The sequence below is a fragment of the Curtobacterium flaccumfaciens UCD-AKU genome, from assembly GCF_000349565.1.
In the GTDB taxonomy this organism is placed as follows: Bacteria; Actinomycetota; Actinomycetes; order Actinomycetales; family Microbacteriaceae; genus Curtobacterium; species Curtobacterium poinsettiae.
In genome coordinates this window covers 1-56258 of record NZ_APJN01000047.1, presented here as the reverse complement: position 1 = coordinate 56258, position 56258 = coordinate 1, and the positions used below count along the sequence as shown (strand labels likewise).

Annotated in this window: 61 protein-coding genes and 1 pseudogene (1 of these 62 running past the window's edge); 31 read left to right on the top strand and 31 right to left on the bottom strand. The window is 66.2% G+C overall.

From position 1 onward, the window contains the following. Nucleotides 1-655: the 5' portion of a hypothetical protein gene (locus tag H489_RS21000; RefSeq protein ID WP_152427122.1), read on the bottom strand. 44 nt of this gene lie to the left of the window's left edge; only the first 655 of its 699 coding nucleotides appear in the window; it begins with the start codon at nt 653-655; the stop codon falls past the left edge of the window. After that, nucleotides 652-1557: a hypothetical protein gene (locus H489_RS20995; protein ID WP_152427121.1), complete on the bottom strand. Its 906-nt coding sequence runs from the start codon at nt 1555-1557 to the stop codon at nt 652-654. Before H489_RS20995 ends, H489_RS21000 begins: the two co-directional genes overlap by 4 nt. An 830-nt stretch (nt 1558-2387) precedes the next feature. On the opposite strand from H489_RS20995, the gene H489_RS37980 reads away from it, so the two are divergent. Genes H489_RS37980 through H489_RS20980 form a run of 3 tightly spaced genes read left to right on the top strand, consistent with a single transcriptional unit; the run spans nt 2388 to nt 3629 of the window. Beyond that, nucleotides 2388-2612, top strand: a complete 225-nt coding sequence (locus H489_RS37980; RefSeq protein ID WP_167578276.1) for a hypothetical protein — start codon at nt 2388-2390, stop codon at nt 2610-2612. 24 nt (nt 2613-2636) lie between these two features. Further along, nucleotides 2637-2840: a hypothetical protein gene (locus tag H489_RS20985; RefSeq protein ID WP_017885607.1), complete on the top strand. Its 204-nt coding sequence runs from the start codon at nt 2637-2639 to the stop codon at nt 2838-2840. Between the two features lie 3 nt (nt 2841-2843). Next, a complete protein-coding gene (locus H489_RS20980; protein WP_017885606.1) occupies nt 2844-3629 on the top strand; it encodes a Fic/DOC family protein in 786 nt (261 codons plus the stop codon). Between the two features lie 45 nt (nt 3630-3674). Here H489_RS20980 and H489_RS37975 read toward each other — a convergent pair whose 3' ends face one another. Then, a complete protein-coding gene (locus tag H489_RS37975; protein WP_167578275.1) occupies nt 3675-4067 on the bottom strand; it encodes a hypothetical protein in 393 nt (130 codons plus the stop codon). An 80-nt stretch (nt 4068-4147) separates the two neighbouring features. Between H489_RS37975 and H489_RS37970 the strand changes: the two genes are divergently transcribed. Then, nucleotides 4148-4597: a hypothetical protein gene (locus tag H489_RS37970; protein WP_167578274.1), complete on the top strand. Its 450-nt coding sequence runs from the start codon at nt 4148-4150 to the stop codon at nt 4595-4597. 260 nt (nt 4598-4857) lie between these two features. Here the strand turns inward: H489_RS37970 and H489_RS0118140 are convergent, their stop codons facing one another. Then, complete coding sequence (locus tag H489_RS0118140) at nt 4858-5313, bottom strand: hypothetical protein (RefSeq protein ID WP_017885602.1); 456 nt, start codon at nt 5311-5313, stop codon at nt 4858-4860. Nucleotides 5314-5690: 377 nt separating this feature from the next. On the opposite strand from H489_RS0118140, the gene mobF reads away from it, so the two are divergent. The 5 genes from mobF (at nt 5691) to H489_RS20950 (ending at nt 11666) form a co-directional block, all read left to right on the top strand. Next, entirely contained in the window at nt 5691-9470 is a 3780-nt protein-coding gene (mobF, locus tag H489_RS20960) for a MobF family relaxase (protein ID WP_167578273.1), read from the top strand. 238 nt (nt 9471-9708) lie between these two features. Beyond that, the gene (locus H489_RS37555; protein ID WP_152427118.1) at nt 9709-10410 is read left to right on the top strand and encodes a hypothetical protein; all 702 of its coding nucleotides are present in this window, start codon (nt 9709-9711) and stop codon (nt 10408-10410) included. Nucleotides 10411-10420: 10 nt separating this feature from the next. Continuing rightward, complete coding sequence (locus H489_RS37230; protein ID WP_152427117.1) at nt 10421-10723, top strand: cold-shock protein; 303 nt, start codon at nt 10421-10423, stop codon at nt 10721-10723. Nucleotides 10724-10818: 95 nt separating this feature from the next. Next, a complete protein-coding gene (locus tag H489_RS20955; RefSeq protein ID WP_017885600.1) occupies nt 10819-11025 on the top strand; it encodes a hypothetical protein in 207 nt (68 codons plus the stop codon). A gap of 287 nt (nt 11026-11312) precedes the next feature. Next, entirely contained in the window at nt 11313-11666 is a 354-nt protein-coding gene (locus tag H489_RS20950; protein ID WP_152427116.1) for a hypothetical protein, read from the top strand. A 23-nt stretch (nt 11667-11689) separates the two neighbouring features. On the opposite strand, the gene H489_RS20945 is transcribed toward H489_RS20950, so the two are convergent. Then, complete coding sequence (locus tag H489_RS20945) at nt 11690-12547, bottom strand: hypothetical protein (protein ID WP_017885598.1); 858 nt, start codon at nt 12545-12547, stop codon at nt 11690-11692. A 97-nt stretch (nt 12548-12644) separates the two neighbouring features. Between H489_RS20945 and H489_RS20940 the strand changes: the two genes are divergently transcribed. Together H489_RS20940 and H489_RS0118135 are read left to right on the top strand one after the other, a co-directional pair. Beyond that, a complete protein-coding gene (locus H489_RS20940) occupies nt 12645-12956 on the top strand; it encodes a hypothetical protein (protein ID WP_031259064.1) in 312 nt (103 codons plus the stop codon). Further along, complete coding sequence (locus tag H489_RS0118135) at nt 12953-13816, top strand: nucleotidyl transferase AbiEii/AbiGii toxin family protein (protein ID WP_167578272.1); 864 nt, start codon at nt 12953-12955, stop codon at nt 13814-13816. Before H489_RS20940 ends, H489_RS0118135 begins: the two co-directional genes overlap by 4 nt. A gap of 50 nt (nt 13817-13866) precedes the next feature. Here H489_RS0118135 and H489_RS36540 read toward each other — a convergent pair whose 3' ends face one another. From H489_RS36540 to H489_RS36525, 14 genes are all read right to left on the bottom strand, one after another. Then, the gene (locus tag H489_RS36540; protein WP_017885595.1) at nt 13867-14304 is read right to left on the bottom strand and encodes a DUF4913 domain-containing protein; all 438 of its coding nucleotides are present in this window, start codon (nt 14302-14304) and stop codon (nt 13867-13869) included. Beyond that, nucleotides 14297-15937, bottom strand: coding sequence for a type IV secretory system conjugative DNA transfer family protein (locus H489_RS20935; protein WP_017885594.1), 1641 nt, complete (start codon nt 15935-15937; stop codon nt 14297-14299). The genes H489_RS36540 and H489_RS20935 overlap by 8 nt, the downstream gene beginning before the upstream one ends. Then, the gene (locus tag H489_RS36535; protein ID WP_017885593.1) at nt 15934-17121 is read right to left on the bottom strand and encodes a hypothetical protein; all 1188 of its coding nucleotides are present in this window, start codon (nt 17119-17121) and stop codon (nt 15934-15936) included. The genes H489_RS20935 and H489_RS36535 overlap by 4 nt, the downstream gene beginning before the upstream one ends. Before the next feature lie 86 nt (nt 17122-17207). Further along, nucleotides 17208-17711, bottom strand: a complete 504-nt coding sequence (locus H489_RS20930; protein ID WP_017885592.1) for a hypothetical protein — start codon at nt 17709-17711, stop codon at nt 17208-17210. Between the two features lie 18 nt (nt 17712-17729). After that, nucleotides 17730-17960, bottom strand: a complete 231-nt coding sequence (locus H489_RS20925) for a hypothetical protein (RefSeq protein WP_017885591.1) — start codon at nt 17958-17960, stop codon at nt 17730-17732. 4 nt (nt 17961-17964) lie between these two features. Continuing rightward, nucleotides 17965-19065, bottom strand: coding sequence for a hypothetical protein (locus tag H489_RS36530; RefSeq protein ID WP_017885590.1), 1101 nt, complete (start codon nt 19063-19065; stop codon nt 17965-17967). Next, nucleotides 19062-19610, bottom strand: coding sequence for a hypothetical protein (locus tag H489_RS20915; RefSeq protein WP_152427114.1), 549 nt, complete (start codon nt 19608-19610; stop codon nt 19062-19064). Before H489_RS20915 ends, H489_RS36530 begins: the two co-directional genes overlap by 4 nt. Continuing rightward, a complete protein-coding gene (locus tag H489_RS20910) occupies nt 19607-21187 on the bottom strand; it encodes a hypothetical protein (RefSeq protein WP_017885588.1) in 1581 nt (526 codons plus the stop codon). Before H489_RS20910 ends, H489_RS20915 begins: the two co-directional genes overlap by 4 nt. Next, nucleotides 21184-21468 carry a hypothetical protein gene (locus tag H489_RS20905; RefSeq protein WP_017885587.1) on the bottom strand — a complete coding sequence of 95 codons (285 nt, stop codon included), beginning with the start codon at nt 21466-21468 and terminating at the stop codon, nt 21184-21186. The genes H489_RS20910 and H489_RS20905 overlap by 4 nt, the downstream gene beginning before the upstream one ends. Beyond that, a complete protein-coding gene (locus tag H489_RS20900; RefSeq protein WP_152427113.1) occupies nt 21465-23081 on the bottom strand; it encodes a hypothetical protein in 1617 nt (538 codons plus the stop codon). The genes H489_RS20905 and H489_RS20900 overlap by 4 nt, the downstream gene beginning before the upstream one ends. A 25-nt stretch (nt 23082-23106) precedes the next feature. Further along, the gene (locus H489_RS20895; protein WP_017885585.1) at nt 23107-24516 is read right to left on the bottom strand and encodes a hypothetical protein; all 1410 of its coding nucleotides are present in this window, start codon (nt 24514-24516) and stop codon (nt 23107-23109) included. Then, nucleotides 24516-25253 carry a hypothetical protein gene (locus H489_RS20890; protein ID WP_017885584.1) on the bottom strand — a complete coding sequence of 246 codons (738 nt, stop codon included), beginning with the start codon at nt 25251-25253 and terminating at the stop codon, nt 24516-24518. Before H489_RS20890 ends, H489_RS20895 begins: the two co-directional genes overlap by 1 nt. Continuing rightward, entirely contained in the window at nt 25250-25603 is a 354-nt protein-coding gene (locus tag H489_RS20885) for a hypothetical protein (protein WP_017885583.1), read from the bottom strand. The genes H489_RS20890 and H489_RS20885 overlap by 4 nt, the downstream gene beginning before the upstream one ends. Before the next feature lie 18 nt (nt 25604-25621). Next, on the bottom strand, nt 25622-26992 hold the full coding sequence (locus H489_RS36525; RefSeq protein ID WP_152427112.1) for a MinD/ParA family protein: 1371 nt from the start codon (nt 26990-26992) through the stop codon (nt 25622-25624). Nucleotides 26993-27162: 170 nt separating this feature from the next. Between H489_RS36525 and H489_RS20880 the strand changes: the two genes are divergently transcribed. From H489_RS20880 to H489_RS20850, 9 genes are all read left to right on the top strand, one after another. After that, nucleotides 27163-27852, top strand: a complete 690-nt coding sequence (locus tag H489_RS20880) for a helix-turn-helix domain-containing protein (RefSeq protein ID WP_017885580.1) — start codon at nt 27163-27165, stop codon at nt 27850-27852. Continuing rightward, a complete protein-coding gene (locus H489_RS20875) occupies nt 27849-28367 on the top strand; it encodes a hypothetical protein (RefSeq protein ID WP_017885579.1) in 519 nt (172 codons plus the stop codon). Before H489_RS20880 ends, H489_RS20875 begins: the two co-directional genes overlap by 4 nt. Continuing rightward, nucleotides 28364-29281 carry a hypothetical protein gene (locus tag H489_RS20870; protein WP_017885578.1) on the top strand — a complete coding sequence of 306 codons (918 nt, stop codon included), beginning with the start codon at nt 28364-28366 and terminating at the stop codon, nt 29279-29281. Before H489_RS20875 ends, H489_RS20870 begins: the two co-directional genes overlap by 4 nt. After that, nucleotides 29263-30408 carry an alpha/beta hydrolase gene (locus H489_RS20865; protein WP_017885577.1) on the top strand — a complete coding sequence of 382 codons (1146 nt, stop codon included), beginning with the start codon at nt 29263-29265 and terminating at the stop codon, nt 30406-30408. Before H489_RS20870 ends, H489_RS20865 begins: the two co-directional genes overlap by 19 nt. A gap of 172 nt (nt 30409-30580) precedes the next feature. Beyond that, complete coding sequence (locus tag H489_RS37550; RefSeq protein ID WP_152427111.1) at nt 30581-30820, top strand: hypothetical protein; 240 nt, start codon at nt 30581-30583, stop codon at nt 30818-30820. 279 nt (nt 30821-31099) lie between these two features. Then, a complete protein-coding gene (locus tag H489_RS20860; protein WP_152427110.1) occupies nt 31100-32935 on the top strand; it encodes a hypothetical protein in 1836 nt (611 codons plus the stop codon). Nucleotides 32936-33172: 237 nt separating this feature from the next. Then, the gene (locus H489_RS0118105) at nt 33173-34045 is read left to right on the top strand and encodes a ParA family protein (protein ID WP_081612164.1); all 873 of its coding nucleotides are present in this window, start codon (nt 33173-33175) and stop codon (nt 34043-34045) included. A 741-nt stretch (nt 34046-34786) separates the two neighbouring features. After that, nucleotides 34787-35437, top strand: coding sequence for a GNAT family N-acetyltransferase (locus tag H489_RS20855; protein WP_017885572.1), 651 nt, complete (start codon nt 34787-34789; stop codon nt 35435-35437). Nucleotides 35438-35598: 161 nt separating this feature from the next. Further along, the gene (locus H489_RS20850; RefSeq protein ID WP_152427109.1) at nt 35599-35844 is read left to right on the top strand and encodes a hypothetical protein; all 246 of its coding nucleotides are present in this window, start codon (nt 35599-35601) and stop codon (nt 35842-35844) included. 312 nt (nt 35845-36156) lie between these two features. Here H489_RS20850 and H489_RS37225 read toward each other — a convergent pair whose 3' ends face one another. Then, a complete protein-coding gene (locus H489_RS37225; protein ID WP_081612163.1) occupies nt 36157-36678 on the bottom strand; it encodes a DUF4265 domain-containing protein in 522 nt (173 codons plus the stop codon). A 20-nt stretch (nt 36679-36698) separates the two neighbouring features. Between H489_RS37225 and H489_RS37965 the strand changes: the two genes are divergently transcribed. The 3 genes from H489_RS37965 (at nt 36699) to H489_RS37545 (ending at nt 39961) form a co-directional block, all read left to right on the top strand. Further along, nucleotides 36699-36842: a hypothetical protein gene (locus tag H489_RS37965; RefSeq protein WP_017885569.1), complete on the top strand. Its 144-nt coding sequence runs from the start codon at nt 36699-36701 to the stop codon at nt 36840-36842. 458 nt (nt 36843-37300) lie between these two features. Continuing rightward, entirely contained in the window at nt 37301-39712 is a 2412-nt protein-coding gene (locus tag H489_RS20840; protein ID WP_152427108.1) for a hypothetical protein, read from the top strand. Nucleotides 39713-39724: 12 nt separating this feature from the next. Next, nucleotides 39725-39961 carry a DUF4190 domain-containing protein gene (locus H489_RS37545; protein WP_139179862.1) on the top strand — a complete coding sequence of 79 codons (237 nt, stop codon included), beginning with the start codon at nt 39725-39727 and terminating at the stop codon, nt 39959-39961. Between the two features lie 191 nt (nt 39962-40152). Here the strand turns inward: H489_RS37545 and H489_RS20835 are convergent, their stop codons facing one another. The 3 genes from H489_RS20835 to H489_RS20825 form a co-directional block, all read right to left on the bottom strand. After that, entirely contained in the window at nt 40153-41673 is a 1521-nt protein-coding gene (locus tag H489_RS20835) for a hypothetical protein (RefSeq protein WP_017885568.1), read from the bottom strand. 105 nt (nt 41674-41778) lie between these two features. Further along, entirely contained in the window at nt 41779-42552 is a 774-nt protein-coding gene (locus H489_RS20830) for a polyprenol monophosphomannose synthase (protein ID WP_200860504.1), read from the bottom strand. 354 nt (nt 42553-42906) lie between these two features. Continuing rightward, a complete protein-coding gene (locus tag H489_RS20825; RefSeq protein ID WP_017885566.1) occupies nt 42907-43356 on the bottom strand; it encodes a hypothetical protein in 450 nt (149 codons plus the stop codon). 316 nt (nt 43357-43672) lie between these two features. On the opposite strand from H489_RS20825, the gene H489_RS20820 reads away from it, so the two are divergent. Next, nucleotides 43673-44140, top strand: coding sequence for a hypothetical protein (locus tag H489_RS20820; RefSeq protein WP_017885565.1), 468 nt, complete (start codon nt 43673-43675; stop codon nt 44138-44140). Between the two features lies 1 nt (nt 44141). Continuing rightward, on the top strand, nt 44142-44348 hold the full coding sequence (locus H489_RS37220; protein ID WP_031259068.1) for a helix-turn-helix transcriptional regulator: 207 nt from the start codon (nt 44142-44144) through the stop codon (nt 44346-44348). 191 nt (nt 44349-44539) lie between these two features. Here the strand turns inward: H489_RS37220 and H489_RS38570 are convergent. The 5 genes and pseudogenes from H489_RS38570 to H489_RS37960 form a co-directional block, all read right to left on the bottom strand. Continuing rightward, nucleotides 44540-45043, bottom strand: a pseudogene (locus tag H489_RS38570) (MFS transporter); the annotation flags it as partial. Nucleotides 45044-45532: 489 nt separating this feature from the next. Next, complete coding sequence (locus H489_RS37210; RefSeq protein ID WP_081612162.1) at nt 45533-46036, bottom strand: RES family NAD+ phosphorylase; 504 nt, start codon at nt 46034-46036, stop codon at nt 45533-45535. Between the two features lie 157 nt (nt 46037-46193). Continuing rightward, nucleotides 46194-46559 carry an SH3 domain-containing protein gene (locus H489_RS37205; RefSeq protein ID WP_081612161.1) on the bottom strand — a complete coding sequence of 122 codons (366 nt, stop codon included), beginning with the start codon at nt 46557-46559 and terminating at the stop codon, nt 46194-46196. A 10-nt stretch (nt 46560-46569) separates the two neighbouring features. Then, nucleotides 46570-47358, bottom strand: coding sequence for a DUF3592 domain-containing protein (locus H489_RS20810; protein WP_326997932.1), 789 nt, complete (start codon nt 47356-47358; stop codon nt 46570-46572). Between the two features lie 84 nt (nt 47359-47442). Beyond that, nucleotides 47443-47727 (bottom strand): DUF4190 domain-containing protein, encoded by a 285-nt coding sequence (locus tag H489_RS37960; protein WP_161598109.1) that lies wholly within the window; start codon nt 47725-47727, stop codon nt 47443-47445. A 212-nt stretch (nt 47728-47939) separates the two neighbouring features. Between H489_RS37960 and H489_RS20805 the strand changes: the two genes are divergently transcribed. The 3 genes from H489_RS20805 (at nt 47940) to H489_RS37540 (ending at nt 51332) form a co-directional block, all read left to right on the top strand. Next, a complete protein-coding gene (locus H489_RS20805; protein ID WP_017885562.1) occupies nt 47940-48701 on the top strand; it encodes a DUF1266 domain-containing protein in 762 nt (253 codons plus the stop codon). Between the two features lie 670 nt (nt 48702-49371). Then, entirely contained in the window at nt 49372-50379 is a 1008-nt protein-coding gene (locus tag H489_RS37195; RefSeq protein ID WP_081612159.1) for a ParA family protein, read from the top strand. 8 nt (nt 50380-50387) lie between these two features. After that, nucleotides 50388-51332 (top strand): PIN domain-containing protein, encoded by a 945-nt coding sequence (locus tag H489_RS37540; protein ID WP_152427106.1) that lies wholly within the window; start codon nt 50388-50390, stop codon nt 51330-51332. Nucleotides 51333-51450: 118 nt separating this feature from the next. Here the strand turns inward: H489_RS37540 and H489_RS20795 are convergent, their stop codons facing one another. Further along, the gene (locus tag H489_RS20795) at nt 51451-51795 is read right to left on the bottom strand and encodes a histone-like nucleoid-structuring protein Lsr2 (RefSeq protein ID WP_017885560.1); all 345 of its coding nucleotides are present in this window, start codon (nt 51793-51795) and stop codon (nt 51451-51453) included. A gap of 203 nt (nt 51796-51998) precedes the next feature. Between H489_RS20795 and H489_RS20790 the strand changes: the two genes are divergently transcribed. Further along, complete coding sequence (locus H489_RS20790; protein ID WP_017885559.1) at nt 51999-52934, top strand: PDDEXK nuclease domain-containing protein; 936 nt, start codon at nt 51999-52001, stop codon at nt 52932-52934. Nucleotides 52935-53028: 94 nt separating this feature from the next. Here the strand turns inward: H489_RS20790 and H489_RS20785 are convergent, their stop codons facing one another. Continuing rightward, the gene (locus tag H489_RS20785) at nt 53029-53256 is read right to left on the bottom strand and encodes a hypothetical protein (RefSeq protein ID WP_017885558.1); all 228 of its coding nucleotides are present in this window, start codon (nt 53254-53256) and stop codon (nt 53029-53031) included. Between the two features lie 400 nt (nt 53257-53656). Continuing rightward, the gene (locus H489_RS20780; RefSeq protein WP_017885557.1) at nt 53657-54010 is read right to left on the bottom strand and encodes an ArsR/SmtB family transcription factor; all 354 of its coding nucleotides are present in this window, start codon (nt 54008-54010) and stop codon (nt 53657-53659) included. 116 nt (nt 54011-54126) lie between these two features. On the opposite strand from H489_RS20780, the gene H489_RS20775 reads away from it, so the two are divergent. Together H489_RS20775 and H489_RS20770 are read left to right on the top strand one after the other, a co-directional pair. After that, the gene (locus tag H489_RS20775) at nt 54127-55527 is read left to right on the top strand and encodes an FAD-dependent oxidoreductase (RefSeq protein WP_017885556.1); all 1401 of its coding nucleotides are present in this window, start codon (nt 54127-54129) and stop codon (nt 55525-55527) included. A gap of 5 nt (nt 55528-55532) precedes the next feature. Then, nucleotides 55533-56258: ArsB/NhaD family transporter (locus H489_RS20770; RefSeq protein ID WP_031259047.1), on the top strand; the 726-nt coding region annotated here is incomplete at its 3' end.

Below are 56258 nucleotides of genomic sequence, written 5' to 3'. Positions count from 1 at the left end.
CGTGTTCCGGAAAACGGAACAAACCGGCCGCTGTACTTTCGTGGACAGCTGGAGTCATCCTTGCTCGGAGAGCGTGGTGCTGACCTTCCAACACCAGTGCGTGCCCGATGCGACCGCAGGCGATGAGCGCAGCCGCATACGCTTGATCGACGTCCTGGTTCGCCGATTGGACCTGCGCCCAATCCAGCGCCAGGACGATCATCACGCCGGGGCCGGTCGCCCACTCCTGACCTTGAATCATCCGTGCGGTCTGATCGGGATCCACGGCGACGAGGGAGTTTCGGATGTGGCGCGGCTCGTGCTCGACGGTCCAGTAGCCGTCAGCCCACCCTTCAACCGTGTCCGTGACAACACCGGCGACGAAGTGCCCCTCAACGGCGAGCGCTTGGTAGAGACACCGCAACAGCGCCTGCAGGTCATCTCCAGCGAAGCTTCCCTCGGCTAACCGGGTGAGGCTCGACCGCTCGACCGCTCGACGGTACGCAAATCCGGACGTGACTTTATCGGTGAGGTACGGGCGTTCCTCTGGGACTGCGGGCTGGTCGTCTTGCGCCTTGCTGACTGTCTGGAGAAAATGGTACGGCCTGGCCCAGTTCTTCTCATCCCAGAAGTCCGGAACCTCGCTCCACCCCCGCTGATCGACGACGGTCGTCATACCCACCCCTCCAAGGTCCCAGTGACCAACCGCGGGATCTCGTCTCCCGCCAATCCGACCGTGGGGCCGAACGTGAAATCGATCGACGCCGACGAGCGATATCGCCAGTTACAGAACTTCGCGATCGCCTCAAACTGCGCATCCGCATGACCTGCATCGACGAGGATCGCGCGGAAGCTCCGGGGGTCGCGATACCGGAACATCGCACGCCGCACGACTGAGACGATGTGCGTCCGCACCACCCAGTCGGCGCTGCTTTCCACTTCCTCTGTAGCCGTGCTCGATGAGATTCGCTGCAGCTGTCGCCTGGTCGCGTTGTAGTGCCAAGTGCCGGTGGCCATCTTCGGCGACCTCAGCACTTCCAGGAACAGCTCCGACGGGTGTCGCGAACCACCAGACGGGATCGATTTCTTCACGATCTCAACCTGGTGATACCCCGTGATTGGATCGAAGTACGCCGGTTGATGGCGCCGGACGCCAAACGTGCCCGATACAATCGCGGAGAAACGGTATAAATCTGAGTTGCGGAGTTCGTCAAGAGTCAGGTCAGCAGCATCCTCGATGTCCACGACACGATCATGCACGAGCGAGAGTTCAACAGCGGGATAATCGTCCGATGCCGCATAGCCAGCCATGATGTGGGCATCCTCAACTCGAGCCACAACACCCCGTGACATGTCAAGAAACGGATGATCCGCCGTCGCAAGGTGATACCCCGACTGCGGAATCACGGGGGGAGCCGGTACTTCGACTTCGCTCGCCACAAGCAGAGCTTGAAGCCTCGCCGCGTCCCGAAGGTGCGAGTCTGTGTTGTCGATTGAGCGGGCAGCGACCCCCGTCGACCACTCCAGGGAGACATCCTCGCCGTCCCGGGAGATCATCATTGCTGCTGGATTATGCACGGCTCTCGCATTCTTGAAGAGCCGGGGGACCGGAGCCCCCCGGCTCGATCACATTGGTGTCAGATGTGCACTGGCTTCGAGACCATGATGCGATCTGACGGAACCATCTGCGTCTGCAGATTGCACGTGCTCTCCTGCAGCAGGGCCACCTTGACGGTCGATTCCATGATTTCCCCAATCTCATCGATTCGCGAATGGCGCATTTGCGTCATTGCATTCAACAACGTACGCGCGTCCGCGTCCCGGCGCAAGAGCGGATTGGCGTGGGCAGAGCTCGCAGCTCGGAACGGTCGTCATGTGCACCCCCGTGTGCAGTGGGTGCGTCTGTCCGGAGCGGAGCCACCTCAGGGCATCGAACTCGACGACGGGTGGACTGTCGGTCCTCCAGAAGAGGGCAGCTCGACTCGGCGATCCTCGCGACACTCACGGAGCACCTCGGACGAGCCACGACCACGCCGAACGACCTGGTCGCAGCCGTGTGGAATGGCTGGGGCGACCTCAGTGGCGGTTCAGCGTCAGGCTCTTTCGTGGTCGGGGAACCCGGTACTACGCCGAGATGTGCCGCCGACCCGCTCCCGCCGAACCGACCGCATCGGGTCCGACGTTCGCGGAGATCTCCCGGACCCGCGGCGAGGACGACCGTGCCGCCCGCCACGAAGCGACGATGGATCGCATGTTCCCCCAGTACGCCGGCGCCCGGTGAGTTCAGATCGGGACCGGGGAGCATCAGGGGATGATCGGTGAGGGGCAAGGCGTTGACGTCGAGCAGGCGATGGCGATGATCGAGAAGTGTCAGCAGTTGGGTGGGCACTTCCCGGATGCGGATGCGCTTGGCCGAGCGGCAAGCGGAGGTCGACGCGGCGTGGAACGCGTACAACGCCGCTGACTTCGACGCCGACCGGTACTACCGGGCTGCGTACGACCACGACAACCACGACTGCGCCATCCATGCGAACAAGGGCCGCTACCAAGGCTCGTCGACCCGGCTGCTGCACTGGGACGACCCCGACGATGACGAATCGGTAGACCCTGTTGAGCAGACCGATCCGCGGTAGAATTGACCCAGGAGGAACGCGACTATGAGCATCACGACACCGCGCACCGGACAGGTGTCCCCGGCTGAAGCAGACCGCCGCGTGGACTTCGCTGACGCTGCGCTCGGCGCGGCCGGGCACCAGGTCACCGACCCGATCCTCCGCGAGTACAGCCGCCGCGTCGCCGAGGGCACCATGACCGCGGAAGACGCGATCGCTGCCGGGATGGCGCACCTCGACGCACGCTGAGCCGTGCCAACCACCTTCCGTGCCTGGGATGACTACTTCATCCCGGGCACGACTGTTCTCCGGAACAAGCTCGGCGCCACCACCGCGGCGGACCTCGCAGCGCGGGAAGAGTTCGCCGCGCAGGTGCGACTCGTCGAGCTCGCCGCGGATCCCGTCGACGGCCGGTTCGATTACGACCACATGAAGGAGATCCACCGGCGGATCTTCCAAGACGTCTACGAGTGGGCCGGGCACGAGCGCGTCGGCCCCGACACCCGGATGACGAAGGACGGCCCCGACGTCGTCAACTACGCCCTCGGTGACCCGGCCGCCCCGACCGTGGCATACGGCTACTACCCGGGGCCGGGCATCACGTCGGCGGCCGAGCACCAGTACCGGCTCCTCGAGCGAGAGCAGCACCTCACCGGACTACCGCGCGAACAGTTCGTCGAACGCCTCGCCGAGCACTGGGGAGAGCTGAACACGATCCATGCGTTCCGAGAGGGCAACACCCGGGCGCAGTTCGTGTTCTTCTCCGAGCTCACCGACAACGCCGGCTACCGCCTCGACGCCGGCCAATTCCACGTCGGCGCTCCGCTGCGCGACGCGTTCGTCGCTGCCCGCTTCTACAACCAGGCCACCGGTCGCTCCGACCGTCTCGCTGAGGTGCTGAACCAGGCGGTCACTCGGCGTGACGTGCGGCCGACTGCGCGACCGGGGGGGCTCCAGCATCGAACGGCTGCAGCAGCGCGTCGACGAACAACGTGCACGCCGGCGGGACCAGTTTCGTACCGGTGGGTTCAGCACTGACGATGGCCGTAGCGGCCCACAGCGTGGACCCCAGCGGTGAGAGGGCTAGACCAACCGCCAGCCGTTGCCGGCACGCTCCGTGAGTGCGAGGTAGCAGAACCCGGCGATGCCGATCGGGATCGACAGCACCCACAGGTAGACGTACACGTTGAACCGCACGAGCAACACGAACAGTGCGAGCGGACCCATCAGGATCCAACCGCCCATGCCCTCACGCATCGGCTGCGTCACTCGGAAGTAACTCTCCCGTGCCAGCGGGTACGCGAGAGCCTGCACCATCACGAACACGATCGCCGCCGCGAAGGCGAACCAGTCGCCGCCGGCGGCCGCGCGGGTCGCGAGGTAGATGAAGAAGATGCCGGGCAGCAGTCCGAGCACGATGCTCGACGGCAGCCGTGTGTACCGTCGATTGATCCATGCCCCCAGTACGAATTGCATGGGCTGATCCTGGCAGGAAGGACCGACACGTGACCGTCCCGTCGACGTCGACCGCCTCGGAGCGCTTCTGGTCCCACGTCGTGAAGGGACCGGCGCTGACGGACTGTTGGATCTGGACGGGTGCGATCGGTGACGACGGGTACGGCCGCTTCTGGGTGCCGCAGCCGGACGGTGGGCAACGCGCGATGCGTCCGCAACGCTGGCTGTACGAGCACCTGACCGGTGTCGCGCTCCTGCCCGACGTGTTGTTGCTGCACGCGTGCGATGTGCCGTTGTGTGTGCACGTCGACGTCGACGAGTCCCGGTCGCATCTGGCAACCGGGTCACACCGGGGGAACATGCTCGAGCGGGTGCAGCGTGGCCGGCACCGGAACGGGTCGACAGCAATTCGTACCGCAGGGCTTGCGCGTGCCGAGCGTGTGCGGTTGTCGCGTGAGCTCCGGGAGGTGTTCCGCGATCATGGGTGGGATCCCGCTGCGATCGCAGCACACAAGGCCGGCATCGATCCGGACACGCCAACGCTCTGGTGAGGAACCCGCCGAACAGCGTCGGCTAGGTGATGCCAGGTGTCTCCGTGTGGGCCGGACACAGGTCGGTGTAGCTGCGGGACGTGTCTGCGGTTGTCCACCCGTGCTCGCGCGCGAAGGTGCGCGCCTCGGCGCGGGTGCTGTTGTCGTCGGCGACTGCGACCGGGATGATGACCCGATCACAGCCGAACGCATCGCAGCTGACGATGAACGCTGAACGGGCGGCCATGACGGGAGCTAGGCGGCCCGGCGGTGGGACGGGATCACGCGGCCGCGTGCTCGTCGTAGTGGGCGTCAGCGTGCTCGCTGATGTCACCTGACTGGTTCTCGTTCCGCTGTTCGCTCGTGGTGCCCTCCGGGGTGGGCTGAGCGTCGGCGTCCGCGGCGCGCTTGACACGCTTGACGTCCTTGAGTGGGATCCCGAGGCGTGCCGCGACTTCGTCGCGGCTGACCTTCGTGTCAAGCATCCGCCCGACGATCCCGGCCGCCTCTGCACGGGATGCTTCGACCTTCCGCTCGGTTTCGGAACGGATTGCCGCGATGCGCTCTTCCGCGGCCGTCTCGATGCTCTCGACGGCGTCGATGGCGATGAAGTACTCGGCGGCGAGTTCTTCGAGCTGGTCCTGCCGGCGGCGGAACTCCGCCGCTCGTTCCGCGGCGCGTTCACGTGCGGCCTTCCGGGCGGCGGCCTGCGTTGCGGACTTCCGGTTCTCTGCCATCTCGATCCCTCCCGATCGTGCTTGGCCGCTCATGCGACCTAACGGCTACAACCCCGAACGCGGGGCGGGGCGGTTCGGGAACGGACCGGGCGAGCCGGGCCGTGTTTATCCGAGCCAGAGCCGTGTCCGGCTCTGGCGCGGATGCTGCCTTCGACGCACTCCCAACCAGATGCAACGACATCCTTCGTTCCTCAGTCGTCGAAGCCTCTGGTCTTCGTGGTCTCAACCAGCATCCGCGCTCACTCTAGCTCGCGTGCCAGTTCCCCTCATCCTTCGGTCCACTAGCTGTCACACCATTGGCATTATGAATGAGTGGGGTACTCTTGCCGCATGTTCGCCGCCGCTGACCGTCCCGCTCTGGGGGTCTGCTGATGACGATGAGCTTGCATGTGCTGTCCACGGGTGACGGGTACACGTACTACACGTCGGAGGTCGCCACGGGCGATGTGCGTCGTGCGCAGGGCCGCGAGATTGGCGACTACTACACGGTCGAGGGGAACCCTCCGGGGCAGTGGGTCGGCGGTGGGATCGGCCTGCTCGGCATGGCCGGTGAGGTGACCGAGGCGCAGATGAAGGCCCTCTTCGGTGAGGGTCTGCACCCTGACGCTGAGGCGATGATCGCTGCGTCAATGGAGGCCGGGAAGAGCTACGAGGACGCGGAGAAGGACGCCCGGCTGGGTCGGGCGCCGCACCGTATGTCGGCGTCGTCGACGAAGCTTGCGGTCGCGATCATGGAGGCTGAGGACCGCTTCGAGCGCACCCGCCACCGTGAGCCGGACGCGTCGGAACGCTCGCAGCTGCGGACCGCTGTCGGGTCGCAGGCGTTCCGTGAGGCGAACGGCCGGCCGCCTGCGGACGGTGAGGAACTGGGGAAGTTCATCACCGCCGCGACCCGCTCGGAGCGGAACACCGTGTCGGGTATCGACCTGACGTTCTCCCCGCCGAAGTCGGTGTCGATCGCGTGGGCTGCGGCGATCGCGCAGGACGATCACGTGACCGCGCGGCTGATCGAGCAGGCGCAGGAACGTGCCATTGCGGACTCGATTGCGTGGCTGGAGGAGAACGCGATCGCGACCCGTGCCGGCGTGAACGGTGTCCGTCAGCTCGACGTCGAGGGCGGGTTGATCGCGACGAAGTTCCGCCACCACGATTCCCGCTCCGGGGATCCGCAGCTCCACGATCACGTGGTCGTCGCGAACCGTGTCCTGGGCTCGGACGGGAAGTGGCGGACGCTGGATTCGAAGCTGCTGCACCGGCAGGCGATGGCCGCCGCGGCGATCCACAACCGTGCCGTCATGGACTACGTCTGCGAGCTCACTGGCGCCACCACGCGCGCCCGTGTCCTCCGTGCCGGGGACCCGCCCGTGGTGGAGCTCGCTGGCGTCAGCGATGACCTGATCGCCGAATCGTCGACCCGTTCCCGTGACTCCCGGAAGGTCGCGGCGGAGCTCGAGCGGGACTACCGACGCGACCACGGACGCTCCCCGGACCGGGCCACGAGGCGGAAGATCGCACAGCAGGCGGTCCTCGCGACCCGGCCGAAGAAGGAGCACATCCGCCCCGTCGCTGAGGTGGCAAAGACTTGGTTCGAGGCCGCGCGGAAGACCACCCGGCGTCAGGACCTCGAGGTCGGCGCGCTCCTCGGCCGCGGGCTCAACTCCGACTATGACACTCCGTTCGACCCGGAGGACGCCGCACGGACGATCCTTGCGAAGGTGTCCGAGGACCGGTCCACGTGGGGTGTCAACAACGTGCAGATCGCCGCGGAGCAGTGGGTGAACGAGCACCGCGGGATGCCGGGCTTGGACAGCAAGACCGGCGCCGCGGTCATCACGAAGACCGTCATCGACGGCCACTCCATCCGCCTCACCCCGCCGCCGGCGCACGGCACGTTCCAGCCCGTCGCGATGCGCGACGGGTCCTCCCCGTACGCCTCCAAGGGCGCCGTGGTGTTCTCATCGCAGGCCGTGTTCGACGCGGAGCGGATCATCCTCGACGCCGCGAAAGACCGCACCCTCGGCCCCGTCCGCGCCGAAACGTTCGCCGCCGCGCGAGCCGAGCACGGTGCGCATCTGGACGCCGGACAGGCTGCTCTCGCCGCGGCGTTCGCGTGCGACCCGGTCCGCGTCATGGTCGGGGTCGGACCTGCCGGTACCGGGAAGACGACCGCATTGAAGGTCGCCGCACGCGCGATTGAAGCGGAGGGTGGGCGCATGATCGGGCTGACCCCGTCCGCTGCGGCGGCCGCGGTGATGTCCGACGCCGTCGGCATCAAGGCCGTCACCCTCGACAAGTTCCTCGTCGGCAGTGACCTTGAACAGCTGCTCGAGGCGAAGTCGATCACGGGTGACATCGACCTCCGCCGTGGTGATGTGATCGTTGTCGACGAAGCCGGCATGGCCGGCACCGTGAACCTCGCCAAGGTCGTCCGGATCGCGGAGCTCACCGGCGCGCACGTGCGGTTCATCGGTGACGACAAGCAGCTCGACGCCGTCGCCTCCGGCGGCATGCTCCGCCTCCTCGAGCACGAAGTCGGGGCTACCTACCTCGACGAGCTCCACCGGTTCAGCAACCCCGACGAAGCCGCCGCGACCCTCCTCCTGCGCGACCCGACGGTGCAGGACCCGTGGGTCTGGCACCTTGCCAACGGGCGCGTTGTCGGTGGCGACGCGGACAAGATGGCCGACCACGTCTTCAACGGCTGGCAGCAGGACATCGACCAAGGTCTCGATGCCCTGATGGCCGCCCCCACCCGCGCCCAGATCGCCGAACTCAACGCCCGCGCGCAGGCGTACCGATTCACGACCGGTGAGGTCCACGGGCGCCGCAGCGCAGCCCTCATGGACGGCTTTGACGCGCACGTCGGCGACCGGATCGTGACGCGGAAGAACGACTACAAGCAGCGCATGCACCGGGGACGAGAGTTTGTGAAGAACGGCGACCGGTGGACCGTGAAGCGTGTCCACGACGACGGCTCCCTCGATGTCGTGCACGCCGGCCACGGCGGCAAGCTTCGCCTCTCCGCTGAGTACGTCAAGGACCACACGCAGCTCGGCTACGCCCGCACCACCCACGGGGAGCAGGGCAACACTGGCGACACGATGTGGCAGATGGTCGACGTGTCCACGTCCCGGAACGCCGCCTACGTCGGCGGGACCCGCGGCCGTCACCGCAACACGTTCGCGGTGATCACCGAACCCGGCCAGGACATGCGCGACGTCCTGGCGAAGATCGCCGGCAACGTCGACCCGAACCTCACCGCCCACGAGCAACTCCGCATCGCCCAGCGCGACGCGGACCGCATCGTGACCCTCGCAGACCAGTACGCGGACCTCACCCAGCAGGCCGACCGGATCCGCTTCACCGCGGCCGCGGAACAGGCCCTCGGCATCGACGTCACCAACAGGCTCGGCGGTGAGGACACCTGGGGTGTCACCGTCGCCGCGATGCGCCGTGCCGAGCGGGCCGGCCTCGACCCCGCCGACGTGCTTTACCGGGCATGGACCGAACGACCCGTCGACGACATCGATAACGTCCCAGCTGTACTCGGCGCGCGGATCACCGCGCTGACGAAACAGTGGGAGCAGGAGCATCCGCACCCGGCAGCGGCGCCGGAGGTGCCGAGGTGGATCGCCGATGCCGCGCCTCTGCGGTCCCGGCACCTGCCGGCGGCTTGGCGAGACGAGCTCCAGGAACGCCACGAGCACCTCCGTGCTCGCCTCACAGAACGCGGCGAAGCGATCGCGGCGGAGCAGCCGGCCTGGACCCTGCAGCTCGGCTCGGTCCCCACCGAGCCGGACCGCCGAGCCGCATGGGTTCGCCTCGCGGCCGAGGTCGACACCTTCCGCGATCGCTATAACGTACCCGTCGAAGAAATCAACGCGATCCCGGCCGACCGCCGCACCGACGGCATCGGTAGGGATCTCCAGGTACGCGTCGTCGCGTCCCATAAGTCGCAGATCCTCCGTGAGCAGGCCGCAGAACGGAAAGACCGCCTCGCCGCGGTCCGAGGCCGCGACTCCGACGCCACCCGCCGACGCCGCGAGGCTTGGGAGCGTGCGCACGGCCGTCAGGTGTCCACGGGACAGTCGAAGGACGCCGGCACCGCCCGCGACCTGCCGCCGACGCCGGCCCGCGGTATCGATCGTGAACTGTGAATCAGGCTTGCATCGATGGCTCGTCGTCCCGGAACGGGACATGTCCACCGAGACCGACGGGTTTGGCGGGCCATGCCCACCGGGCCAGTACCGCTCGCGCATTCCTGAAACCGTTTTCAGATTGCGGGCTTGAGGGGCACCTTTGGCGTGAAGTTGCGCGGATCTCTCTTGTGGCAGTCCACCCCAGTGTGCTTTGCTCCTGCCTACAGGCGGCAGGGGCCCGCATGAGGGGATATTGATGCAAATTAATAAGCGTTCTGCGCTGTGGAGCCTGCCGTTTGGTGCGGTCCTTCTTTCACTTGCGATGGCCGGTCCGGCTCACGCCGCTACAGTTCCGATTGACTCGGATCAGCCGGTCCTGTCGTCAACGCTGACAATCACGAACAGTCAGGGCGCGTCGACGACAAGCTCGTCCACGGGCACCCTTCAGTCAGTTCAGGACGTCACGCCCGCCGACTCAGCCGACTCCGCTGAGCCAGCACAGGTCGAGGATGCCGGAGCTTCGCAGGCAACGCCATCCCCGCAGGCAGTTACCAGTTCGGCTGTTGCTGGGCCTAAGGGAGCGAAGCTGTTGTGCAACAAGTTCTACAAGTACTCGGACTCCAACGTCAGCTACACCGTGCAGCACCAGTGTGGTGGCAAAACCATCCCGTGGGGCATCAAACTTTCGCCGGCCCTGTGCGCCGCGGCCACGAGTAACGTCACCGAAGCAGGACAGATTTGGGCACGGAACGGCAAGACGCAGCCGAAGCAGGCCGGGCATAACGTCGTCTGCTCGTACCAATTTCACGGCAACTACAGCAACTCGCCAGACGGTACGCACATCGCCTACTCGGACGTCCTCACCTGGCGCGTCGCCGGTGACGGCACCGCGACGCTGCAGGTTTACGGCTCCTTCACCGCAACGGGCAACCGCTGCGGCTCCGCAACTTCCTGCTGACGCGATCGTGATGTCAGACAACGGGATAGTCCGCATATGGAAGCCCGACGAGGGCTGGGGCGTCGTTGACGTCGACCAGATTGATGGCGGCATTTGGGTGCACTTCAGCGCTATTGAAGGACGAGATTTCGGCGTTCTTGCAATTGGAGAGACGGTCGCTGTCGATTGGGAGGACGTGGAACATCCGCCCTACGCCGCTCAAGCAACCCGGGTCACCACCGCTGGATATGTTGAATCGTCCCGCAGCGATTCCGACTCCGGCATTCTAAACTCGCACTTGACGATCGAGTGGGATAAAGATCGGGATAAATAGCCCTGCAACGCTGCCACGAATCTGGAAAGCAGCAGACACCCCGGCGCCCCAGGACGGACGTTGCGAAGGCGCTGCCATGTTGCCGCGGAATCTACATGACCATTGAGAAGGACGCCGGCGAATCGGTCGACGTGGACCTCGCGGTCGACTGGCGTGCGCAAGACCCGCTGACGCTCTCCGTCGAGCCAGTCCCGAGCGTGGAAGAAGCGGTCGGTAAGAAGGTCAGTGCGGCCTACGGGCGCGCCGGCAGCAGACGAGACCTGCCGCCGACGCCGGCGCGGGACAACGACCGCGAACGCTGAGTCGACAGACCTGAACCCAGCACCTGAGGCGGACTGCTCAGATGAACGCGTCGCGCTCGAAGCCGAAGGGGACCGGGTTCCACGGGCGGGGTTGGTGGCGTCGAGCTTTTCCAAAGACGCCGGCTCACGTGCACGCGAACCTTCGGGATTTCGAGGAGCGCCTTGCGGCGTACCGAGGCGCAAGCGAGCCCGCCCGGGCCGAAGCCCGGGCGGTCCTGCGGAGACGCGCTGCGGAATACGGCAGCTCCTTGCCGGGGGCGGTCCTCGGGGCGGGACTCGCAGCGCTTGTGGCCCTCGTCAGTCTCATCGGCACGTACACGATCTTCCTCATGCAATCCGGCGTTGCTGCTGCGCGCGATGCCCAGGTGCGAGCCGACGCTTTGAACGATGCCGGCAAGCTCGACGAAGCAAAAACGTCGCTCAGTGCAGCACTCCGTGGCATGGACGGCCTGCTGAACAGCGGCGGTGAACTTCTTGTTCAGATCGGCGTAGCCGTCCTCGCTGGGATCTTCACCGCCTGGATCATCGCTCGCGATCACGCCGCGTCCCAAGCCATCGCGACTGCTTGGCTCGAGGCGTACCTAGAAGTCGAGAAGGCCCATACCGAACCCCCTCCTCCGCGGAGATGGCTGCGCCGATAACCGCCGTTATGTCAGATATCAGATCAACCGACGTGAAAGTCTTTCGACTCGTCGCCCCCGGTCCCGCGCCAGCTGACGCGGAGGATGCCTTCTCCCCCGCTCATCACATACTGGGTGTTCACGATCCGGGTCTGACCCGCATGCACCGTCGTTGGTGCGCCGGTACCTCCGATGAGCATTGGCGAGCGTTCACCGACCGACTCGAAGGTGACATCTTGAGCGTCCTCTGACCCGGTGTTCGTCACTTCCAGCCAACGACGAGTGGTGTACTTCGGCTTTCCGTTATTGTCCACGCCAGTCATTTCACGTTCGCGTTGCGGTTGCACGTGGAAACGAATCATCGGCTCAGGACTTGGCGGAGTGGCCTGCGCGAATGGGTTCACCTCGGCGATGTCATGTTCGATCGCCTTCCACACTTCGTGCTCGAGCTGACTGGTGTTGCTGTACTCCCCCAGCAGTCCCTTGGACTGCATGTCGGCGCGGAACGCTCGCAGGGCATCGAGCTGTTCGGTATTGACGTCGGCCGGGAGCGGAGCCGTGGAGAAGTACAGATGAACCGGCTTGCCTGCCTCGAGTGCTCGGTCGATCTCCTCGGCGGTACCGGAGATCGCATCGGGGGTAGCGGAGCCGAGCCGGCCGGCGAACATCGAGATGACGATGTCGGACCTGTCGACTCCCTGCGCGTTGATCAGCCGCTGCGGGCCAGCCCCGAGGACCGGCACGGCCGAGGTCTCCCAACGCCACGGTTGGAGAACGACGCCCCGCCGACGTGCATTCGCATCGTTCCAGCTGTAGATCGCGTGTTCCACGGCATCACGATCCTCCTGCACATCGGAGGGAGATGCGATCATCAGGGTGAGGACAGTCGCTACATAACTCATGTGTGAACGTTAGACACGACGACCGACACGGTCCTTCCCCGCCGTGGCGGTCTCATCGAAGGCGAGGGACAATGTGCAGTATCGGAAGGAGGAACCGATGGGATCACGCGTGCTGTACCAGGACATCAAGCCCTACGACGTGCCCGTTTCCCTTGTCGCCCTCCACGGCCCGGCCAGCGGCATGCTGGCGCTCCCGCTGGACGTGTACTGGGGTCCCGACCCTGACGCCGACCTCGACACGCTCTCGGGCGTGACGAAGGCGTACCAGGCGATCCTCCGCGAGGGGGCTTCGGAGGTGCAGGAGGCGCTGCTGAACCGCGACGTCCTGCTGCGGACCTGGGATGAGCTGCTCCTGCCCGTTCGCGTGCGGTTGCTCTGGGAGTCCCGGTTCCCGGAGCTCACCGCGTGAGCGACGACCGCGATCTTCAGTTTGAGGTAGCGCAGACGATCCTCCTCGGCGCCGATCAGCACGGGTTCGTGCTCGCCGGGTCGGGAGCGATCCGTGAGCACGGCATCGTAGACCGCCTCACCCGTGACGTTGATCTGTTCACCAACCGCTACGACGCGGCCGAGTTCGACCGCGCCGTCTCCGAGGCCAGCACTGTCCTCGCGGACGTCGGCTACGTGGTGGAAGAGCGCCGTCGGGCGGAGTACTTCGCGCATCTGAACGTCACGGCGGCGGATGGCCGCCAGGTCGACGTCGACTTCGCGTACGACTGGCGCGGTGCGGAACCGGCACGGTTGCAGGTGGGCCCGGTCTTGTCGGTGGATGACGCCGTGGCGTCGAAGATCAACGCTGTGTACACGCGCCTCGAGGCGCGTGACTTCATTGACCTCGACGCGATCCGGTCCTCCGGTCGTTACTCCGACGAGGAACTGCTGCGACTCGTCGCCGACCGGGACGACGGATTTAACCGTGCGATGTTCGCCCAGCAGCTGCAGCAGGTCGACCGGATCCGGGATGACCGGTTCGCCGTGTACGGCCTCGACAGCGACGCAGCGGCCGCCATGCGGGCACGCACCACTCAGTGGGCGGCAGAGCTTGCCGAGGGTGGCGAGCCGCCCGCGCCGACGTCGCTGCCGGCAGCAACGCGGACAACGACGCTCGCTGCGATCCGTGGCCACCGTGAGCCCGAGGTGCAGGCACGGCGTGACTCCTGGGAGCAGGCCCACGGACGACCGATGCGGTCCGGCACCGGGCCGTCGACGCCGGCACGTGATCTGCCCCCGTCGCCGGCCCCGGGTCGTGAGGTCGATCGCGACCGATGACACATGAGAACGGGCCCACGCGGATGTGTGAGCCCGTCCTCATGGTGTGGCTACTGTTCCGGCGGTCTCGCCGGCGCGATCGCGTTCACCCGGTCGCGGTCGCCGTCGTAGAGGTGACCGCGTTGCATGCTGCAGTCCCGGAACGGTCCGGTTGCCGCGTCGAACAGCACGGCACGGTGCGGGTCCCAGTGCCGAATCCACCAGTCCGAGAGCGCTGCCATGTTCCCGTTCTCGTCCTCCTGCTCCGCCTCGGCGGCGATGTACGCGGTCCACAGCGCCTGCAGCCGATCGATGACCTCGGGGTGCTTCCACCACTCCGGGCACCAGGTTGCCCGCTGCGCTGACCCGGTGACTTCCACCCGCGCGAATCGTTCCTGCACCCAGTCGTAGAACATCGACTGGAACGGGTTTCCGCCCTCTTCCGGCGCTCCGGTGTCGACGTCGTCCGCCCCGTCGACGTCGACGTCGACTGCCTCGATCTCAGACATTCAGGGCCTTCTTCCCACCGTTGATGCGGCGGCGGAGTCGGAGGTTCCGGAACCACGGTTTCGTGCGGATCAGGATCGGGTCGACGCCGCTGGCGAAGACCACCGCCCGCCACTTCCGGAGGGATCCCAGCGCGCCGGCGGTGAGGATGGGCCGGAACCGGGTGGCACCGGTGGTGCTGTCGATGACCTCTTCGTACTCACCGATGAGTGCGGAGAGCTCCTGCAGGCGCGGCTGGTCGACCACTCCCCCGCCGAAGACGCGGATCGGGGCGGCGGACCAGATCGCCTCCCACCCTTCCTTCCCGTATGCGGCGATCGCCTGTGCCGGGGACTGGAAGTACGCGTTCATCACGATCCCGAGGGACCCGTAGTACGAGTACACCTCCGGCAGCTCCGGCCACTTCACGACGTTCGCGCACTCGTCGAGCTCGTTCACGAGCGGCACCCGCAGCCGTCCACCGTTGGCGTGCGCCTGCTGCTCGGCGGCCTTGCAGACCGCACGGACGAGTGCGGTCACGAACGCGGCCGCGGATCCGCCCTTCTTCGACAGCAGCACCAGGGTGTCCTTGCCCTGCGCCAGGGTGGCCGGGTCGAACTGCCGGATGCCTGGCGTGGGAACTGTCCACGCCATCATCGCTTCGTTCGACAGGGCACCGGCCATGCGCTGCGCGGTGGCGTACATGCCGGAACGGGTCTTCTCCGTCCACTCGGCGAACCCGTCGAGTGTCGCTGCGAGCCCGACGACGTCGTGCTTGCGGAGGATGTCGGCGACCGTGGTCACCTTCTCCCGGGTCAACCACTCGTACACGTCCCGCAGCTGCCGCCGCTCTAGGGCCGCAGCGAGGAAGCAGCCGGCGAGCATCTTCCGGCCTGACTCGTCGAACTGGGCATCGCCGCCCCGGTCGGATGCTTTCCGTGTCGATGCCTCGAAGATCTCGGCGAGTTCGTACGCGTCGTCATCGGTGTGGATGTCCGCGAGCAGGTCGAAGGTGAAGTCCGGGGTCGAGGAGCGTCGCACGACCTGGTTCGGGTCGAGGACGTAGCACTCGCCGGCGCCGTGGCGGGCGGCGAGGATCTCGCGGATGCCGTCCGGCTTGTTCGAGGTCACCAGGACGCCGCCGGGGGCGACGGCGCAGTGCGGGACGACCTCGGAGGTGGTTTTGCCCCGTCGGGTGCCGTGCAGGTGCACGCCGGCGTCCTCCCACGACTGGAACACCTTGTGCCGGCCGCGCGTCGCGACCGACCCGATCGGCAGGCCGGGACCGATCTCTGGTTCTTCCTCGTGCAGGTCGTTGCGGGCCTGCTCAAGGCGGGCCTTCTCCAGCAGGGCCTTGTACTCGGACGGCGGCGCCATCCGTCGGACGGTCTGCCGCTCCTCGCGGCGGATTCGGCCGAGCCGTCCTACGACGATCGCCGCCGACACGACGGCCGCGACGCCGACGATCAGGATCGGGACCGCGGCTCCAGGCACACGCGCACCGTCGAAGAACTGCCCGACGAGCTGCACGACGTTCCAGGAGTAATCCGTCCCCGTCGGGGTGAACACGGCGCCGACGTGGATGCTGAGGTACGCCGCGACCAGCACGACGGTGAACAGCAGCGCCGTTTCGAACGTCGATCGGATCTCGTTCATCGGCCGAGACCTCGTTCTGGCGCAGGCGCCGGCACCACATCCGCAGTCGCCGCGGCCGACGGCGTCCCCGTCACATGCATGCTGCGACCGTTTCCGCGCTCCCATGCCTCTCGGCGCCGTTGTGCGTCGTCGCCAGTGCGCTCGCCTTCCTCGCGGCGGGCGTCCCGCCACCCCTGGATCCGTTCGCGAACGCCGCCGCGTTCCGCTCCCGACTCTGCCGCGATGGCGCTCTGAGCCCGTACGGCGCGGACCGTGTTATCCCGCTCGATCCGCGGCAGCGCCTGCGTCGCGCGCTGCAGGTCCGGGTCGAGGTACCGCATCTCCGCCTCGGCGGGGTCGCCGGCATGCACGGAGGGCGCACGGGTCACTTCCTTGGCCCGGCTGTCGATGACCTCGAGCTGCTGGTCGACCGCGGGATCGAGGTCGGACCACCGACCCGCGATCCCCGCTGCTTCCACCAGCGCCCGCTCCATGTTCTGCGACAGCGGTTCGTTCAGGAGTTCCTCGTAGAAGAACGTCACGTCCGGCAGTTCCCGCAGCACTGTCGTCGTGATCCTGTCGAGGTCGTCGTAGGTCGAGACCTTGTCCGCGAGGACACTCGAGCCGATCTCCGCACGTGCGGCGTCGTCCGCGGCGGCGTAAGCGAGGCCGACCTGGAGTCGGGCGCCGTATCCCTCGAGGAACGCCTGCTCCATCCGCTCCTGCAGGGGCAGCCGGTCAGCGGCGGTCTCCGCCTGCAGTGCGCCCGGGTCGAGCGAGCCCAACTCAGCCAGGGCCGAGCGGATGCGCGTCACTTCCGCGGCCGACTGCCCGTTGTCCTCGGCGGTCGGTTCGATGGATTCCCACCGGGCACCGTCTTCGTCGTTGACGTACTCGGCCCCGTACCCGAGGCCCATCTGCTGCTGCAGCGTGGCAGCGAACATCGGGTCCCCGAGCACTCCGTTCAGATCTCCACCGTGCCGCAGCACGAGCGTTGCCCCAAACAGTGCGGGAACGTCCGGCTCCGCGCCGGCCACTCCACGGTAGGCGGCGTCGACGCGTCGGGACTGCTCCGCGAGGACCGCGCGTGCAACTTCCGCGCGACGTGCCAGCGCGTCGGCACCGATGCCGCGCACCCCGAGGGTGAGGGCATCGGCGTAGGAGGCGCGAAGCGCCTGGTCAAGGTTCATCGGTTCGTTGGCCATGATCTGTGTCCCTTCCTGCTCCTACTTCCCGGACGCGATCGCGCCCGGCTTGTTGCCAGTCCTGGTCTGGAAGCCGGTTGGGACGGTCATGCGACGTTCTCCGTCGATGCGCCGGCGTCGATGGTGCCCGGGTCGGCGAGAAGTTCAGGGAGGTCTTCGGCGGCGGCGTCCTTGTTGTCGATCCACCAGCGGGCCCGGTCGATCGGCCGGGCAGGGACGAGGACCTGTTCCTCGAAGTCGACGTCGCTGAGCTCCCCGCCTTCGACGAGTGCTTCGTAGGCGCCGCGGATCAGCTCCGCGCGGATCCGGAGCGCCCACGGCACCTGCTTCTCGGTGCCGACCAGGTCGATCGGCAGTCCGTCGCGTTCGGCGTCCTCGCGGATCTGCTTCGCTTCCGCGGCGTGCCGGGCGTCGCGCTCAGCGTCGGACTCCCCCGACCCGCTCTGCTTCTTGAAGCAGCGGCTGCACACCAGGTGCTCACCGAACCACTTCGCGGACCCGGCCCGCTTGCCGGCGGGCTTGTCAGACAGGTCACGGTTCTCGATATGCCCGCACGTGTACTCCACGGGCCAGATCGTCTTGACAGCCATGATGGGTTCTCCTTCGGTTCAGCGGATGGACGTCGACGTCGTCTGACGCGGAGTCCGGTTTCGGTCTGCGACGAGCTGCTGGATGCGGGACAGAGACAGGCCGGACGCTTCGGCGGCGGCCTCCCGGCCGACCGTGATCGCGGCGGCCGCGATGGCGTCATCCCGCTCTTGTCGGGACTGGTGGTATGCCTCGACCGCGCGGCGCACCTGGTCGATCGGATCGGTCCCCCGGTCGGTGGTAGAGGTCATCGGGTCACTTCTCCTTCCCGGCCGGGAGGGTCAACGCCTCCGTGGTGGCGCCGAGGTCGACGTGCTGGTGCGAGCACGGGTCCTCGAACTGGCGCAGGTTCGACAGCGGCGTGTTCGGCCGGCACTGCACCTGCCCGACTTGGGAGCCCTTCGGCATGACCGTGTTGAGCCAGGTCAGGAACTCGATGTCCTGCGGGCCCGAGCCGAGGAGCGGTTTCCCACCGACGGCGTTGAAGTCGACCGCGACGGCCGGGTTCTTGCAGTGCAGCGATCCCGGGCAGTGTGTGGTGATGCCGACGCAGGGACGGTTCATGTCGCTGATCTGCACCGAGCCGTACTTGTTGAGCGCGGCGACGAGGATCTGCAGGATGCGGGTATCGACCTGGCAGCCGGGCTTGGTGGTGCCAGAGACGATCGGGAGGATCTCCTGCTCCACCATCTGCGGGTGGTACGTGTCGGTGAAGGTGCCCTTCTTCCACGCCGCGGCCAGGACCGAGGCGAGCTCCTTCTGGTCCCCGGACACGTCACAGCCGGACGTCACCGTCGTCCCGGTGAGGGCCTTGATGACCTCCTGCGCCTGGGTGAAGTACTTCGCGTAGTGGTACGGGTCGGCGTTGCCCTGCACGGCGTGCGCGGCGAGGGTCGGCTCCATCGACTCCCACCCGTCGACCTGCAGCAGCTTCGTCAGGAACGCCTTCGCTGCGGTGGGGATGTCGAGGCGCTGGTCGCGGCTGCCGTAGGCGGCGTTCTGCTGCAGCACCCCGATCGTGGTGTTGTCGACGGCGTCACCGTGGTTCGGGTTCGACAGCGACGACTCACCCATCGCGGTCATCACGAGAATCGTCGTGGCCTGCTGGTTGACCTTCATCTGCTTGGCCGCGGCGATCAGCTTGGCTGCGACCTGCAGCTGGTCGCGGTCCCACTGGCCGACCTTCGCCGGCACCTTCCCGCTGACTGCCCCGGTTGATCCCGACGCGGTCCCACACGCTGCCGCGGCCGCGGCGGGCGGGTTCGATGATGCGGCGATCGCGAAGTAGATCCCGCCGACCAGCAGGAGAATCGGGGCGAGGATCAGCGCGATCACCCCGAGGATCCAGCCCTTCACTGCCCGCTCCCGGGCAGCTGCGCGGAGACCACCAGCCACCGACCGTCCTGCTGCTGCAGGTTCACGATGTACCGGCCGGCGTCGGTGGGAACGGCGACGATCGCCGGCACCGGGTCGGTGTCGCCGTCGTCATCCGCGCTGCCGGGCACGGGCGCTGCGGAGGCACCGGCGGTGACGATCGCCTTCCCGGTGACCCGGGTTCCGGGGACCTGCTCGCGGTCGGTGCCGGCGTAGGCGGTCTTCGCCTGCTTCGTGAGGTATCCGCTGTAGGTCTTCTGCCACACGTCGACGGGGACCTGGTGGTTCGTGAACGCCGCGACGAACCCAGCTGCAGCTGTCTCCGGCGTGTTCGACGGCGTCGACGTCGGAGCCGGCACCGACGCTTCCGACGTCGTCGGCGCCACTGCGGCGCGTTCAGGTGCTGCGGGCGACGTCTGCCGTGCCAGCCCGAGGGCGAGCCCTACGCCGAGGATGACCACGACGGCACCGGACGCTGCCGCGAAGACCACCCACCGAGGAAGGCCCCGCTCCTGCCGGGCGCTCATGCCGCCACCAGCCCGGGCTGCTGGGTGTCTTCGTGCTCGAGCATGCCCATCGCGTAGTTCGTCTCGGTGATCTTCTTCTCCAAGCTCGAGCGGATGTGCGCGACCCGGGTCTCGGCGTCGATGCCGACCTTCTTGAAGTGGTGCCCCTGCGGCAGCGTCATCAGGTAGTCCGACGCCCCCGTCCGCAGGCCCGCGATCGCGGCCGCCTGCTGCGCGTCGTCCTGCCGGGCCTGCCGGAACAGGTGCAGCGTGCCGGCTTCCTTGATGAAGGAGATCGCGGGGTCATCCGTGGGGATGTCGGCGACGTGGTGGATGTTGACCACGTTCGACAGCCCCAGCGCGCGAGACAGCTTCGAGTTCGACCGGATCACGGCGCCCATCGGGCCGCCGACGAGGAACCAGCCCTCGTCGACGCAGAAGTTCGTCTGCTGCTGCTCCTTCGAGGTGCGGATCGCGCCGATAGTCCACGCGTTGGCGAGCATCATCCCGATCGACCGAGCGGGGCCGTCCTCGGGCAGCTGGCTGAAGTCGAAGAACGTCGCCTTCTGATCCAGCGCCACGCTCTTGGAGGTGTCGCCGTCAAACAGGCCGGGCATCTCTTCCGGGATCCGCTCGAGCAGGATCCGGGCGCCGTAGCCGGCGAGCTCCTGGTGGTCCTTCACGAACGAACTCAGGCCCGCGTACTCGGGCACGTCCATGTCCCCGATCCGATCGAGCACGTCGAGGATGTTCGCCGCGCGCCCCGTGTCCTCCGCCGAGCGGAGTGCGTGGAGGACGGCCACGCGGACCGCCTTCTTCTCGAACCGGTTCAGCTCGATGTTGTCGTTGAGGACCGCGGCGGCCTGCTGCACCATCTGCACCATCCCCGTCGGCCCGGGGACGAGCTGCGTCTGCAGCAGCCGCGGGTCGAGGAGGTTCAGCGTCACGCCCTCACGCGCGGCCGACGTCGACGTGTCGGCGATGATGAACCGGATGGGCTCGACCCCGATCGCAGCAGCGACAGGCGTGTACTCGCCGAACTTCGAGTCGCCGGTGAACGGCTTGATGTCGATGACCACGACCCGGCGACCCTTCAACACCAGCGGACGGAGCACGTAGTCGCACTTCATCAGCGTCGACTTCCCCACCCCGACGTCACCGATCGTGCACACGTTCGCCGACGTCACCTTCCCGGCACGGAACGCCGCGAACTGATCGTTCGTCGCCGGCGTCGACGACAGCGTCTCGATGCCCGACAGCAGCCCCTGGAACTCCATCGGGGACGCGATCGGTGCAGGGTTCAGGATCTCCACCTGCCGCGTCGTCGACGGGGCACCCGTGACCAGCGGACCGTAGTAGCCGATCCGGGTCAGCAGCTTCCGCCGCTTCGGCTGGTAACCGCCCTCCGCCGGCACCGGGAAGCCGTTCGCGTCCTTGCCCGGCGCGAGCTCGTCAGTGACATCGTCGACGGCAGTCGGCGCGGACCGGATGCTCCGCTTGACCTGCTGCTTCGCCGACACCATGACCGCGCGCCGTGCCCTGCGGGTCGGCTCGTACGGCTCGGCCGTCTCGGTCTGGCCGTTCGTGGTGACGCTCATCGGGTCGGTCCTGTCTGTTCGGGGGTGGTGTCTGCGTCGAGCCGGCGGATGCGGTCCCGGAGCCGCCATGCAGCAACAGCGGCCGCGGCGATCAGGAGGAGGCCTGCGAACGGGGTGATCGCGGAGCCCAGTGCCAGGCCGACGATGCCGAGCACGCCCCAACCGATCCCGGCCCAGGCGTGCCGATTCGAGCGCCGGACAGCGCCGCGGAACATGGTGATGATCGCGAGAGCGAACGTTCTTTGCACGGCGACGATCAGCGCCCAACCGATGACCGTCACAGCGCTTCCTTCGCTTCCTTGCCCGCGGCGAGCTTCTCGACGCGGGTACCGATCGAGCCGTTCGACGGGGCGATTCCGCGCCCAACGGGCCACGTGTACGCGGCGGCGGTCTGCTGGTGCGGGTCGAGCCAGGTCAGCTTGCTGATCCCGGCGTTCGAGGCGGCGGCGGTGATCTCCTCGACGGCGTCGGAGAGCTCCTGACGGCTTCCGGCGGTGACGGTGATGTAGCCGACCCAGTTCGCGCCGGTGTACCCGGTCCCGGGGGTGAGGTCGGCGATGCGCCGCTTCGCGGCTTCCTGCTCGACGGTGAGGGTGGTGTCCTCGATGCCGCCGCCGCGGGCTCGGCGGTTCGCGTCGGCGATGTCGGACACGCGGTCCTTCTCCGCCAGGAACAGGGCGTGATCCTGCGGGGTCAGCTCGAGGTGGAAGCTGATCGTTCGCACGACCTGGTGTTCCATCTCGCCGAGCATCGGTGCCATCCACAGCGACGTCCGGTGTGAGATCTTCACGTCCTTCGCCGTCACCCGGCAGGTGCGGGAGAGGGACTGTGAGAGCTGGCCCTCTGGGGCGCCGACGTAGGTCATGTAGGACCAGTCCTCTTGCGAGGGCAGCCACGCCCGGTCCGGGGTGATGTCTCCGGCCTGGTCCATCGGGAACCCGGGGTGCTGCAGGTGCCGCAGCACGGCGGCGGTCTGCCGCGCTGTCATGGCGTGCACGTTCCGGAACCTGGCCGCGGTGAACGCTGCGGTGACGGAGCGGATCTCACGGTCCATGACCGCGAGCCACCCGTCGATGCCTTCCCCTGCCCGTTCGGCGCGGGCGACGAACCGGTCAGTGACGGGCCAGCAGACGACGAACATGGGCCGGTTCACCAGCTGCGCGGCGGAGATGTCGTCGACGACTTCCCGGTAGGACTCGTGGATCTCATCCGGGATCGAGTTGTCGCCGTTCTCCGCGAGCCACGCCTCGTGCGGTGCCGGATCGGAGGGCAGAATCCGGGAGATCGTCTGCACCCGATTCGGGAGCGTCAGCGCGGCACCGAACTGGGCGAGCACCTGCTCGTACCCGGCCGCGGAGGCGTCGAAGACGGCGTCGGATTCGATGCCCTCGACCTGCCCGGTGGTGCTGAACACCACGGCGAGGTACTCCTCCCCGAACGACGGACGGTGCCACTGAATGCCCGGGGTGCGGTTGCGTTCCCGCAGCCACAGCATCCCCTCAACCCCGTCAGGTGTGAGACGCATCGCGTGCACCTGCCGCTCTGCTTCCTTCCGGGCGGCCCGACCGTCAGCGTTCGCCCACGCGTCGGTCAGCGCATCCCAGCCGTCCTTGTCGTACGGGACGAACGTGGTCAGGCCGCACTTGTCGCGGTCCCGGTAGGAGCGTTTGTCGATGCTCCGCTGCAGGACGGTGTTATTGACGGTGTCGATGGTCACGAACCACGCCACCAGGGGCAGCACGGCGAGGAGGACCAACCCGGTGATCTGCCAGAGCGCGGCCGCGATGAGGCCGACAATCAGGGCGATCGACAGCGTCCAGATGCGGACCTTCGAGATCCGGCCACCGAACAAGCCGCGGTGAGTGACATCCCCACCGATCAATGACGTACGCATGCTGAGTCCCCTTCGGACAGACGGTTCAGTCGTGAGAGCCGGCGTCGCCCGCCTGCTCGGCGGCCTGGTGGCCAGCGCGAACCGCGGACGCGGCGGCCTTCAACGCGGCGTTCGCGAGCAATGCGCCGACGGCGATCGGTGCGCCAACCCCGGTCGCGGCGGTTCCCGCGGTCGCGGTCTTCCCTGCAGCGGACGTGGCACCCTTCTGCGCGGCCGCCTGTGCGGTCTTCCGGCTCCCCGCCTGCGCCGCCTGGTTCGCAGCGCTGCCTCCGCCTCCGGTGCTGGAGGCGTCGATGGTGGTGCTGCCACCGCCGCCGGCCTGGACGGGCTGCGTCGATGGCGTCCACCCGGATCCGCTGCCGGACCCGGATGTGGTGCCGGCGGCCTCGTTGGGGTTCTGCGGCCCCGAGCGACCCCCGCCTCCTCCCCCGGTTGGGACCTGCGGGACGGAGCCAGGATTGGGGCTGTTGAGTCCGCCGTCCCGGGATTGCCCGCCGCCACCGAGCGGGGCGGTCGCTGGGGAGCCGATCTTCATCAGCGCCATCGGCGCGAACACGATCATGCAGATCAGCACCGCGGGCAGGGCGAGGTTGACGAACGTGGCGAAGTCGCCGGCGTCGCCGTCCACGGCCTTCATCTGCAGGCCACCGACGGCGCGGAAGACGACCCCAACGAGGAAGATCAGCAGCGCTTGCGCGAAGTTCAACGCGATCCACACCGTCGGGCCGATCTTCGCCAGGTGCCGGGTCTTCGGGTTGACTGCCCATGCCAGGAACAGGGCCATCAGGGCGCCGGTGAGGTACATCGTGGCGAGCTGGATCAGCAGCAAGAAGACCACGACGATCATCCCGAGCAGCAGCCCCTCGAGGGTGATCTGCGAGATCAGCGCAGTGCCCCACAACGCCTGCGCGTTCTTCGACGCTGCGGCGTCGCCGAGGTGGGTGAAGTAGTCCTTCGTCGACGTGCCCACCGACCACAACGCGAGCGATTCCTCGAGCTGGACGAACACCTTCCCGATCAGCTGTCCCACGAGCGGCCCGAACGATGCTGCGACGACGAACCCCGGCAGAGCGACGAACAGGGATTCGGCGAGTTCCTTGCCGGAGTTCTTCCCCTTCTGGGTCTGGATGGTCGCGACGATGAGCAGCACCGCGGCCAACAGGAACGCCATCGCGAACGACACCCGGTACGAGTCGATCCACCACTTCGCCGAGTAGTCAGGGTGCAACGCGTCGATCATCGGCGGGATCAGCTTCGTCGCCACCACGTACACGCCCTGCTGCAGCAGCGAGGTGATGTACCCGGCGGGATCCTTCGCGAAGTCCACCGCCTTCACGACGTCGGTTGCCGCCTTCGCCGTGGATCCGACGATCCCGGAAACGATTCCGGTCAGCCCCGACGCGACGTTCGCGCCAGCGTCCTGCCACCACGACATCAGCAACCCCCCGTGAACGTGGTCCCGGACTGCGTGGCGTTGACACGCCAGTCACCATCCCCGGATGCACCGGAGATCACCCAGCCGCCGTCGGTGGCGGTGAGGGTGAACTCGCCGCCGGTGTAGTTGACCTTCCCGGCGCGGACGTCGGTCTTGCCATCCGTGGTCGATGGGGCAGCGATATCGATCGTCACCGTGTGCGTGGTCAGGTCGATGACCTTGAACGCACCCTTGGACAGGTCCACGGTGTGCTTCTGCGCATCGGCGTAGGGGGTGCCCTCGGCGACCTGCGTCTTCAGCAGATCGTGGGCTGTGCCGGTGGTCGCGATGTTCACCACCTGGTCGATGCCCGGCCGCCACTCCGGATCCGCGGCGGACGTGACCTGCAAGAACCCGCCCAGGAACTCCGCCGCCCCCTCGACGGTGAAGTCCTTCGTTCGCCGCAGCTGCAGCAGATCCGTCCCGGTGATCCCGACCCCCGCGACGCACCCGGACACGGTGCGCCGTTTCGAGTCGCCCAGGCTGTCGATCGTCGGAGCCGACCCCGGCGTTGCCGACGCCGCGGGCGACGTCGCCGATCCGGTCGGCGACGTGGACGCACGCGGCAGGAACGCCACGACGATCAGCACCACCAGAGACGCGGCGACCACGGCGGCGAAGACGATCGCGGTTGTCTTCCCGACACTGATCCGCTTCCGCGGGCGGGGGGTGCCCTCCCGCTCCTCGGCGCCGGTCATGATGCGCCGTTCTGAGCGGCGGTGGTGATCGCGACGAACAGCGTCGGTGCGAGGATCACACCGGCGATCGCGATCCCGGTGCCGAGCATGGTGTTGCGGGCGTGCTCGGCGTCGTTGGGCTTCTTCGCGTCCATCGCCTTCCGGAGGCCCATGAGGGCCTTGATGAAGAAGAACGCCAGGACGATCAACGCGATCGCGAGGAACCCGCCGAGGGCCGGAACCCACACGTTCCGGAACCCGTCGCCGAGCCAGTCGAAGTTCGGCGTCACACCCTCGAACGGGTTGTCGCCCTTCGCGACGACCGACGTGGCGGTGGTTGCCAGGGCAGTGGGGATGGGCAGCAGAGACATGGGTGGACCTTTCGTGAGTTATGCCGACGCCCGACCGGTGTCGGTGTCGGAAGAGGGCTTGGGGAGGGCGCGCAACTGCTCGGGGAGGTCTTCCGCGGGCTCTGCGTACCCGGACGCGCGCCGGGCACGGCCGTAGAAGCGCTGCAGGTTGACCGTGTCGGTCAGCTGGTGCTTGCAGAACGAGCAGTACGTGAAGGGCGGGGTCTGCTTGCGGCAATTCGGGCACGTCACCCAGTCCTCACGCGGATCGGGCGCAACCTCCGGCACCACCGGCGGTTGCGGCGCGGCAGCGGCGGGAACGGGCGCCGGGGTGACCGGGTCGCCGTCCTGAGCCGAGCCGGCCCCATCGGGGTCCTCGCCGTCCTGCGCCGCAGCGGCGCTCTGCCGTGGGCTTGTCGTGCTCGGCTGTTCGCCGCGAACCACGCGAACGATCTCCGCGGCCGCGAACGTGAACGCGTCCTGGGTCGCCTTCGAGACCTTCGCCCAGGTGATGTCGCGACGCTCCGCGATGTGCGCGTCGAACGGGATGTCGAACTGGCGAGCGCCGCCGCGCTCCTCGAGGTAGCGGACGACGTCGCCGCGGTCGACGCTGTTCTCGGGACGTCCGTCTGTCATGCGGAGGATCACGGCGTTCCGAGCGAGCTCGGCAGCGTGCCCGCCGGCTGTGATCAGGCCGTCGAGCATCTCGATCGCCTTCAACCCGGAGTCGCGGGCCATCATCACCGGCACGACCAGGACGTCCGCGACGTCGATCGCGCCGAGGAACGGCCCCGTGGTGACGACGTTGCCGGAGTCCATGAACCGGAACCGGTAGTACTCGTCGATCACCCGAGAGACAGCCACAACGTCATCCGCCGTGAGGGCCGGGCGGGACTCCCCCGGCCGTGAACCGAACACGTCGACGAACGAGGACTGCTGCACGGCGTAGCCGGCCAGCTGCCCGGACGATCGGATCGACGTGATGTCGCGCACCAGGTCACCGAGATCGAGCTGCGGCACACCCTCCGCGCGCAGCGCAAGCGTGCCGGCGTCATCTGCGACCTCGAGCGCGCAGATCCCGTTGCCCTTCACCGCTGCGAACGCGGATGCAAGGCCCAAGGTCGCGGGCGTCTTCCCGGACGTGCCCTTCGGGTTCGCGATCAAGACGCCGACGGGTCGAGTGAACGCACTATGCAGGATCACCGCCCGGGCGCTCTCGAGGGCAGCGTCGCGCGCCCGCGCCTGCCGCTCGGCGGCGCTTGGCTGCAGCTTGAAGCCGAGCCGGTTCAGCTCACCTCTGAGCCCGGTCTTTGCGATCCCGTCGGCATCCCTTTCAACCTCCGCTGAACGGAACAGCGTGTGTGCCGGATCGGGGGCGTGGTGCCCGCTGGTCTGGTGCTGAGTCTCCAAGAGAGCCCTCCAACTTAATAAGTTGCGGGATCCTCGGCAGGGTCGAGTGCTGCCCCTGCTCCGCTGATCCCAGTACTGAAACCACTATGCTCTATTTAGAGACGTAAGTGTTGCTTCGTGCTCTAAATGAGGCTCACAGAGTTCTTTCAGTACGCCAATAGAGTCATCGGGTGGGTAGACAGGGCAGCGGTGAGCCGAACGAGTTCTCTAGGGCGTTCGCCGACGCGGTCGACGACATCCGCATTCGGAGAGGCATCACGACGCCTGCTCTCATCACCCAGGCTGGATTCAGCCGCGGCTACTACTACAAGCGCACCCGCGGCGAGACCTCCTTCAACACGAACGACGTGCAGACGATCGCAGAAGCGCTCGGCGTGTCGGTCGGCGAGCTTCTCGCACCAGCGATCACCGAGATGGAACGGCTGCACGCGCCTCGGGACGAACACCTCGAACCCGCGCTACTCGGTTACCGGCTCCGGAAGCTCGTCGCTCTGCATGTCGCCCGCACACCCGCTCCCCCGGTCGACCGCGCGGTCCGCGCTGCACTGGCGAAGCGCGGACGGCTTCTGGCCGGTGCGGACTGGGAACGACTCCTCGCCGGCGAGCCGACAGATGTCACCAGCGACGATCTCCGCGCGATCGCGGACTTCTTCGACGTGCCGTCCGAGTACCTGCTGCGCATCGCATTGCCCGGCGTCGTCGACCTCGTCGACGCACGGCTGGAAGTGGAAATCGCCCTGGCGGAGACTGGTGTGGGGATCGCAGCTCGCTCTGTCAACGCAGCGTCCCCAGACGAGCTCCTGGCGATCGCCGAAGCCATCCGCGCCGCAGCGCCGAATGAGCGGGGAGGTACTAAATGAAGACGATCCGAACGCAACGACTCACCACCCAGCTTGCTGAGGACGCCATCGCCCGGCTGTCTTTGCCCGCTGGCCCTCTCACCTTCGAGACGCTGCGAACGGCCGTATCTAGCTGGCTCGGCAAGCCGCTCATCATCGACCCGCTGAACACGCTCCCCCCGCGCGATCACCCCGCGAGCGTGACGGGACTGTACCTCGACACCGCAGACGCCGGACGGGTGTACTTCCATCCTGACGACCCCCGCCTCTACCAGCTTTTCGTGATCCTCCACGAGTTCATGCACATCGCCGCCGGCCACGGAGGGTGCCACGTACCTGTCGAGGTTATGGAGCGGGGCTACGCCGGCGTGACCGCGGAGATCACCGCGGCACGGGCACGCGTCCCGGTGCGGACCTCGCTCGAAGACGCTGGCGCCGTCGACGTCGAAGAGCTCGTGGCCGAACGCGGAGCGATGCTCTTGCTCGAACGCCTCCAGAAGTCCACGCTGTCTGCAAGCGAGGAAGCTTTCGCGTGATCCCAGCTGCCTTCTGGGCTGCCGTTGGACTCTTGCTCCTGCGGGTCAATGCGATCGGTAACGCAGCGCGACGTCCTGCCTTCCTCGCCGCAGCGCTTGCGGTAGTCGGCATCGCCACGGTGGGCGTCGTCTGGCCCGTCGAGCACATCGATGCGCTCTTGGGTGACGTCAACGCGATCGATCTGATCCAGGTTCTCGCAGCTACTGCGGCGTTCTGGTTTCTGCGGGACGCCACACGCGCTCACGCCGGCTCAGCCGCTCGATCGCGCCTGCCCATCTTGGTCACCGTGCTCCTCGCTGAGACGTTCACCTTCATGGTGATCCCAGATCACAACGGTGAGCCGACGACGTACATCCACGAGCACCTGCAGTACCCGGCCACGTGGGTGCACATCGTCATCTACATGGTCGCTATGGGATGGTTCGCCGCCGACTCCATCGGTGTGCTCCTGCCGCAGCCCCGAGGTGTGAACATCCTGTTCATCATCGGCTTTGCGCTCGTGGTGCTCTCGATCATCGCTGAGCTCGTCGACATCACCAGAGTGTTCATTGACGGGCAGCAAACCCCCTTCTCCCGGGCGATGCTCGTCGTGTTCAACAGTCTCTTCTACCCCGGCCTCGTCGCCATCGGTGTCGCACACGGATGGCGGACCTTGCGCCGGCTCGTCACTGTGCTCCGGTGGCGTCTGGTCTCGCTCCGCCTGTTCGTCATGTCTGCCCGTGACCAGAGCGCCGGCATGCCGCCGCTGCGCCTCCATGGCAGCGCTGAGGTGGTTGTCGCGCAGCGGTACATCGAGCTCCGCGACAAAATCGTCGCCGGCCGCCTCGAGGTCACACAACAAGAGCAGCGCTATTTACAGCGAGTAGACGAACGGCTCGCGAAGGGAGTTACCGCATGGGCGCTATCGGTGTAGCAGCAGGGGCAGCCGCCCTGACGGTCGTCGTCGTCGCGGGCGCGACCGCTGCGGGCGTGGTGGTCGCGAAGAAGGCGATCCACCCGCGCCCGAAGCGAGCCGTCACCGTCGTTGACGTCGACTCGGTCAGCATCACCGTCCCATCGGAAGAGCAGACACGGTGCCCCGGTGAGTATCGCGTCTACTTCCACGACGGCCAGCGCAGCATCCTCGTCGGGGATGTGCTCGACGACGACGGCCGTGACGTCCGACGGAAGATCCTCGGCGAACCCGCGATCGTCCCCGAAACGGGCGACAAGCTTGTCTGGAGCGGATACCTCCTGGACACACCAGCAGCTGTGTCAGCATCTTTCGAAGAGGTCGCGATCACCGCAGACGGCGATACCCGGAAGGCGTGGTACTTCCCTGTCGACGGCGCCACCACCTGGGCCATCCACGTGCACGGGATTCACTCGGGCCGGCAAGCCATCCTCCGCGCCGTACCCGACACCCTCTCCGCTGGAATGAGTTCCCTCGTCATCGGATACCGCGGCGATGTCGAAGACGGCCGCGGCCTGCCGGCGACCTTCGGCACCGACGAGTGGCACGACCTTGACGCAGCGATGCGCCATGCCGCCGACCACGGAGCAGAGCGCCTAGTGCTTGTCGGCTGGTCGATGGGCGCGACGATTGCTCTCCACGCGGCCGCGCGCTCCACCCTCCGCACTCGGATTGACGCGATGATCCTGGTCTGCCCAGCTCTCGATTGGTTCGCGGCCCTGCGCGCCGGCGCAGCCAAGGCAGGTTTCCCGGGGTTCCTTGGGACCCTGGGTGCCCTCACGCTCACGATCCCTGGTCTCGCTCGCTTCGCCGGCCTCCGGAAAGCTATTCCAAGGCGGTGGATGCGTCCCACCCCGCCCGCTGGGCTGCCGATCCTCCTAGTCCACAGCTCCGGTGACCGAGACGTGCCCCTTGAGGTGTCCAGGCGCTTCGCCGCCAAGCCCGGCGTCGCAGCAACGCTCGTGGAGATCGCGCCATGCCCCCACGGCATGGAGCTCAACCGTGAGCCCGAGCTGTTCCACAGCTCGATTGCGCGCTTCCTCTCTTCGGCTCAGGCCCTATCCGAGGCTGCGCAGGTGCACGAATAGGGTACTTTGGTCATGTCTAGCGTTTTTGTCGGGCTGCGGCATCGAGTACCACGGAGTCGCGCTCGCCAGTCGCTTGAGTCGCCTACCCGCAAGGAGAAGGAGCATCGATGCAGTCTCGCGACACGCCGCCCCAGATGACCGTGCGCATGCATGTTCCCGCCATGGTGTGACTATGAGCGACTTTGGACGACGCGCCAGCCGAGCGCAGAACGCCCCGACGGTCCTTCTGCAGGGCCGTGTGCTTCCTGAGACCCGCCAGGCGTTCAAGGACGCCGCTGAAGAGAGCGGCGTCTCAGTCGCCTACTACCTCGACGCGCTAGCGCGGACGCTTGTCGCCGAAAACGGCGCGATGCCGCTCGTCGAGGACCCGCGCCGACTCAACCGAGTGGAGTTGCCTATCCCGGCCGCTTAACGACAAAACCCCCGCCAGAGGCGGGGGTTCGGGGCTAGGCCCCAAGTCATGTTTCTCACTACCTGCTCAGACGCCAATCAGGTCAGGTTGTGAGCTTCCGAGAGAAGAAGCCCGGTTGGAGCCGGGAGCCTTCGTCGTACCACCACCCCGAGAGGAGGAGGTGTCGCCATCGTAACGCACATTGCTGCGCCCGGCACGGGTGAATTCATCGGCGTGTCCTCTTCGGATAGTGCCTGGGATTTGACGCGTGCCATCGCGCCTCGTCGGTACGTGAACCGCATGATCGCGGAGGCGGACGGGACGATCCGGTCGAACAGCTACCCGTCGAAGTTCCCGACTGCAGGGCATACTCCCCCGTCGACACCGTGGACGATCGATCTCACCGACCTTGACGGACGGTTCTGGTTCGCCGCGTTCGACCTCGACGCGAAGACCCCGGAGGACTTCGACCAGGCGGCCGAGGACCTCGGCGTGCTGGTGCGGATCCTCCGCGACGCGCAGGTGCCGCACGTAGTGTGCCGCTCGAGCCCCACGGGTGGGTTCCATGTGTGGGTGCCCCTCGCCGGCGTCGACAAGGCCACGATGGTCCAGCTCGCCGGTGCAGCACGCGCTGTCCTGCCGTCCCTTGACCATGGGCTGCTCTGCAACGACCGCACGGGTGCCGTTCGCCCGCCGCTGACTCCGCACGCACGTGGTGGCGCGTCCGAGGTGATGGCGGGCGCCGACGACGTCGACGTCCTCCGCACCCCGACCGTCACTGCCGGCGATCTCCTCCGCGTCACGGCCGCGTTCCGTGAGCTCCGCCCGACCGTGGATCCCGCGGACTCCTCCCCCACCGGCCGCGTCGACGCCCACCACCGGGTGCACCGGTCCCTGCCGGCGTGGGGTGAGGCGCACATGGGAACCGTTGCCGGCGGCCGCGACCCGTCCCGCACCGGGTACCTGTGCCTGCTCGCGGCCGCGGTGTCCGGGTGGACCCTCGCCGACGTCGAGCACGCCGCGAAGACCGCACCCGGCATGGAGCACTACCGCACCCGCAACCGTCCCACCGGCGGCCGCGAGCCCCGCACCGCGGCCGAGGCAGCCGCGCGGCTTGAACGGCAGTGGGCGAAGGCGCAGGAGCGGGCGGTGCTGTACCGGTACGCGCCCGAGGAACGGCAACAACGCGACCTGACCCAGCTGATCGGCATTGTCGACGTCGTCGAGGCCATGCTGCAAGCGTTCACCGCCTCCCCCGGCCGCTGGACCCGCACCGAGGCAGACCTGCACGACAGCACCGTCCTGACCTACCTCGCCTGGATCTCCCTGCGCTCCGGCTCCCGCGACGTAGGCGCCGCACTCCGGTCCGTTGCGATCGCCACCGGGATCCCCTCGAGCACCGCCGACCGCTCACTTCGCCGCCTCCACGCCGCCGGATGGATCACCCGCCGGCGCCAGGCAGACGGACCCAACGCAGCCGTCTGGCGGCTCACCGACCGGTTTTCCACACCCTCCGTACACGTCGGGCCACTTCACGATGTGACCGCCCGCCCCCCGGCCGAGCTCTTCGACGTGAGAGTCACCCTCCTCGATGCTCTAGAAGACCGGCTCGACGCCGGACGACACGACGTCTTCACCCGGGCAGGACTGGGACCCACGGCGCGCCGCGTCTACGAGAGCCTGACCACCGACGAGCACGCACTTGAAGCCATCGCTGACCGTGCAGGACTCCCCCGCGGCCGCGCACGCGCAGCCCTCGCACGCATGCGCCGCTGGACCCTCGCCATCGCCACACCCACGGGCTGGCGGCGACGGCTCCAGGACTTCCGAACCCACGTGGCCAAGCAGCTCGGCGTCGACGGGATCCTCCGGCGACGCGAACAGCAGTACGTCGACGAGCGAGAGCTCTGGGCCTGGTGGCAGAACCACCTCATCCGCAAGGCCGGCCGACGCGGCCGCGATCGCACCCCCACCACTCAGGTCGTCATGTTCCGATCCGTCGACGACCACGGCGGACCCGAGGCATACCCGGCATACCCGTGTTCGAGCGACGGCCGAGCAGACCACCAAGAGGCCATGAGGTTTGTACGCCGTGGGCTCCTGCAAGAGCTCCGGGACTTTGAGTTGGCAGCTTGAGCGGGTAGGCGCTCTGCGCTCGTCAAGCCACGTAACGCAAGGGTTTATTGGGTTACGTGGCTTGCATCCCTTGCTTTGATTGTAATACTTGTATAGTTGGCCAAGCGAACCCAATGAACGCAAGGGTTTATTGGGTTACGTGGCTTGCAACCCTTGCCTTTATGGTAAGACTTGGGTACATTGGATTGCATGGCTTACAACCAAAACAAGCCTTGAAACGATTGCCTCGGAGGGCTGATGACGCACATCACAGCGATCGCCAACAACAAGGGTGGTGTCTCCAAGACGCAGGTGACTTGCCAGCTGGCTGCTGCGCTTGCGCGAGCTGGCCGCCGCGTTCTTGTTGTCGACATGGATCCCCAGGCGAACGCCACTCGACGTCTAGGGATCGAGTGGGATCCTTCCGCACCGATCCCTACTATGTCCGAGGTCATCGCGGCCGCCCAGGATGGCGCAGGGGAGGCGGCTGTAGTTGCCTGTGGCTGGGATACAGAAGCGGCACCAGAAGGGGAACGGATCGACGTTCTGCCGGCCCGCTTTGATCTCATCAATCGTGAATCCGAGGCTGGCGTCGTCGGCGCCGTGCGTCGTCTCACCAAAGCACTGTCCGGTTGGACGGACGTGTACGACGTTGTCCTGATCGACACCCGGCCTGATCTTGGCCACCTCGTGCAAATGGCGTTCGCCGCTGCAGACACCGTGCTCATCCCCTCTGACCCGAACTACGACTCTGTCGAAGCCGCCATCCGGGTTCGAGACTTCGTCTCACTTCACGCCGCCGACCTGATGAACCCGAATCTGCGTGTGGCTGGCGTTGTCGTCACGCGGCGGAAGCGAACCAAGGAACATGATTTCCAGATCGAAGGCCTCGTCGACGCCTTTGGCGAGCTCGTCTGGAAGCTTGGGGGAGTGGTCAAGTTCGACGACGGGACCGACCTTTTGAACCCGAAATACCTTCCCGAGTGGTCTCGCTTCGCTGAGGCTGATGCCGCCGCAACATCCCTCGGCGCATGGCCCGGGGTGGACGGCCGGAAGGCGGTCGCGCTCTACGACGCACTCGGTCAGATGTACGCACAGCGCATCCTGGAGAAGGAGAAGAACGCCGTATGAGTGCACCAGAACGCCGCCGCCCCGGTGCGAACAGCCCAATCAGACTCACCGCCAACGTTGAACCGGTTCGAACGGGCGTCGAGGCACCTGTTACGCCTGAGTCGCCGAGGCGGGAGTCCACGCCCGCTGAACCAACGAAGGAAGCGACGATCCCCACGACCGTGGCGCTGCGGGAAGGGCTCAAGCGTCGTGCCCAGACAGCGGTCCTACACACAGCTGCCTTGCCCGGCGGCTACCGCTCCTTCGCGGCGCTGGTCGACGGGGCGCTTGAGCGAGAGCTTGAACGACTCGCGGACGAACACAACGGGAGCGTTCCGTTCGAGCCGAACGCCGGCGGGTTCCGCACCGGCCGACCGTTCGGCAGCTAACCGCCCGGCGGTCACAAACGACCGCTTCAGGGACGACTCCGGTCCGGCGTCCGCGTGGCGGGCGAGGCCTCGCTGTTGGCGTTGCAGATGGCAGCGTCGCGTGCCGGGTGGGGCTACACCGCACGTGAGTGAATGGGGTGTAGCCCGGCGCCGGAGGGATCTCGGGCGAGCGTGGTGCTGCGTGCGTGCGAGGTTGTCGACAGGCTCGCTACTTGTCTCCCACTCCGCTCACGAGTCTTGTCGCCGACGCGTGGCTGCCTCGTTAGCCGATCGATCACCGGGCGCTGCGAGAGAACAGATGTGAGGGCCGCTACTCAGCGGCCGGGCGCGTAACACGCCTCGCTGCGGTGACCGGCGCAGGTAGCGTCCCGGTATGGAACTGGAGAAGCTGTGGCCGTTGTTCGGACTCGAACTCCGAACCCCACGGCTGGTGTTGCGTCCGGTGCGGGACCAGGACCTCCCTGCCCTGGCGCAGGCTGCTCTTGATGGCATCCACAACTCGGACCGCATGCCGTTTGGCTTCCCATGGACCGATGCGTCTCCGGAGGAGCTGCCGCGGAACCTCGCGACATACCAGTGGAGCCTCCGCCAGGTCTCGCCGCAAAACTGGACGATCCAATTCGCCGTCATCCTTGACGACGAGGTGATCGGGGCGCAGGACCTCGCCGCGTTCAACTTCGCGGACCGCCGGACTGTGAACTCCGGTTCCTGGCTGACCCGACGCGCCCAAGGCAAGGGCGTCGGCACCGAGATGCGCGCCGCCCTGCTGCTGTTCGCCTTCGACACTCTGGGTGCCGAATGGGCAGAGTCAAGTGCTGCGGCCTGGAATACCCCGTCGCTGACCGTCTCGTACAAGCTCGGCTACGAGCCAAACGGGGTCACGCAGGTATCGCCTCGGGCCGGGCAGCCGGTCGACGAACAGCGCGTGCGACTCTCCCGCGGTGCCTTCAAGCGCCCGAAGTGGAACCTGCAGACCATCGGCGATCAACCCGTTCTCGCACAGCTCGGGATCACTGCGTCGTAGGACGACCGCGCCGCGGAGCGGCGGTCGGGGCGAGCTCGCTGGCGGAGCCATGACCGTCCGGTAGCCGATCGCCCAGCGGACGAGCCCGCGCTGGTGTCCGTTCGACAAGAACCGCGCGGGCAATCCGTACCACTCAGGGTCGTTTCGGTGTCTATTGGGTCATGACGCCGCGCATCCCGAAGCTGCCGCCAACAACCACTGTGAACCGCCACGAGCTCCACATCGACTACGTGCCGAGCAACACGGCGCACCGCACCTGGACCATCACCGAGCACTTCAGCTCCGTCACCGTCGGCCACCCTGCGCTGCACTACGACCACGGCGCCTTCACCACCGACACCTCAACTGGCGCCGTGTCCGACCCGGACTGGCGCGTCGTGCTCGAGCACGCCTTTGCCCGCGCCTGACCCCTCGGTGAAGCGCGGGGCGTGCCGCTCCGATCAGGTGGCAGCACGCCCCGCTGACAGCGGGAACCACCCTGCTGCTTTCTCCAGCATCCTCCGTCTGAGGCCGGGTAACGTGCGGGCGATGACAGCGGCACGATCCCGTCGTCGGCGCATGCGACGCCGGCAACGGCCACCGCGCGGAACCCGGCGGATGACCTGGTGGGAATGGTCAGGCCTCGGCACGCTGGTCGCTGTCACCCTCGGCCTGACCGTCGCGGCACTCATCCTCCGCTGACCCAGACGCCCCCCAACCGCGTCTCGATAGCCGATCGGCTACCGGACGGAGCTGGCAGGGGTGCCGTCTTCCCACATCAGTGCTGTTGCCTGCTCCTCGTGGATGAGCAGGTCGCGGATCAGGGACGCGTTCTCGACGGGGCAGGACAGGGCGATGAGGTTCTCCGAGATCGCGTCGACGAGACACCCGCGCTGGGCGTAGCGTCCTGCGATCGACCGCCACGCCGCGGCGAGGTCCGGATCTTCGCCGAGCCAGAGTCGGAAGGTGGCCTGGTTGCCGTGCTCGCTGACGCTCGTTGCCACGAGCGATCCTTCCGCGGATCTGACGGTGGCTACTGTGTCGTCGTAGTTCACGCCGTACACCCATGCGGGTACTGCACGAACCTGCACCAGGTCCGGCCCGATCGTCTTTGCGTTCAACGCTTCCCAGAACACGTCACCAGAGTCGGAGGGAAGCGCGAACCAGACTTCAGTGTCCGCGTCGGACGCCGATTGCGTCGGCACAAGCGAAGATCCCGCCCATTCGGCCGTCCGACTGGGGTGCTGCCGGTACTCGCTCATGGCGGCAATCTATCCTCGCCATGCACCCGACCGCACTCGGTTTCGGTCGACGACACCGCCCGACCTCGAGCCCGGTTGACGATCCACTACCGGGCGGCGTCGGTCAGCACCTGGTCGATCCACTCGTGACGATCGAGTTCGGTGAGCTCGGCGAGACGCTCTGAGCGCAGCCGAGACCTACAAGGAGGCCGGCGAACTCGAGGTGCGAGCAGCCGCAGCGTTCGCACGATCCACTGAAGTGCTCGCAGAAGCCCACAGGCTCGGCCTGGCGATCGACGACCTGTTGCTGCCGATGCCCGACGACGACGATGAGGACGGCTGGTGACGGTTTCGACACGGGTCCCCGTACGCCGGCGCGCTGCGCGGCCATCCTGATTGGGCATCAACTTCGGCCGCCGAGGTGACAGTGTCGTACGACTAAGCCCTGCTACGCGCCGAACGAGTCCGGATGCTCATCCCCCTCATTGGCTGAAGATACGTTAAGACCGATGCGGTACTACCCCTTCTCATCTGGGATTTTTCATGACACCCCCAAACGGGTGGGGGGTACACGCGTTCAGCTTCCTCATATGCTTCGGGCGCTGACAGCAATTGGTGCCGTCACTCTGAACTAGGGGGTTTCGTGCGCTCATTGCTGCACGCTCCGCGCACGAGGAGGCGCAGCATCGCTGCCGCTACCTTCGGTGCGCTCGCACTTGTTGGATCACTGCTTGTGGCTACGCCGGCGCAGGCAATCAACGACACCGGCACCGGTGGCGTGTTCGTACCCGCATCTGGCCGTGTCCTGGACACGAAGGTTGGTACGGGCGGGTTCAGTACGCCGATGGAGGCAGGGAAGTACCGCACTATCAAGATCGCCGGCGTCGGGGGTATCCCCGATGACGGCACTGTTGGCGCCGTGTCCCTGAACGCGACGGTTAGCGGCTCGGCAGACAACGGCACCCTCTTCGGTCGCCCTGATGCGAACACCTCTCGCACGACGATGCTGGTCTACAACGCCAACGCGGGTGAATACGTCTCCAACACCGCGATCGTCGCTGTCAGCGCAGCCGGCACCATCCAGGTCTCAACCGAGACGGCTGCACGGTTGATCCTTGACGTACAGGGGTATTACACCGCCAACACTGACGGCACCGCGGCCGGTGGATTTGTCTCCGTGGCTGGCAAGCGCATCGTCGACACCCGCTCCGGGCTCGGCGCTCCGAAGGCGCTCCTGGCGCCGGGAAAGACTGTCGACATCCAGGTCGCTGGCACCAATGGCGTTCCGGCCGACGCTTCGGGCGCGGTGGTGAACCTGCTGCCGATCAACACCACGGCGTCGGACGGGTTCCTCACCCCTTACGCCACGGGCGCGGCTCGTCCCGACAACGCGCTGCACTACGCGCCGTCGGTGAACACGTCGATCCAGGCGCAGGTTCGGCTGTCCTCGGGCGGCAAGATGACGATCTACAACGGCTCGTCGACCATCAGCCTCGTCATCGACTTGCAGGGCTACTTCACCGCCGCAGGCACCGCTGGCGCGACCTTCACCCCCGGGGTCGGTCGTGTCTTCGACTCCCGTGCGGCGGCAAACACGATCCTCGCGAAGAACGAGACCCGGGCGATCCCGGTCGCAGGCCAGGCCGGCATACCCGTCATGGGATCCGGCATCAGTGCAGTCGTCCTCACTCTTACCGCCGTTCACGGCGGCAGTGCCGGCCGCGCGTCCGTGTGGGCGAACGGAACGGCGCAGCCTGACACAACGTCGCTCAACTTCCAGACCGACGAGATCCGCACCAACACCGTCACTGTTGCCCTCGGCGCAAATGGAAAAATCAACCTCAACAACGTCGCTGACGCCACCAACTACGTCATCGATGTTCAGGGTTGGTATTCATCACAGCTCAGCCCTCGTATTACATGTGCCGCTCCCTACTCGGCCGGTACTTGGGTAAAGGCCGTGCCTGCAGACGATATTTCCTGCAACGCGGTCATTCCGGCTGCTGATGCGTCGGGTCGCACTTTCAGCGTCCTCGTTGATGACGATGAAGTTGAGTCCGGCACTCAGGCGGCAACTGCCTCGAACATCCCGGTAGACGTTTCTGCCTTCGGTGGCACACACGCCATCGTTGCCACTATCGATGGCGGGGCTACTCCGCTGCGAACGGCTTACGAATTCACCCTTGGGTCCTGGGCAGATGACTCCTGGAGCCCAACGCCACCCACGGAAGCGCAGGTGAGCCTCGCTCCCGAGCTCGGCGCCGTCCCCGAATCAGAAGACTTCCCCGACGATGCAACCGCCACCTTCACGGTGAACGGTCCCGATGGTGCCGTGGTTGCTACTTCGGGTGACACCGGCACCCAGTGGACAATCCCGGAGGGGCTGCTCGCTGACGGAACGACTTATACGTGGCGAATGACGGTCACCGGCGAGAACGAACTCGGAACGACCACCGAAACGCGGACTTCCGCGGACTGGAAGTTCACCGCGTCTAACGCCCTTACTGGTAGTGAGGACACCAGCGTCGACTCGACCGATCAGCAGTGCATCGCGGACCGGACCGCAGTCAACGCCGAACAAGGCGGCACCCAGACGCGCGATGACATCGTGAATGGCTGTTCCATGACCACGACCACTACGGTAAGCGAAGAGGAAGAGGTCGATGCTGACTCGACCACGCCCCTTGCTGTCTCGCGTGCCGCGGCCAGGAAGATCCACACCAAGGAGTTCTACCAATCTTCGCACGCCTGGGATTGGCACTGGAAGGAGGGTCACGCCGGCCGTATGTATTGGGATGGTAAGAACGCTTGGGTCGGGAAGAAGCATCGCGGCAAGACCGGATATCACCACTGCGGTGTTAATCGGTCGACCATCCAGGCAACGATCGACCCGTCGGAATGTGACGAGTACAAGTACGGTGCCGGCGTCGCGGAGGGCGAGCGTTTCGTGGTCACCAACTACGTCATGGGTGTCCTGGTTTCCCAGGGTACTAAGGGGCATTCGATGGGCATGGCCAAAAACGGCAAAATCACTTACCGCCAGTACTACAGATAGGGCATCATTCTCATGACGAACAATCAGCAAACGCGCCCGTACAGCACGCTCAGCATCGTCGGCTTCGTACTCGCCTTCGTGGTACCAGTCGCAGGCATCGTCGTCAGTGCATTGGGTCGGAACGATGCGCGCCGATCAAACACGCGCGGCTTCACTCTTGCGACATGGGGGTTGTGGATCGGCATCATCTTCACTGCTCTCATCGCATTTAGCTTCGTGAGTGCACTGCTCGATCCTGTGTTGAGCTAATAGCTCGACCCAAGCATTAGGTTTGCCCTTCCCGCAATTTGCAGCGGGAAGGGCAAATTTTTTCCTCTCCTCGTGCATCCCATGCGGGGGCAATTGCGTGGGGAATGCTGGCGCGCCCTCAATCAATGGTCATGACTCTCAAGGCGGCGCCCCCAAGGATCTGCGTTCGAGTCCGCGGACCGGTCTAGTTGCTAGCGCGTGAACTCAATGATGAAGTTGCGTTCGCCGGCGCCGCTGTAAGTGAGCGGTGCGTGCTCCTGGAAGCCGTCGCCGCGGAGGATGGTGCTGACTTGGTCAAGTTCGGCTGGGTTGTCGCCGATGTACCAGACAGTGCGGAGACCGTTGGTGTCGTTCGCTGCGTTGACGGCGCCGTGCATGCGCGCGAAGAAGTAGTTCATGTCCGCCGCGCTCGTCTTCGTCCAGAGGTCCTTCAACCCCTCGACGGATGACGGGTAGGCGATGGTCAGTTGGTCGGCTGGCCGGTGCATCTTGCCGAGGATGAGTCCGGCGGGGCCCCGCTCGTCCTGGCGTGCCTCGGTGAGCTCCCGTGCGGCGGTGGCGAGATCGGTGCTCTTCGGTGATGCGTACCGGATGCTCCACCACACCTGTCCGGCGGGGATGAGGAACGCGATGAGGAGCAGGCCACTGATGATGCCCTTCGCGTAGGGGAGGAGGGCGACGATGCCGGTGGCGATGAGGATCGCGAGTGCCGGCGCGGAGTACGTGACGTAGCGGGCGTTGTAGACGGGCTTGTAGAAGTGCGATGCGGCGAGCAGCGCCACGGTGGGCACGATCAGCCACGGCAGCATCACCACCAGCGCTTCCCTGCGCTTTCGGAGCGCGAACGCGACACCGACGAGGACCAGCAACCAGGACACGACGGCGACTGCGGTCACGAAGGACCTGGTGGTGGTGACGAGCGCGAAGTCGAAGAACTGCAGCCGCCATCCGTTTTCGATGGCGCTGTGCCAGGTGGGTGCCTGCAGCCATCCGATCTGTCGGGACTGCGGGATCGTTGCGCGAACGAACGGCACGACGGCGACGCCGAGGATGGCGATCGTCCACGCTGCGGCCGCGAGACCAATCCAGCGCTGCTTCGGTGCGAAGAGGAAGCGGAGGAACACCGTCAGGGCGTGCGCGGCGACGATGAGTGCCGCCCACAGGAACACCAGCACCGACACGTAGGCGAAGACCGCGTACAGCAGCCACCACAGGGTGATCAGCAGTGGCGGTTTCCGGCTGTCGGTGGCGTCCAAAGCGTGGACGAGCAGCACCGTTGTGAGTACCGCTAGCAGGAGCTCGAACGCCGGGGACCGTCCGGATGTGCCGGCCGATGCGACGACGGGTAGTAGGGGCAGGATGATCGCGGAGATCGTCGCCGTGGCGAGGGAGAACAGTCGCTCGGCGAGGAGGACGACGAGCCCGCCTGCCAGTCCGATCGCGACGGCGGACGGGAACCGGAGCGTGAAGGGGCTGTAGCCGACGAGGTCGAACCAGAGGTGCATGCCGACGTAGTACGCCGCGTGCACCAGGTCGATCCGGCCGATCAGGTCCTGCAGTGCGTCCCAGGACCGGGTTGACGCTGCGATGGTCGCGGTCTCGTCGAGCCAGATCGTCCGGTGGGTGATCGCGATCAGGGTGATGAGGGTGCCGAAGAGGGTGGCTCCGCCGGCGATGACCCATCGGGCGTTCCTGCGGGTGTCCCGCTTCACGTCAGCATGCACACGTCCCAGCGTATGGGCAGGCGCACTCGAGCCCCGACTCTGATGTCGGCGAGTGGTCGAGCGCCCAGCCGTGGGCCTGCCGCACGTCGCCGGCTACGAGCGGGTGTTGTTCCGCACGGAGGGCAGCTTGCGGTGGTCCTTGACCAGGGAGCGGGTCTCACGGATGCGACGGTCGATGCCCCACTTCGTCACGAGCGCCAGGCTCTCGCGGACGATGTTGCCGCTCATCTTCGAGACACCGAACTCCCGCTCGGTGAACGTGATCGGGGTCTCCACGACCCGCAGACCAGCCTCGAGGGCGCGCCAACAGAGGTCCACCTGGAAGCAGTACCCCTTCGACGCGACGCCGGCGAGGTCGATCCGCTCGAACGCCTTCGAGGTGAACACCCGGAAGCCGCCGGTCGCGTCGCGCACCGCGATGCCGAGTGCGAGGCGGGTGTACAGGTTGCCGCCGCGGGACAGCAGGAGCCGGTACCAGGGCCAGTTCTCGACCTTGCCGCCCTTGACCCAGCGGGAGCCGAGCACCAGGTCGTTGGAGTCCGCGAGCTCGAGCATCCACGGCAGGTACTCGGGGTGGTGGGAGCCGTCGGCGTCCATCTCGACGAGCTTGGCGTAGCCGTGTTCCAGGCCCCACGCGAAGCCGGACAGGTACGCCCCGCCCAGGCCGTCCTTGACGGTGCGGTGCAGCACGTGCACACGGTCGGTCTCGGTCGCGATGGCGTCCGCGATGTCGCCGGTGCCGTCGGGTGAGTTGTCGTCGACGACGAGCACGTGCACGGAGTCGTCCGTCGCGGCCAGCGTGCGTTCGACGATGGGCCGGACGTTCTCGGCTTCGTCGTAGGTCGGGATGATGACCAGGGCAGACACGTTCGCGGTCATCCTTCACACAGAGGGGAGCAGGAGCTGCTGATCGCTGAGCTCCGACGGCAGCAGCCTACGAGAACCGAACCGTCGAAGCCGCCGACAGGTGCGGTCGGTTGAGTAGCCGCCTCGACTACCACGTGTTTCGGCGGCGTCCTTGATGGGTATCGGCGATCAAGACTGGTTCGGAGCCGTCGGAGCCGTCGGAGCCGTCGGATTCGCTTCCTCGCCTACCGGCGCCCGGCGCCCGGCGTCAGTGAGCAGTCCACAGCAGTGAGCGGAGCGGCCGATCTTGTGCCTCGCTCTTCGGGGCTCCGCTCACTGCTGCGGCGTGTTCCTCAGCTCCTGTGCGCAGCGGCGTCAGAAGGCTCGGTTCAGGGCCCAGGCCGCTCCGCGGTAGCTGTTCGGACCCCACTCGCCGTCGATGAGTCCGCCGTACTGCTGATGGTCCGCAGCCCAGCGCTGCAACGCCTTCACGACCTCGGGACTCTCCGAAGTTGCCAGGTCGCCTGACTGGTAGTAGCCGCCCTTGGCGAGTTGCTCCGAAACTCCTCGCCAGGAGTTTGGCCCCATCACCCCATCGATCGGTCCGTGGTAGCCGTAGTAGCCAGCCATGCTGCCCAGGCACTGCAGACGCTTGTAGAAGATCGGACCCGGGGCGCCATCTGTCTCTGTCGAAGTCTTCGGCACAGACAGACAAGCTGGATTGATGGTGGTCAGCGCTTGTGCTGGCGCAGCCTGGACTCCTGAGACGGCGGCAAACCCGACGACGGTCAAAGCGCTCAGCGCGAGGACGATTTTGTACTGCATACGTATCTCCTTTGAAACGTGCACTCAACCTGGCAGATCGTGCTGGCTACATCAAGCGTTGCCGAGGAAGTGTTGCCGGCTGTTTTCGTCGTGAGTGACGTCAGCCTGCTGCGTGGCAGACGGCCTGACAGGACGAGCGGATTCTGCAACAGGCTGTTGCGCAACTTGGCCGCACGGCGGCCTGTGACGCGGTCGGCTTGGACCGACGTCAGGGATACGAATTGGTCAAAGCAGTCCCCGGACGCTATCCGCTCGCGAACGGTCGGTGTACAGTCTCCTTGACATGTAAAGCGGACTGTACGTAGGGGAGTTGGGAATGAGCGACAGCACCGAACGCACCAAGTGGGGGCGTGTGAAGTTCGGGTCGGGCCGATTGGCAGCGATGGCAGTAGCCATCCCCAGCGGGTTGCTGGTGGGCGTCGCGGTGGGGGTTGCCGGCGTGTGGAGCGGACTGGCCGAGCCAGTGTCGCTGCTGGGTGTCGCAGCGTTGGCGGTCTGCCTGGCGATGCCGGTCGTGATGCTCGTGTGGGTCCTGGTCGTTGACCGGTCGACGCTGCAGGGAGCGGCCGAACGGTCGGAGGAGTCAATCGAAGCGCGTTGGTACGCACGTGCTGCCGCGGGCGCGCAGACCGACGTCATCTTCGTCGCGTCCGTCAGCGCTCTGGTCCTCACCCTGATCCCCGGAGGTGAGGTGATCGATGCACGGCTGGCGCTCCTCGGGGTGGTCGCCGCGTCATTCCTCAGCTTCTCACTCCGGTACCAGGTCCTTCGTCGGAGGGGGTGAGGTGCGGAACATCATCGCGGACACGCGCAAGTCTCTCGAATGGTCGCAGCAGCGGCTCGCGGACGAGCTCGGTGTCTCGCGGCAGACGGTCATCTCAATCGAGAGAGGCAGGTTTGACCCCTCGCTGCCCTTGGCGTTTCGTCTCGCGTCGGTGTTCGGACTGCCGATCGAGGACCTGTTCTTTCCCGAACAGAACGGCCAGGCTTGACGAGGACGTCTCGCCGGACGACCGGCGAACGAGGCGACGTTAGCCCGGCCGATAGGGCCAGGCGTATGCGCATCACAACCGTGATCGGGAAGATCAGTTTCGTGGTCGTCGGGATCGTCGTCGGCTACGCGCCTGGACAACCCGAGCGCAGTCGGATCCGCGGGCGCGTGGAGGTCGCGCATCGCCGGGACGACCATCGGGGTCGCCAGCGACACAAACGCCACCACCCCGATAAAGACCCAACGCCATCCAACCGTCTCGGCAAGCACACCAGCGATGGCCGGACCGACGAGCGAAGGGATGACCCAGGCGGTTGCGAATGCCGCAAAGACTCTCGCGTGCAGCGCCTGCGGGTAGACGCGGGCCACGATAACGTACAGGGCCACGGTGATCGCCCCGCCCGCCAAGCCATGCACCAACCTCCCGCTGACAAAGGCAACCATGCTGGGTGCCAATGCCACAACGATGAGTCCCGACGCGAACACGACCACCGAGACGAAGAGCGCACTACGCGGGTTGCCCCGATCGGACCAAATACCGGCGAGGGCCATCCCGATCACGCTCACCGCCACGGGGCCGGCGAACGCGAACGCGTACAGTCCGGCGCCGTGCAGCTCCGCGCTGATCGGCGGCATGATTGTCGATACAGCTAACGCCACGAAGGCGTCAAGCATCACCAGCAAGAATATGCCCATGGTTACCCATCGATACCGTGGGCTGAGCACCCCCGCGTCCCGCCGATGCCCGTCGGAAACCGATGGTGTCAGGTCAGATGTGGCGCTCTCATGGCAGTGGGGCGTGGTCATGGCGCCACACTAAAATCTCAACAAGAGTTGAGGTCAAGCGTCGCACGTGGCCTCATTTCGATGGGCCTGTGGTGCTCGGCTCTCTGTCGGGCTTCGCGGCGGTCGCGGGTTCCGAGCCAGTCTCGTTACGGGCCGGGCCGGGCCGCTCGCTAGCTGTTTCTCGACATGAGAGCCGGCTCGACTGCGCCCTCGGAGTCGACAACTGAGACAGCACAGCTCGCTGAGTGCGGACAATTCGCACGCGGGTGCCGGAGCTCGTCGAGCATCGAGCACGGGCTCGGAAGGTCCTCGAGTGATCAGAGTCTGCGCAGCGCGGAACGTGCCGCGGAAGTCGGCGTGACAGTCGGCTGGGTACATCTAGATCTCGGAAGGAGCGGGTTAGGAGCGAGGGGACTCTCGAAGGCGCGCAGAGGGGGCGCCGGGCTCGTTCCAGTGGAAGAGCACGAGGTGCCAGAGACCGGGACGTTTCCGCGAGGGGTCGATCAGACCGCTCGCGCCGACTTCGAGAAGACGGTCCCGAACCGACCAAGATGGTGGCGTGCCACCGGAGGCAGCAATCTCCTGCCATGCCGAGGCTGCATCAGCGATTTCGATCCCGACCTTCGCGACCGTGCCCGGATCGCGGAGGTCAACGATGCCGGAGGCTTCGACGTCAATCTCGATGACCTCGAGGACGCGCGACCTCGCGCCCCTGTGGGCAAGTAACGCTGCTTCCACTCCTTCGACTGAAGAGCTCAGATACAGCGTGGGTTCGTGTGCCCGTGAATAGCGTCCCGCTGTGCGCGAGCCGGCGATCGCGAACTGGTGAAAACGGGGGTCGATCGCGCGGTAGAACGTGCCTTGGACCACTGGGGAGAAGATAGAATCGGCAGTGTTCACCATGGCAGCTTCTCACCGCCCCTGAGCGTTTCGGTTCCTCGCAGCATCCGCTCTGGCGGAATCAAGGTTCGATGCTGCAGGTTGTCGGTGCGGCGGTGGTACGGACCATCTGGTTCGCTACGAGGTGCCATTGGTCGGCCGCACACGCAGGGATGCTCGCTCAGCGGAGATCATCGCGGGCAGATGGGTTACTGGGTTCGAGGGACCGGTGGGGGATCCAGCCCTCGCGACCGTCAGCGTTCCGACACCATGACCAACCACTCTCCGGATCGTCTCGGATCAGCTCGACGGTTTCCCCTCTGGATGCAGGCAACTCGCGGGTGTCGTACGCGGTTCGCATGGTGGCCGTCGCTTCGGCCATGTCGATATGGCGTGATGGTACCCACCCGGTTCCGTGGAGGGCGGTCACGAACACGAACGCGGGCCATTCGGTATCTCTCTCGCCCACCGTGACAATGTCGCCGGCGGTGAGCTTGAGCGGGGCTCGTTTCGGAATCTGATGATCGGCAATCACTACGCGGTGCATGCTCGTCTGGCTACATCCCGGGCCGGATGTAGTCCTCGGGGGAGTCGCCGCCAGTGACTGCCGCGAAGATCGACCGTTTGTCCGCCGGGCGTGCGGGGTCGTAGAGGACGGTGATGGTCGCGCCGATCGTTGGCGCTGCTCCGTGCCGGAACCCATTGGTGCGCTCAACCCATCGCGCTTGGCCGTTGATGTCGTTGAAGGTGAAAGTCCACCGCAACAGCGTGAGGGCTGCGTCCGGGCTCGTTGCACCGCTCACAGCCGTCACAGTTCCCTGCACCCGGTGTCCGGTCGAGAGGAGCTCGCTGATGCGGCCGCGACGGTCACGCCGGCCGCGCCGGCCGATGACACCCAAAAGCACAGCGACGAGTGCCAGCACGGTGAACAGGCCTGGAAGCCACCACGCCGATGCGTACCAGACCCAGTCGCCGAGCCCCCACGCCGTGTCGCGGCCGAATACCGGGTCGACGGCGGTACCGACCTTATCGGGGGCGGGCCATAGGGCGGCGGTCGTCCACCACAGGCCAGCAGCCGCGCCAATCAGCCACAGGCTCCCTGGCCCGATACCGGCGAAGTCCGCCGACCTGCCCGTGAAGTGGTGGTTCCATCTCGAGTACACCCCGGTGGCGGCCAGGGATCCGAAGATGGCCGTCGGTGGCGCCCACCACGGATGGTCAGGGTCGGAGGAGTGCGAGAAGACGCTATTGAGGTTCATCTCCCGGAACACCCCCGTGAACGATCCGATCGCGTAACCGGAAACTGACCCCGCCACGACGACGAGGACCGCACCCACCAGTGTCATCACCAGGGCACTGCTGCTGCCTTGCAAGTGTGCAGCGCGGTCGCGTCGTGCCGCGGACGGATCAGTCGTGCTCATCGTCGGTGATCAGTACGTGGTTGACGTCGAGGAACCGGCCACGGCGACGGCGATGATCAGGACCACGTACAGCGCGGTGATGGCGCCTCCCACAATCACCGCGCTCAACGCGAGCCCCCGGCCGTTTTCCCCACGGGACTTCACCTGTGACAGTGCGACAAACCCGAGGATGAACCCGATCAGCGGAGCGACGAAAGCCAGCACGAGCGACACGACCGCCAGGGTGTTGGTCCGCTTCGCCGGAGAGTGGGGGGCGCTGGAGGGGTATGGGGCGTTGGGCTGCTGAGAAGTCACGGTGGAGGACCGTATCTCACATCTATTTATTGCGAGAACTGTCTCAAAAATCGCTTGTCCGCTGGGTCGTGAGAAGCCGGTCATGGGGAGCGGACCGACGGCAGGCTGCTGCGAGCTCCTTTTTGTAAGCGCTTCCACACAGAAATGCTGCGCCGCTACGGTCATCCGCGCGGCGAGTTCGTCGCAACTCGCAACGACACGAAAGGCATCTCGTGGGACTCTTCTCCGTGTTCAAGGCCATGTTCAGCGGTTCCGTCTTCAACGTCCTCGAGGGTGCTCGTGCGCTGACGCCCCGCGAACAGCGCGCTCTTGCGATGGGGCACGTTTACGCGGCAGAGGGGAGCCTGCCGATCAACGCGCTGACGATGGAAGCAGACGCCCGCACTGCCGCGAAGCTCCTCGCGAGCGCATGGGACGTCCACGACAACGACTCCTACCTGTCGACGATGACGTGGTTGCGTGAGAGCGGCCACCGGAGCATGTACCCAGTCATCGCGCCGCTGGTCGAGTCCGCGTTCGCGCAACGCATGAATCGCAAAGAAACGCGCGGACTGACAGCGAAGGCGGCTGCTGACGCGCAACGGCTGGAACTCGACCCACCGCAGGCGGCGCTGCTGTGCGAAGGATGGTTCAATTCCGCGATGCTCGGCGGTCACGCGGCGCTGCCAGAACCGCTGCCGACCTCGATTGCCGCGTGGGACTGCGCACGCGCGGTTCAACTGTCACGTCTCGCCGTCGACGCTGGCTTCACCAACGACTCGGAGGCATTCGCTCTGCTGGGGGACTTCGTCGCCATCTCCCGGGAGCACCACCACTCCTGGGCAGAGTTCGGTGACGCATTCGTCACCGGCCGAGCGTTCTGGAGCGCCACCGACGTCCGGAACCCGGTTGATCAGGAACTCGACAAGTTCACCAGCGCCCGAGACTCCCTACTGTCCGCGGAGGACTCTCCCTGGCACGCAACCGCCTGGTAGCGGTGTTGTGCGTCGGCGATCTCGCCTCGACCGGGCGGTCACCAGCCGGCCGTGGGTCTTACGGTACGGGGCAGTCCTGCTGCTCATCACCTGCATCGTCGCCGGCGTAGCCTTAGTCGCCATCGGCGACGACAACCTGGGGGACAGCATCCGGACGTTCCTGCAGGCCCTCCGCCGAGCGCTCTGATCGATCCAGCCGGAGTCTCGCTGAGTGCACCAACGGCCCGGGCCCGGGCCTTGTCCAGCTCGAAGTCACGCAGACGTGTGCGCTGCCCTCGGTCAGATGCTGCACCACCTCTAGACCCCCGTGCGCACCTGTGGCACAAAGCGGACACGGCGGTTCAGAACCACGGGGTCGTCGCTCGTCGGCGGTGACGCGACGGGGTATACCGCAAAGCAACACGGCAGAAACCCTTCATTGCCCATCAGGACGGCGCTGGGTCCGCTCGTGGGTTCTGTGCATCGAGGGGCGAGGCCTACCGCCTTGGGGTCTCCGCGCCGTCCCGGTTTCCAAGACCGCTTCGGGGTGAGCCTGATGGCGCGGGAAGCTGCGGGACGACCAATCCCCCCGGAGTCGTGGTGGCGCTTGAAGAGACCCCTACGAGCCGCTTGCTCTGTTACGCGGCGACCTCGATCTGTAGGCTTGCGCGAGTCGAGCTGAAAGGTACGCATGAAGATCGTCTCGTTTTTCAACCACAAGGGTGGAGTCGGAAAGACGACTCTCGTATTCAATGTCGGCCTCGCTCTGGCGGAGACTGGGAGACGAGTGCTCTTTGTTGATGCTGATGCGCAAGCAAATCTCACCGGAACGGCGCTCGACGCTGATCGCTTTCAAGAGGCGATCGAAGCAAAAGCGACGATCTATGACGCGTTGGTCCCTGTTATTCGGGCGGTTGGAGAGCCGCTGAACATCGACCCTGTGCGAATCCGCGATAATGCCTGGCTTATTCCTGGGAATATTCGCCTAAGTGAATACGAGGAGATTCTCCCGGACGCTTGGGTGGATAGTTTGGCTGGACGGTATCAGGGGTTCCAGCGATCGTCGGCTCTTTTCCGCCTCGTTAAAGATGCAGCCAGAAGCATTCAGGCTGACTTCGTCTTCATCGATTTGGGTCCGAGCGTCGGTGCCTTAAATAGGGTGGTCTTGCTCGGTTCCGACGGGTTCGTAGTTCCGCTTGCCCCGGACTTGTTCTCTCTCACCGCTCTGCCCAGCGTCGGCAACAGCCTTGCTAACTGGGTTGAGGACTGGCGCGTAGCTGTCAAATCCGCTGAGCGCTCCGATGTGCGCTCGCAGCTCCCTGAAGGATTTTTCCCAGGCGTGCCAGTGCCACTGGGCTATATCAGCCAGCAGTTCGCTTCTTATAGAAGTGCCCCAGCTGCTGCCTTCAAGCGATGGCTCGACCAGATCCCTAGTGCTTACGAGGAAGAGATCGTGGCCCGCTTGAAAGAGGCCGGGATTGCGACGCCGCATGGGCCGGGGCAAATTGGACGAGTAAGAAACTTATCCAGCCTTGTTCCGCTAGCTCAGGAGTCTAATTCAGCCATCTTCGAGCTCAGCGGGACTGAAGCTCGCGGGTCCCAATATACTCGCGCCAAGGACACGCAGATAGACTTTGAGCGACTGGCATTGACGATCGTGGAGCGCCTCAACAGCGTGACCATGGAGGACTTGGCATAGGTGTACCGATGACGTCATACCTAGTCTTCGACACCAACGCCCTTCCGGTGAAAGGCAATTTCGAAAGCTCGTTTTGGGCCGCCTTGTTCCACCTGTGTCGCACGACCGGCGTCGAGGCGGTAGCAAGTGAAGTTTCGGTCGACGAGGCGGTGAATCTTCGCCGAGAGACAGCAGGGGAAGCCGTTGCGGATCTATTTGCCGCTCACTCTCGTCTTTCGAATTTCACTACCCTAGCGCTCTCCTATGTGCCAACAGCAGAGGAAGTAGCCAAAAGCTACGAGAAGGCTTTGAGGTCGAGGCTGAAAATCCTTCCGCTTGAGGGCTCGCATGCCGTGGAAGCTTTTCGCCGCGAGGCTTTGAGGATTACACCAGCACGCAATGGCGTGGGGGGTCGCGATAGTGCGATCTGGTTGACGATTGCTTCGCTTGTCAAGGATGGACACGAGGTTCATTTTGTTACTAACAACACGAAAGACTTCGGAAAAAACGGACTTCATCCTGATCTTGAGGTTGAGTTATTGGATGCAGCTGGGCAAATTCATTATTACCACAGTGCTAACGAGTATCTGTCGACGATCGCGGCAAAAGTCGCATCCCCGCCGATCTCTTCAGATGATCTGAAGGAGGCGTTCGCTGATTCAATTCGAGGTCAGTGCATTGCGCTTCTAGAGGAGGTTGAATCCGCAGATTACACGGTGGAGAAAGCGCTCTCGTCGAGTGTTGCAGTGGATAAAGCCGGGTTTGGGCCTGCTTACGTCATCGACGCAGGTGGGTTAATGTTAGTATCGGCGGACGTAACGCTTGTAGATACTGTTGGTGGAGCGGTCTGGGCGAGTGGAAAGTTTACCGGTTGGCTTTCCTTCAATGCAAATACGCAGGAAGTGGAACCGAGTGAGGTCGACGATCTCAATCTGAACTTCAGGTTCGAAACCCCCGCGGTAGCGGGGGCGTAGGTAGAGTGGCGCAGCTTCCAGTAAGTCGGCGCAACTGACATTAGAGCGCCGTATCGGTGCCAATGAGAAGAGCCGGCCGCCCTCGAGGGCGCCCGGCTCTTTTCGTGGGGGAGTGGCGTCAGTGTGCGGCGTCGTATGCGTCGCGGACGGCCTGGCTGATGCGGCCGCGGGAGGAGACTTCGTGGCCGTTCGCGTTGGCCCATTCGCGGATCTTCGCGAGCTCTTCCGAGTTGCCGCGCTTCGGCGCGCTGCCGGCACTGGTGCGGCCGGCGCGGCTGGTGACCTTGCGGGCGGCGGCGATGTAGTCGGAGAACGCTTCGCGGAGCGCGTCGGCGTTGTCGTCGGTGAGGTCAATCTCGTAGTTGCTGCCGTCGAAGCCGAACGTGACGGTGCGGCCTTTGCCGTCTTCGATGGTGTCGCCGGTGAGGTCGTCGACGAGGTGCGTGGTGACTTTCTGCGCCATGGGAGGTCGCCTTTCGCTCGGGGATCCTCTCCACCCTGTCATAGCTGATCCCCTAGAACGCTGCGATTGTTCTTCTCCCGATCGGCTGGTCGGGCAGACTGAGCGTGATGTCTGATTCGTCGCCAGCCGTATCCGGGTATGCCGCTGCTCTTGCCGAGCTGAAGCAGCAAGTGCGCGCTGCCCGGTTCACTGCGCAGCGCCGCGTGAATACGGAACTCATCCGTCTGTACTGGGGGATCGGTGCAACGATCCTGCAGCGCCAGGGCGACGAGGGGTGGGGGAGCAACGTCATCGGCCGGCTCGCGACGGATCTGCGTGCTGAGTTCCCGGAGATGAAGGGCTTCTCGCGGGCGAATCTGTTCTACATGCGCCGGTTCGCGGGGGAGTGGTCGGCGGATGCAGTTGTCCAACAGGCTGTTGGACAACTGCCCTGGGGGCACATCACTGTCCTCCTCGACCGGCTCGATGACCACGAGCTCCGCGACTGGTACGCCGCCCAGGCGGCCGCGAACGGGTGGTCACGGAACGTCCTCGAGCACCAGATCCGTACCGCAGCGCACACCCGCCTGCAGGCGGCACCGACGAACTTCGCCGAGATCCTTCCACCGGGCGACTCGGATCTGGCGCAGCAGATCACGAAGGACCCGTACGTGCTGGACTTCCTCGCCCTCGACGGGGACGCGAAGGAACGCCACCTCGAGCAGGCACTCGTGGACCGGATCATCGACACCCTCCGCGAGCTCGGCGAGGGCTTCGCGTTCGTCGGCCGGCAGATGCACTTCGACGTCGACGGCGACGACTTCTACGTTGACCTACTCTTCTTCCACGTCGAGCAGCTCCGGTACGTCGTCATCGAGCTCAAGACCGGGAAGTTCAAGCCGGAGTACCTCGGCCAGCTCGGCTTCTACGTCGCACTCGTCGACGACAAGCTCCGCCGACCCCAGCACGCGGACACCGTCGGCCTGCTGCTGGTCGCCGACAAGAACGACGCCGTCGTCCGCTACTCCCTCGCGGGACAGCAGAACCCGATCGGTGTTGCCAGCTACGACCTCCTCCCACCCGCGGTCCGCGCAGCTCTGCCTTCAGAGGCCGACCTCGCAGCCGCACTGGCGACAGAGACCGACAGACTCGAGTCCTGATCAGGATGACGTGCCACCAGAAACCTTCGTTTTCGCTACAACAAGCAGACAGAGCTCTCCTGACCGAATGAGGGGCGGCTTTCTTAACCGGTGGTTACTGCTGCCCGCGGCGGGCTCGACGCAGTTCTGCGACGACGCGAGCGCGCTCGGGATCCTTGGCCAGCGTGCGATCGTCGATGACGTCGATGACGTGCTGGATCAGCGCGACGACCTGCTTGGACAGGAACGCGCTGAGCACGCCGCCGACGACGGCGATGACGCCAGTCAGGGCAGCAGTACCACCGGAGGCCGTCAGCATGTCCACCGTGTCGGTGATGGGCATGATGCCACCTTCGGGGTTGGCCAGGTGTGGCCAGAACCCACCCGTCCTCGGGTGGGGGTACGGGGGCGCCGGCGCGCGTCGAAGCGCGCTCGGCGGACGGCAGGAACGGCGAGAGCTTCCTGCGGATGCCCGAGTCAGATCAGGGCATGAAAAAGGCCGGTCCCGAGAGGGCCGGCCGGAGACAGCATGGTGCCGTCTTGAGCGTCAGCGTAAAGCGCCTATGCGACACCCGCGAGATTCCGGGCAGACGCGTGCCGAGCAACCTCAGGGTAGCGGAGCAAGCGGGCATGAAAAAAGCCGATCCAGAAGACCGGCCGTAGGCGCGCACTATGAACGCAGGAGGATTCTGACACGACCGGCGGACATTCGGCAAGCACTTCGTGCCACCAGATCGCGGTGGCTACTTCGCCGGCGCGGTGATGAGGCCGGCGAGGGTGTCGAGCGCACCGGGGACGAGGGAGAAGTACGCCCAGGTGCCGCGCTTCTCGCGGTGCAGGATCCCGGCGTCAACGAGGACCTTCAGATGGTGTGACACGGTCGGCTGCGACAGGCCGAGCGGTTCCTGCAGGTCACACACGCAGGCCTCGGCGCCCTCGTGCGCAGCGACCATCGAGATCAGCCGGAGCCGTGCCGGGTCGGCGATCGCCTTGAGCGACTTCGCGAGGACCTCGGCGGATGCCTGGTCCATCGCCTCGGTGGTGACGGGCGAGCAGCACGCGGTGACGTCCTGAATGGGAAGCAGCTCGATCGTCATGGGCTCATCATCCCACGGACTTCGACACGCGTCTATATTTGCGTTCGTCGATATCGACGTGTTTCGATGTACTCGCCGGGTTCCGGCTCCCGCTCGATCCGTGAAGGACCAGCCTGATGACTCACCTCCTCGCCGTCGGCGGCAGCGACGCCGGCATCGCCGCAGCGCTCCGCGCCCGCGAACTCGACCCGACCACCGACGTGACCGTGGTCCTCGCGGACGAGTTCCCGAACTTCTCCATCTGCGGCATCCCGTACTGGGTCTCCGGCGACGTCACGACGGAAGCGTCACTCGCGCACCGCACTCGCGCCGACCTCGAGGCCGCCGGCATGACTGTGCGTTCTTCGACGTTGGCCTCGGCCGTCGACGTCGACCGTCGACGACTGACCGTCACCGGTCCCGCCGGCGAGGAGGAGATCTCCTATGACGAGCTGCTGATCGGGACTGGCGCTGAGCCGGTCCGTCCGGCTGGGGTTCCGTTCGGTGAGCCCGGGATCCACCTGCTGCACTCGATGACTGATGCCGAGCAGGTCGTCGACGCCCTCGAGCTGCTGCCCGCGGGCAGCCGCGTCGCGGTCGTCGGTGCTGGCTACATCGGCCTGGAGATGACCGAAGGGCTCGTTGCCCGCAGGTTCGACACGACACTGATCCAGCGCGGCCCGGAAGTGCTCTCCACCCTCGACCCCGAGCTCGGCTCCCTCGTCACCACCGAGGTCCGCCGCCACGGCGCGACGGTCCTCACCGGCGCCACCGTCACCGGGATCACCCCGGCCGCCGGCGGGCAGTGGCGCGTCGCCACCAGCTCCGCGTCCGGCATCGCCGAGGGCACGTTCGCGCTCGTCGTCGTCTGTGTCGGCGTCCGTCCGGTCACGGACCTCGCGGTCGCCGCCGGCGCGCAGCTCGGGCAGGCCGGCGCGATCGTCGTCGACGAGAGCATGCGCACCGGGGTGCCGCACGTGTGGGCTGCCGGTGACTGCGTCGTGACGCACCACCGCCTACTCGGCACGACGTGGCTGCCGCTCGGGACGACGGCGCACAAGCAGGGTCGTGTCGCTGGAGAGAACATGCTCGGCGGCTCGAAGACGTTCGCCGGTTCGGTGGGGACGCAGGTGGTGAAGGTGTTCGACCTGGTCGCCGCCCGCAGCGGCCTTCGCCAGCACGAGACCGGCCCACTGGATGCGTCTCCGCTGACGCGGGTGACGGTGGCGGATGACCACAAGCGGTACTACCCGGGCGCCGTCCCGCTGACCATCAGCGTCACCGGCGACCAGTCCACCGGTCGGCTCCTCGGTGCGCAGATCGTCGGGCAGCGGACGGCGGAGATCAGCAAGCGCATCGACACGTTCGCCACCGCCCTCCACGCGGAGCTCACCGTGGACGACGTCATCGATCTCGACCTCAGCTACACGCCGCCGCTCGGGTCCCCGTGGGACGCTGTGCAGGTCGCCGCGCAGGGCTGGGAACGCGCCGCCGCCGCGAACCAGGCTGCAGTGAACCAGGCCGCGGTGATCGGCTGATGGTGATGGCTGTGGTCGCTGCGGCGATCTTCGTTGCGACGCTCGTGGTGGTGATCTGGCAGCCCAAGGGCTTCCCGATCGGCTACACCGCGCTCATCGGCGCCGTCATCGCCCTCGCCACCACCGTCGTCGGCCTCTCCGACATCCCGACCGTTGTCGGGATTGTCTGGAACGCGACACTGACGTTCGTCGCGGTGGTGCTGATCTCGTTGATCCTCGACGAGGCCGGGTTCTTCGAGTGGGCAGCCCTCCACGTCGCCCGCTGGGGCCGCGGCAACGGGCGGCTGCTGTTCGTCCTCATCGTCGGCCTTGGTGCCGTCATCGCCGCGGTGTTCGCCAACGACGGAGCCGCGCTGATCCTCACCCCGATCGTCGTCGGGATGCTCCGAGCACTGAACATGCCGCAAAAGGCAGCGCTCGGGTTCATCCTCGCCACCGGGTTCATCGCCGACACCGGCAGCCTGCCGCTCGTGGTATCGAACCTGGTCAACATCGTCTCCGCCGACTACTTCCACCTCGGCTTCGCCGAGTACGCCACCGTCATGATCCCCGTCGGCATCGTCTCCGTCCTCGCCTCCCTCGGCATGCTGCTGACCTACTTCGGCAAGAGCATCCCGAAGCGGTACGACGTCCTCGCCCTCACCAGCCCCACCGCCGCGATCACGGACAGGGCGACGTTCCGCGCCGGTTGGGTCGTCCTCGCCCTGCTGCTCGTCGGCTACTTCGCCGCC

Bases quoted from the DNA above. Each gene is read 5' to 3' on its own strand.
- H489_RS20985 (WP_017885607.1), top strand. From the start codon at position 2,637: ATGAGCATCACGACACCGCGCACCGGACAGGTGTCCCCGGCTGAAGCA.
- H489_RS37975 (WP_167578275.1), bottom strand. From the start codon at position 4,067: ATGCAATTCGTACTGGGGGCATGGATCAATCGACGGTACACACGGCTG.
- H489_RS0118140 (WP_017885602.1), bottom strand. From the start codon at position 5,313: ATGGCAGAGAACCGGAAGTCCGCAACGCAGGCCGCCGCCCGGAAGGCC.
- mobF (WP_167578273.1), top strand. From the start codon at position 5,691: ATGAGCTTGCATGTGCTGTCCACGGGTGACGGGTACACGTACTACACG.
- H489_RS37555 (WP_152427118.1), top strand. From the start codon at position 9,709: ATGCAAATTAATAAGCGTTCTGCGCTGTGGAGCCTGCCGTTTGGTGCG.
- H489_RS37230 (WP_152427117.1), top strand. From the start codon at position 10,421: ATGTCAGACAACGGGATAGTCCGCATATGGAAGCCCGACGAGGGCTGG.
- H489_RS20955 (WP_017885600.1), top strand. From the start codon at position 10,819: ATGACCATTGAGAAGGACGCCGGCGAATCGGTCGACGTGGACCTCGCG.
- H489_RS20945 (WP_017885598.1), bottom strand. From the start codon at position 12,547: ATGAGTTATGTAGCGACTGTCCTCACCCTGATGATCGCATCTCCCTCC.
- H489_RS20940 (WP_031259064.1), top strand. From the start codon at position 12,645: ATGGGATCACGCGTGCTGTACCAGGACATCAAGCCCTACGACGTGCCC.
- H489_RS36540 (WP_017885595.1), bottom strand. From the start codon at position 14,304: ATGTCTGAGATCGAGGCAGTCGACGTCGACGTCGACGGGGCGGACGAC.
- H489_RS20935 (WP_017885594.1), bottom strand. From the start codon at position 15,937: ATGAACGAGATCCGATCGACGTTCGAAACGGCGCTGCTGTTCACCGTC.
- H489_RS36535 (WP_017885593.1), bottom strand. From the start codon at position 17,121: ATGGCCAACGAACCGATGAACCTTGACCAGGCGCTTCGCGCCTCCTAC.
- H489_RS20930 (WP_017885592.1), bottom strand. From the start codon at position 17,711: ATGGCTGTCAAGACGATCTGGCCCGTGGAGTACACGTGCGGGCATATC.
- H489_RS20925 (WP_017885591.1), bottom strand. From the start codon at position 17,960: ATGACCTCTACCACCGACCGGGGGACCGATCCGATCGACCAGGTGCGC.
- H489_RS20915 (WP_152427114.1), bottom strand. From the start codon at position 19,610: ATGAGCGCCCGGCAGGAGCGGGGCCTTCCTCGGTGGGTGGTCTTCGCG.
- H489_RS20910 (WP_017885588.1), bottom strand. From the start codon at position 21,187: ATGAGCGTCACCACGAACGGCCAGACCGAGACGGCCGAGCCGTACGAG.
- H489_RS20900 (WP_152427113.1), bottom strand. From the start codon at position 23,081: ATGCGTACGTCATTGATCGGTGGGGATGTCACTCACCGCGGCTTGTTC.
- H489_RS20895 (WP_017885585.1), bottom strand. From the start codon at position 24,516: ATGTCGTGGTGGCAGGACGCTGGCGCGAACGTCGCGTCGGGGCTGACC.
- H489_RS20890 (WP_017885584.1), bottom strand. From the start codon at position 25,253: ATGACCGGCGCCGAGGAGCGGGAGGGCACCCCCCGCCCGCGGAAGCGG.
- H489_RS20885 (WP_017885583.1), bottom strand. From the start codon at position 25,603: ATGTCTCTGCTGCCCATCCCCACTGCCCTGGCAACCACCGCCACGTCG.
- H489_RS20875 (WP_017885579.1), top strand. From the start codon at position 27,849: ATGAAGACGATCCGAACGCAACGACTCACCACCCAGCTTGCTGAGGAC.
- H489_RS20865 (WP_017885577.1), top strand. From the start codon at position 29,263: ATGGGCGCTATCGGTGTAGCAGCAGGGGCAGCCGCCCTGACGGTCGTC.
- H489_RS37550 (WP_152427111.1), top strand. From the start codon at position 30,581: ATGAGCGACTTTGGACGACGCGCCAGCCGAGCGCAGAACGCCCCGACG.
- H489_RS20860 (WP_152427110.1), top strand. From the start codon at position 31,100: ATGATCGCGGAGGCGGACGGGACGATCCGGTCGAACAGCTACCCGTCG.
- H489_RS0118105 (WP_081612164.1), top strand. From the start codon at position 33,173: ATGACGCACATCACAGCGATCGCCAACAACAAGGGTGGTGTCTCCAAG.
- H489_RS20855 (WP_017885572.1), top strand. From the start codon at position 34,787: ATGGAACTGGAGAAGCTGTGGCCGTTGTTCGGACTCGAACTCCGAACC.
- H489_RS20850 (WP_152427109.1), top strand. From the start codon at position 35,599: ATGACGCCGCGCATCCCGAAGCTGCCGCCAACAACCACTGTGAACCGC.
- H489_RS37225 (WP_081612163.1), bottom strand. From the start codon at position 36,678: ATGAGCGAGTACCGGCAGCACCCCAGTCGGACGGCCGAATGGGCGGGA.
- H489_RS37965 (WP_017885569.1), top strand. From the start codon at position 36,699: ATGCACCCGACCGCACTCGGTTTCGGTCGACGACACCGCCCGACCTCG.
- H489_RS37545 (WP_139179862.1), top strand. From the start codon at position 39,725: ATGACGAACAATCAGCAAACGCGCCCGTACAGCACGCTCAGCATCGTC.
- H489_RS20825 (WP_017885566.1), bottom strand. From the start codon at position 43,356: ATGCAGTACAAAATCGTCCTCGCGCTGAGCGCTTTGACCGTCGTCGGG.
- H489_RS20820 (WP_017885565.1), top strand. From the start codon at position 43,673: ATGAGCGACAGCACCGAACGCACCAAGTGGGGGCGTGTGAAGTTCGGG.
- H489_RS37210 (WP_081612162.1), bottom strand. From the start codon at position 46,036: ATGGTGAACACTGCCGATTCTATCTTCTCCCCAGTGGTCCAAGGCACG.
- H489_RS37205 (WP_081612161.1), bottom strand. From the start codon at position 46,559: ATGCACCGCGTAGTGATTGCCGATCATCAGATTCCGAAACGAGCCCCG.
- H489_RS20810 (WP_326997932.1), bottom strand. From the start codon at position 47,358: ATGACACTGGTGGGTGCGGTCCTCGTCGTCGTGGCGGGGTCAGTTTCC.
- H489_RS37195 (WP_081612159.1), top strand. From the start codon at position 49,372: ATGAAGATCGTCTCGTTTTTCAACCACAAGGGTGGAGTCGGAAAGACG.
- H489_RS37540 (WP_152427106.1), top strand. From the start codon at position 50,388: ATGACGTCATACCTAGTCTTCGACACCAACGCCCTTCCGGTGAAAGGC.
- H489_RS20795 (WP_017885560.1), bottom strand. From the start codon at position 51,795: ATGGCGCAGAAAGTCACCACGCACCTCGTCGACGACCTCACCGGCGAC.
- H489_RS20785 (WP_017885558.1), bottom strand. From the start codon at position 53,256: ATGCCCATCACCGACACGGTGGACATGCTGACGGCCTCCGGTGGTACT.
- H489_RS20780 (WP_017885557.1), bottom strand. From the start codon at position 54,010: ATGACGATCGAGCTGCTTCCCATTCAGGACGTCACCGCGTGCTGCTCG.
- H489_RS20775 (WP_017885556.1), top strand. From the start codon at position 54,127: ATGACTCACCTCCTCGCCGTCGGCGGCAGCGACGCCGGCATCGCCGCA.